At 65.2% G+C, this 55397-nt stretch carries 58 protein-coding genes and 3 pseudogenes (2 of these 61 running past the window's edge); 29 read left to right on the plus strand and 32 right to left on the minus strand.

Annotated features, from left to right (window positions below; all coding sequences use genetic code 11):
- From ACFK0J_RS16020 to ACFK0J_RS16030, 3 genes are all read right to left on the minus strand, one after another.
- On the minus strand, window positions 1-79 hold the beginning of the coding sequence (locus ACFK0J_RS16020) for a response regulator (protein ID WP_378740955.1). It extends 599 nt beyond the left edge of the window; only the first 79 of its 678 coding nucleotides appear in the window; the start codon lies at window positions 77-79; its stop codon lies off the left edge, out of view.
- Window positions 76-1437: a sensor histidine kinase gene (locus tag ACFK0J_RS16025; protein WP_378740957.1), complete on the minus strand. Its 1362-nt coding sequence runs from the start codon at window positions 1435-1437 to the stop codon at window positions 76-78. Before ACFK0J_RS16025 ends, ACFK0J_RS16020 begins: the two co-directional genes overlap by 4 nt.
- A gap of 281 nt (window positions 1438-1718) precedes the next feature.
- Window positions 1719-2195, minus strand: coding sequence for a nitroreductase/quinone reductase family protein (locus ACFK0J_RS16030; RefSeq protein ID WP_378740959.1), 477 nt, complete (start codon window positions 2193-2195; stop codon window positions 1719-1721).
- Window positions 2196-2353: 158 nt separating this feature from the next.
- Between ACFK0J_RS16030 and ACFK0J_RS16035 the strand changes: the two are divergent.
- Both ACFK0J_RS16035 and ACFK0J_RS16040 read left to right on the plus strand, forming a co-directional pair.
- Window positions 2354-2906 (plus strand): annotated as a pseudogene (locus tag ACFK0J_RS16035) (dihydrofolate reductase family protein).
- 140 nt (window positions 2907-3046) lie between these two features.
- A complete protein-coding gene (locus ACFK0J_RS16040; protein ID WP_378740961.1) occupies window positions 3047-3904 on the plus strand; it encodes a hypothetical protein in 858 nt (285 codons plus the stop codon).
- 927 nt (window positions 3905-4831) lie between these two features.
- Here ACFK0J_RS16040 and ACFK0J_RS16045 read toward each other — a convergent pair.
- Both ACFK0J_RS16045 and ACFK0J_RS16050 read right to left on the minus strand, forming a co-directional pair.
- Window positions 4832-5410 carry a TetR/AcrR family transcriptional regulator gene (locus ACFK0J_RS16045; RefSeq protein ID WP_378740963.1) on the minus strand — a complete coding sequence of 193 codons (579 nt, stop codon included), beginning with the start codon at window positions 5408-5410 and terminating at the stop codon, window positions 4832-4834.
- A gap of 169 nt (window positions 5411-5579) precedes the next feature.
- The gene (locus ACFK0J_RS16050; RefSeq protein ID WP_378740965.1) at window positions 5580-5930 is read right to left on the minus strand and encodes a hypothetical protein; all 351 of its coding nucleotides are present in this window, start codon (window positions 5928-5930) and stop codon (window positions 5580-5582) included.
- 416 nt (window positions 5931-6346) lie between these two features.
- Here ACFK0J_RS16050 and ACFK0J_RS16055 point away from each other — a divergent pair, with 416 nt between their 5' ends.
- Window positions 6347-6793, plus strand: coding sequence for a hypothetical protein (locus ACFK0J_RS16055; protein WP_378740967.1), 447 nt, complete (start codon window positions 6347-6349; stop codon window positions 6791-6793).
- A 256-nt stretch (window positions 6794-7049) separates the two neighbouring features.
- Here the strand turns inward: ACFK0J_RS16055 and ACFK0J_RS16060 are convergent, their stop codons facing one another.
- The 3 genes from ACFK0J_RS16060 to ACFK0J_RS16070 all read right to left on the minus strand — a co-directional run bounded on the left by ACFK0J_RS16060 (window position 7050) and on the right by ACFK0J_RS16070 (window position 8732).
- On the minus strand, window positions 7050-7559 hold the full coding sequence (locus ACFK0J_RS16060) for an SRPBCC family protein (protein ID WP_378740969.1): 510 nt from the start codon (window positions 7557-7559) through the stop codon (window positions 7050-7052).
- Between the two features lies 1 nt (window position 7560).
- Entirely contained in the window at window positions 7561-7899 is a 339-nt protein-coding gene (locus ACFK0J_RS16065) for an ArsR/SmtB family transcription factor (RefSeq protein WP_378740972.1), read from the minus strand.
- 176 nt (window positions 7900-8075) lie between these two features.
- Window positions 8076-8732, minus strand: a complete 657-nt coding sequence (locus ACFK0J_RS16070; protein WP_378740974.1) for a TetR/AcrR family transcriptional regulator — start codon at window positions 8730-8732, stop codon at window positions 8076-8078.
- A 76-nt stretch (window positions 8733-8808) separates the two neighbouring features.
- On the opposite strand from ACFK0J_RS16070, the gene ACFK0J_RS16075 reads away from it, so the two are divergent.
- Window positions 8809-9492 (plus strand): hypothetical protein, encoded by a 684-nt coding sequence (locus ACFK0J_RS16075; RefSeq protein WP_378740976.1) that lies wholly within the window; start codon window positions 8809-8811, stop codon window positions 9490-9492.
- Window positions 9493-10011: 519 nt separating this feature from the next.
- Here the strand turns inward: ACFK0J_RS16075 and ACFK0J_RS16080 are convergent.
- Both ACFK0J_RS16080 and ACFK0J_RS16085 read right to left on the minus strand, forming a co-directional pair.
- Complete coding sequence (locus tag ACFK0J_RS16080) at window positions 10012-11130, minus strand: FAD-dependent oxidoreductase (RefSeq protein ID WP_378740978.1); 1119 nt, start codon at window positions 11128-11130, stop codon at window positions 10012-10014.
- Between the two features lie 682 nt (window positions 11131-11812).
- Window positions 11813-12991 (minus strand): diguanylate cyclase domain-containing protein, encoded by a 1179-nt coding sequence (locus tag ACFK0J_RS16085; protein ID WP_378740980.1) that lies wholly within the window; start codon window positions 12989-12991, stop codon window positions 11813-11815.
- Window positions 12992-13210: 219 nt separating this feature from the next.
- On the opposite strand from ACFK0J_RS16085, the gene ACFK0J_RS16090 reads away from it, so the two are divergent.
- Entirely contained in the window at window positions 13211-13621 is a 411-nt protein-coding gene (locus tag ACFK0J_RS16090; protein WP_378740982.1) for a hypothetical protein, read from the plus strand.
- 170 nt (window positions 13622-13791) lie between these two features.
- Complete coding sequence (locus ACFK0J_RS16095; protein ID WP_378740984.1) at window positions 13792-14562, plus strand: SDR family oxidoreductase; 771 nt, start codon at window positions 13792-13794, stop codon at window positions 14560-14562.
- Window positions 14563-14836: 274 nt separating this feature from the next.
- On the opposite strand, the gene ACFK0J_RS16100 is transcribed toward ACFK0J_RS16095, so the two are convergent.
- From ACFK0J_RS16100 to ACFK0J_RS16130, 7 genes are all read right to left on the minus strand, one after another.
- Entirely contained in the window at window positions 14837-15391 is a 555-nt protein-coding gene (locus ACFK0J_RS16100; protein ID WP_378740986.1) for a cysteine hydrolase family protein, read from the minus strand.
- Window positions 15388-15510 (minus strand): hypothetical protein, encoded by a 123-nt coding sequence (locus ACFK0J_RS16105; protein ID WP_378740988.1) that lies wholly within the window; start codon window positions 15508-15510, stop codon window positions 15388-15390. The genes ACFK0J_RS16100 and ACFK0J_RS16105 overlap by 4 nt, the downstream gene beginning before the upstream one ends.
- Window positions 15511-15747: 237 nt before the next feature.
- On the minus strand, window positions 15748-16995 hold the full coding sequence (locus ACFK0J_RS16110; RefSeq protein WP_378740989.1) for a hypothetical protein: 1248 nt from the start codon (window positions 16993-16995) through the stop codon (window positions 15748-15750).
- Between the two features lie 317 nt (window positions 16996-17312).
- Window positions 17313-17906 carry a hypothetical protein gene (locus ACFK0J_RS16115; RefSeq protein WP_378740991.1) on the minus strand — a complete coding sequence of 198 codons (594 nt, stop codon included), beginning with the start codon at window positions 17904-17906 and terminating at the stop codon, window positions 17313-17315.
- A gap of 607 nt (window positions 17907-18513) precedes the next feature.
- The gene (locus ACFK0J_RS16120; RefSeq protein ID WP_378740993.1) at window positions 18514-20865 is read right to left on the minus strand and encodes a hypothetical protein; all 2352 of its coding nucleotides are present in this window, start codon (window positions 20863-20865) and stop codon (window positions 18514-18516) included.
- A 59-nt stretch (window positions 20866-20924) separates the two neighbouring features.
- Window positions 20925-21287, minus strand: coding sequence for a hypothetical protein (locus ACFK0J_RS16125; RefSeq protein ID WP_378740995.1), 363 nt, complete (start codon window positions 21285-21287; stop codon window positions 20925-20927).
- Window positions 21288-21419: 132 nt separating this feature from the next.
- Window positions 21420-21728, minus strand: a complete 309-nt coding sequence (locus tag ACFK0J_RS16130) for a hypothetical protein (RefSeq protein ID WP_378740997.1) — start codon at window positions 21726-21728, stop codon at window positions 21420-21422.
- 420 nt (window positions 21729-22148) lie between these two features.
- On the opposite strand from ACFK0J_RS16130, the gene ACFK0J_RS16135 reads away from it, so the two are divergent.
- Entirely contained in the window at window positions 22149-23069 is a 921-nt protein-coding gene (locus ACFK0J_RS16135; RefSeq protein ID WP_378740999.1) for a hypothetical protein, read from the plus strand.
- Between the two features lie 245 nt (window positions 23070-23314).
- Here ACFK0J_RS16135 and ACFK0J_RS16140 read toward each other — a convergent pair whose 3' ends face one another.
- A complete protein-coding gene (locus ACFK0J_RS16140) occupies window positions 23315-24169 on the minus strand; it encodes an ATP-grasp domain-containing protein (RefSeq protein ID WP_378741001.1) in 855 nt (284 codons plus the stop codon).
- Window positions 24170-24357: 188 nt separating this feature from the next.
- Between ACFK0J_RS16140 and ACFK0J_RS16145 the strand changes: the two genes are divergently transcribed.
- Together ACFK0J_RS16145 and ACFK0J_RS16150 are read left to right on the plus strand one after the other, a co-directional pair.
- A complete protein-coding gene (locus ACFK0J_RS16145; protein ID WP_378741003.1) occupies window positions 24358-24798 on the plus strand; it encodes a transposase in 441 nt (146 codons plus the stop codon).
- 136 nt (window positions 24799-24934) lie between these two features.
- A complete protein-coding gene (locus ACFK0J_RS16150) occupies window positions 24935-25675 on the plus strand; it encodes a class I SAM-dependent methyltransferase (protein WP_378741004.1) in 741 nt (246 codons plus the stop codon).
- 188 nt (window positions 25676-25863) lie between these two features.
- Here ACFK0J_RS16150 and ACFK0J_RS16155 read toward each other — a convergent pair whose 3' ends face one another.
- On the minus strand, window positions 25864-27150 hold the full coding sequence (locus ACFK0J_RS16155) for a hypothetical protein (protein ID WP_378741006.1): 1287 nt from the start codon (window positions 27148-27150) through the stop codon (window positions 25864-25866).
- A 171-nt stretch (window positions 27151-27321) separates the two neighbouring features.
- Here ACFK0J_RS16155 and ACFK0J_RS16160 point away from each other — a divergent pair, with 171 nt between their 5' ends.
- The 4 genes from ACFK0J_RS16160 to ACFK0J_RS16175 all read left to right on the plus strand — a co-directional run bounded on the left by ACFK0J_RS16160 (window position 27322) and on the right by ACFK0J_RS16175 (window position 31808).
- Complete coding sequence (locus ACFK0J_RS16160; RefSeq protein WP_378741008.1) at window positions 27322-27960, plus strand: hypothetical protein; 639 nt, start codon at window positions 27322-27324, stop codon at window positions 27958-27960.
- 432 nt (window positions 27961-28392) lie between these two features.
- Complete coding sequence (locus ACFK0J_RS16165) at window positions 28393-29310, plus strand: hypothetical protein (protein WP_378741010.1); 918 nt, start codon at window positions 28393-28395, stop codon at window positions 29308-29310.
- Window positions 29311-30419: 1109 nt separating this feature from the next.
- On the plus strand, window positions 30420-30887 hold the full coding sequence (locus ACFK0J_RS16170) for an RICIN domain-containing protein (RefSeq protein ID WP_378741012.1): 468 nt from the start codon (window positions 30420-30422) through the stop codon (window positions 30885-30887).
- A 630-nt stretch (window positions 30888-31517) separates the two neighbouring features.
- The gene (locus ACFK0J_RS16175; protein ID WP_378741014.1) at window positions 31518-31808 is read left to right on the plus strand and encodes a hypothetical protein; all 291 of its coding nucleotides are present in this window, start codon (window positions 31518-31520) and stop codon (window positions 31806-31808) included.
- Between the two features lie 160 nt (window positions 31809-31968).
- Here the strand turns inward: ACFK0J_RS16175 and ACFK0J_RS16180 are convergent, their stop codons facing one another.
- Together ACFK0J_RS16180 and ACFK0J_RS16185 are read right to left on the minus strand one after the other, a co-directional pair.
- Window positions 31969-32670 (minus strand): hypothetical protein, encoded by a 702-nt coding sequence (locus ACFK0J_RS16180; protein ID WP_378741017.1) that lies wholly within the window; start codon window positions 32668-32670, stop codon window positions 31969-31971.
- Window positions 32664-32918, minus strand: coding sequence for a hypothetical protein (locus ACFK0J_RS16185; RefSeq protein WP_378741020.1), 255 nt, complete (start codon window positions 32916-32918; stop codon window positions 32664-32666). Before ACFK0J_RS16185 ends, ACFK0J_RS16180 begins: the two co-directional genes overlap by 7 nt.
- A gap of 47 nt (window positions 32919-32965) precedes the next feature.
- Here ACFK0J_RS16185 and ACFK0J_RS16190 point away from each other — a divergent pair, with 47 nt between their 5' ends.
- From ACFK0J_RS16190 to ACFK0J_RS16200, 3 genes are all read left to right on the plus strand, one after another.
- Complete coding sequence (locus tag ACFK0J_RS16190) at window positions 32966-33238, plus strand: hypothetical protein (protein WP_378741023.1); 273 nt, start codon at window positions 32966-32968, stop codon at window positions 33236-33238.
- A gap of 313 nt (window positions 33239-33551) precedes the next feature.
- A complete protein-coding gene (locus ACFK0J_RS16195; RefSeq protein ID WP_378741025.1) occupies window positions 33552-33929 on the plus strand; it encodes a hypothetical protein in 378 nt (125 codons plus the stop codon).
- 606 nt (window positions 33930-34535) lie between these two features.
- Complete coding sequence (locus ACFK0J_RS16200) at window positions 34536-35513, plus strand: LLM class flavin-dependent oxidoreductase (protein WP_378741027.1); 978 nt, start codon at window positions 34536-34538, stop codon at window positions 35511-35513.
- Here ACFK0J_RS16200 and ACFK0J_RS16205 read toward each other — a convergent pair.
- A complete protein-coding gene (locus tag ACFK0J_RS16205; protein ID WP_378741030.1) occupies window positions 35499-36377 on the minus strand; it encodes a helix-turn-helix domain-containing protein in 879 nt (292 codons plus the stop codon). The two genes, ACFK0J_RS16200 and ACFK0J_RS16205, sit on opposite strands and share 15 nt — an antisense overlap.
- 187 nt (window positions 36378-36564) lie before the next feature.
- Here ACFK0J_RS16205 and ACFK0J_RS16210 point away from each other — a divergent pair, with 187 nt between their 5' ends.
- The 3 genes from ACFK0J_RS16210 to ACFK0J_RS16220 are packed head-to-tail and all read left to right on the plus strand — an operon-like array spanning window position 36565 to window position 39808.
- Window positions 36565-37815, plus strand: coding sequence for a sulfotransferase family protein (locus tag ACFK0J_RS16210; RefSeq protein ID WP_378741032.1), 1251 nt, complete (start codon window positions 36565-36567; stop codon window positions 37813-37815).
- Window positions 37812-39071: an MBL fold metallo-hydrolase gene (locus ACFK0J_RS16215; RefSeq protein WP_378741034.1), complete on the plus strand. Its 1260-nt coding sequence runs from the start codon at window positions 37812-37814 to the stop codon at window positions 39069-39071. Before ACFK0J_RS16210 ends, ACFK0J_RS16215 begins: the two co-directional genes overlap by 4 nt.
- Complete coding sequence (locus ACFK0J_RS16220) at window positions 39068-39808, plus strand: SDR family NAD(P)-dependent oxidoreductase (protein ID WP_378741036.1); 741 nt, start codon at window positions 39068-39070, stop codon at window positions 39806-39808. The genes ACFK0J_RS16215 and ACFK0J_RS16220 overlap by 4 nt, the downstream gene beginning before the upstream one ends.
- A 50-nt stretch (window positions 39809-39858) precedes the next feature.
- On the opposite strand, the gene ACFK0J_RS16225 is transcribed toward ACFK0J_RS16220, so the two are convergent.
- Complete coding sequence (locus tag ACFK0J_RS16225) at window positions 39859-40476, minus strand: DUF3710 domain-containing protein (RefSeq protein WP_378741038.1); 618 nt, start codon at window positions 40474-40476, stop codon at window positions 39859-39861.
- Window positions 40477-40575: 99 nt separating this feature from the next.
- Between ACFK0J_RS16225 and ACFK0J_RS16230 the strand changes: the two genes are divergently transcribed.
- Entirely contained in the window at window positions 40576-40746 is a 171-nt protein-coding gene (locus tag ACFK0J_RS16230) for an NUDIX hydrolase (protein WP_378742863.1), read from the plus strand.
- Here ACFK0J_RS16230 and ACFK0J_RS16235 read toward each other — a convergent pair.
- A pseudogene (locus ACFK0J_RS16235) lies at window positions 40734-41075 on the minus strand (hypothetical protein); the annotation flags it as partial. The gene ACFK0J_RS16230 and the pseudogene ACFK0J_RS16235 sit on opposite strands and share 13 nt — an antisense overlap.
- Window positions 41076-41158: 83 nt before the next feature.
- Window positions 41159-41740, minus strand: coding sequence for a carboxymuconolactone decarboxylase family protein (locus ACFK0J_RS16240; protein WP_378741040.1), 582 nt, complete (start codon window positions 41738-41740; stop codon window positions 41159-41161).
- A 575-nt stretch (window positions 41741-42315) separates the two neighbouring features.
- On the opposite strand from ACFK0J_RS16240, the gene ACFK0J_RS16245 reads away from it, so the two are divergent.
- The 3 genes from ACFK0J_RS16245 to ACFK0J_RS16255 all read left to right on the plus strand — a co-directional run bounded on the left by ACFK0J_RS16245 (window position 42316) and on the right by ACFK0J_RS16255 (window position 44828).
- On the plus strand, window positions 42316-43236 hold the full coding sequence (locus ACFK0J_RS16245) for an LLM class flavin-dependent oxidoreductase (RefSeq protein ID WP_378741041.1): 921 nt from the start codon (window positions 42316-42318) through the stop codon (window positions 43234-43236).
- 93 nt (window positions 43237-43329) lie between these two features.
- Entirely contained in the window at window positions 43330-43815 is a 486-nt protein-coding gene (locus tag ACFK0J_RS16250) for a DUF488 family protein (protein ID WP_378741044.1), read from the plus strand.
- 86 nt (window positions 43816-43901) lie between these two features.
- Complete coding sequence (locus ACFK0J_RS16255; RefSeq protein WP_378741047.1) at window positions 43902-44828, plus strand: LysR family transcriptional regulator; 927 nt, start codon at window positions 43902-43904, stop codon at window positions 44826-44828.
- Here ACFK0J_RS16255 and ACFK0J_RS16260 read toward each other — a convergent pair.
- The 3 genes from ACFK0J_RS16260 to ACFK0J_RS16270 form a co-directional block, all read right to left on the minus strand.
- A complete protein-coding gene (locus ACFK0J_RS16260) occupies window positions 44777-45520 on the minus strand; it encodes an SDR family oxidoreductase (protein WP_378741049.1) in 744 nt (247 codons plus the stop codon). The genes ACFK0J_RS16255 and ACFK0J_RS16260 overlap by 52 nt on opposite strands.
- Before the next feature lie 35 nt (window positions 45521-45555).
- Complete coding sequence (locus tag ACFK0J_RS16265) at window positions 45556-46326, minus strand: oxidoreductase (RefSeq protein WP_378741051.1); 771 nt, start codon at window positions 46324-46326, stop codon at window positions 45556-45558.
- A gap of 542 nt (window positions 46327-46868) precedes the next feature.
- On the minus strand, window positions 46869-47444 hold the full coding sequence (locus tag ACFK0J_RS16270; protein ID WP_218469673.1) for a TetR family transcriptional regulator: 576 nt from the start codon (window positions 47442-47444) through the stop codon (window positions 46869-46871).
- Between the two features lie 82 nt (window positions 47445-47526).
- Between ACFK0J_RS16270 and ACFK0J_RS16275 the strand changes: the two genes are divergently transcribed.
- A complete protein-coding gene (locus ACFK0J_RS16275; protein ID WP_378741053.1) occupies window positions 47527-48477 on the plus strand; it encodes an NADP-dependent oxidoreductase in 951 nt (316 codons plus the stop codon).
- Between the two features lie 437 nt (window positions 48478-48914).
- On the opposite strand, the gene ACFK0J_RS16280 is transcribed toward ACFK0J_RS16275, so the two are convergent.
- Window positions 48915-49520, minus strand: a complete 606-nt coding sequence (locus ACFK0J_RS16280) for a TetR/AcrR family transcriptional regulator (RefSeq protein WP_378741054.1) — start codon at window positions 49518-49520, stop codon at window positions 48915-48917.
- A gap of 155 nt (window positions 49521-49675) precedes the next feature.
- Between ACFK0J_RS16280 and ACFK0J_RS16285 the strand changes: the two genes are divergently transcribed.
- Entirely contained in the window at window positions 49676-50872 is a 1197-nt protein-coding gene (locus tag ACFK0J_RS16285) for an FAD-dependent oxidoreductase (protein ID WP_378741055.1), read from the plus strand.
- A gap of 84 nt (window positions 50873-50956) precedes the next feature.
- On the opposite strand, the gene ACFK0J_RS16290 is transcribed toward ACFK0J_RS16285, so the two are convergent.
- Window positions 50957-51328, minus strand: a complete 372-nt coding sequence (locus tag ACFK0J_RS16290) for an IS30 family transposase (RefSeq protein WP_378742865.1) — start codon at window positions 51326-51328, stop codon at window positions 50957-50959.
- A gap of 24 nt (window positions 51329-51352) precedes the next feature.
- A complete protein-coding gene (locus ACFK0J_RS16295) occupies window positions 51353-51613 on the minus strand; it encodes a hypothetical protein (protein ID WP_378741057.1) in 261 nt (86 codons plus the stop codon).
- A 1280-nt stretch (window positions 51614-52893) separates the two neighbouring features.
- Here ACFK0J_RS16295 and ACFK0J_RS16300 point away from each other — a divergent pair.
- Window positions 52894-53106, plus strand: coding sequence for a hypothetical protein (locus ACFK0J_RS16300; protein WP_378743421.1), 213 nt, complete (start codon window positions 52894-52896; stop codon window positions 53104-53106).
- Here the strand turns inward: ACFK0J_RS16300 and ACFK0J_RS16305 are convergent.
- Window positions 53078-53194: pseudogene (locus tag ACFK0J_RS16305) on the minus strand (3-hydroxyacyl-CoA dehydrogenase NAD-binding domain-containing protein); the annotation flags it as partial. The gene ACFK0J_RS16300 and the pseudogene ACFK0J_RS16305 overlap by 29 nt on opposite strands.
- Window positions 53195-53542: 348 nt before the next feature.
- Between ACFK0J_RS16305 and ACFK0J_RS16310 the strand changes: the two are divergent.
- The 3 genes from ACFK0J_RS16310 to ACFK0J_RS16320 all read left to right on the plus strand — a co-directional run.
- Window positions 53543-53965 carry a MarR family winged helix-turn-helix transcriptional regulator gene (locus ACFK0J_RS16310; protein WP_378741058.1) on the plus strand — a complete coding sequence of 141 codons (423 nt, stop codon included), beginning with the start codon at window positions 53543-53545 and terminating at the stop codon, window positions 53963-53965.
- Window positions 53966-54046: 81 nt separating this feature from the next.
- A complete protein-coding gene (locus ACFK0J_RS16315) occupies window positions 54047-54613 on the plus strand; it encodes a DUF6790 family protein (RefSeq protein ID WP_378741059.1) in 567 nt (188 codons plus the stop codon).
- 2 nt (window positions 54614-54615) lie between these two features.
- A protein-coding gene (locus ACFK0J_RS16320; protein ID WP_378741061.1) for an FAD-dependent monooxygenase crosses the window boundary here: on the plus strand, window positions 54616-55397 show its 5' portion. It continues 397 nt past the right edge of the window; 782 of the gene's 1179 nt are visible here — the first part of the coding sequence; it begins with the start codon at window positions 54616-54618; the stop codon falls past the right edge of the window.

Here is a 55397-nt window from a genome sequence, read left to right on the forward strand (position 1 = left end):
TCTCCGGGTCGGTGGACAGCACCGCGCGGATGCCGGTACGGATCATCGGCTCGTCATCAGCGATCAGCGCCCGAATCATCGAATACCCTCCTCGGCAAAGCTGTCCGCTGTTATCAACGCCCCTGCCCGGAAGCAGAGCCGGTAGCCGTCACCGGAGCGGTCGGCGAACGGATCCGCTGTCATCGAGTAGTACTCGCAAGAGATATCCGACCCTTGGGGCTCGGGCGTCGACGGGCGTCGCGCGGTCTGGTGTTCGGGCAGCAGTCCGCTGATCGCGGACCGTTGCTGTCCGATTTGCAGGCGGGCGTAACTGTCGGCAGTCAGCACCGACTGTCGTGTCGTGAGCACGTCCCAGGCGCGCAGCGCGCCGATGAGCAGCGCGCCCGCGACCAAAGGCACCAGAACGGCTGCGACCACAGTGCGGTGGAGTCGATGCCGGGCGCGCCGGTGATCCTCCACCGCGTGGACGGGTGCGCCCGGTGGTTCCCCGACCTCGTCGGGTAGCTGACCGGGCCGCGGAAATCGGGCGTGCACGCAAAAGCCATTTGCCGTGGGACCGTAGGTCAACGAACCGTCGGCCAGTCGCACCCGTTCGTCCAAACCGATGAGCCCGCTACCGGCGGAATCGGAGCGAGCAGGCGCGGTTCCCGATCCGGGACCGTTCGCCACGTGAACCTCGGTCTCGTCGGTCGCGTACCGGATACGAACCTCCGCCGTCGCGGTGGGCGCGTGCTTGCCGATATTGGTCAACGCTTCCTGCACAACGCGATACACCGCCCGGGCGATTCCTGGTGCCACGCTGGTGACCTCACCCTCCACCCGCAGTCGAACTGCGAGCCCGGCCGCCGACGCCTTGTCGACGAGACCCGTCACAGCATGGGTGTCAGATCCATTCGCCGTCTCTTGCCGTAGCACGCCGATCACTTCACCGAGACGATCCACGGCCTCCGCCGCTCGTGCCCTGATGTCCTGGACCGCAACCCGATGCGGTTCGGCCAGGCCCTGCGCCAACTGCAAGGCACCGGCCGACAAGGCGATCATGGTGAGCTCGTGACCCAGCACGTCGTGCATGTCCTGCGCTATCAGCGTGCGCTCGCGCAGGCGCGCTCGGTCGGCAACCAGTAGTTGCTCACGCTCTAGCTGTGCTGCCCGCTCCCATCCGGTCCTCACCAACCGGCGGGACAAGTACCAGAATCGGCCGACGAACCAGGGCACCACGGCCGCACCCACCACCACCGTCACGAACCCGGTGGCCAGCGAAATCCACGAAGGCACCACCGAAAGCGCCACCACACCACTGGCGAGCAGCCCGACCACACCTAACGTGAAAGGCCGAGTCGATCCGGTCCGCAAGCCGAGCAGAAACGCGCAGACGATCGTGAGCAGCACCCACCACACAGTGACCATGCTCGACACGGCGCCGACTGCTGTACCCACAAGCAGTGGGTAGGTCGGCTCGAACACCCACCGGGGCACAACAGACCTGATGCTGTCCGTCGTCGCTGTGGTCTGTCGGCTCACAGACTCCACGATACGAACGACTCGGAATCGGCGTTGACCCTGTCAACACCCGATCGTGACGTCTGCATGGTCAAACGCGCCGAAACAACCTGAATTGCAGCGGTATTCGCTGGCAGCGGGGTTTCTCCTGCGGAAACGAATGGGTTCCCGAGAGGGCGTCTCCGCTGATGCGGGGCTCCTTGCCTATGCTCGGTGAGTCAGCGGCGTCGCTCCAGCAACACGACCGGGATCTGCCGACCGGCGCTCGTTTCGAACTCGGCGAACTTCGGCATGTCGGCGATCTGTCTGGTCCAGATCCGCTGTCTCTCGACTCCAGCGGTGAGGCGAGCGTTGACCGGGATGAGCTGTCGTCCCGCCTCGACCGTAGCGTGGGGGTTGGCGAGCAGATTGTGGAACCAGGCCGGGGATCGGGTGCTGCCTCCGAAAGTGGCGAATACGGCGAAATCACCGCCGACTGGTTGATACATCAAAGGATTGATGCGTTCGCGGCCGGTTTTGGCGCCGATGGTGTGCAGCAAGATGATCGGGGGACCGGCCAGCCCGCCGAGCTCGGGGAGCCTTGGCGGAATGGGCCGTCCGGCGGCGAGATCGTCGGCGTCGCTCCAGCGCACACGCCCGCCGTTGCTGCGGAATTCGGCGGCGATCCGCTCGTTCCATTCGTTCAGACCGGTCACGCCACCGATGCTAGTTCGTTCCGTCGTGTCGAGTCACCCAGCGGCAGAACGATTCTCGTGCCTTCCGGGTGCACGGTATCGCCGCCTGTGGCAGCTTCGACATGGTCCATGAGCAAGTCCGCCGATGAGTTTCGAGCGGGTAGGAGGTCTACACGAGCATGAGGAAACTGATCTATGGGTTCGGTGTGTCCCTGGACGGCTACATCAACGACCGCGACGGCAGCATCGACTGGACCGACCCGGATGAGGAACTGCACCAGTTCCACAATGACCGCTTCCGCGAAATCGAGGTTTCGCTGCACGGCCGTCGCCTGTACGAACTGATGGCCGAGTACTGGCCGCACGTGCCCGAGGACGCGCCACGTATCGAGCGTGAATTCGGCGAACTCTGGACAGCGAAGCCGAAAATCGTCTTTTCCCGGACACTCACCGAGGTCCACTGGAACAGCACGCTGGTCAGCGAAAACGCGGTCGAGGAGGTCCGCAGGCTCAAGGCCGGTGGTGATGGCGTCATGGAGGTCGGCGGCGCGAGCCTCGCCGCCGCGCTGATACCACACGGACTCATCGACGAGTACCAGATGTTCCTGCTGCCCGTGGCTCTCGGCGGCGGCACACCGTTCTTCCCATCGCTGGACAAGCGCATTTCTCTCCGATTGGCCGAGACCCGGCACTTTCAACACCGCAGTGTTGCTGCGCTATCTCGCCGACTGAGTTCCGTCCAAGCGCGCCCAAACCCGGCAGTGGATAAATCGCCTCGTCACAACCGAACCGCGGCGTCGCACCACCGTCTCATGGCTGACCTCCGATTCCGCTAAGTGTCAGGAAAAGGGTTGGCCGGTAGGTTGTCTGGCATGTCCAGCGAGGATCTTCCGGCCGAGGTCGGTCGGAGTGTGGAGCTGTTCCTGACCGCCGTCGACGAGTTGGCGCCGGGCCTGGTCACCGGCTTCTACCTGGTCGGATCGGTAGCTTTGGGCGACTTCCGTTCCCGCGGGGCCGGACGCGGCCGGCTCAGCACGGCCAGCGATATCGACTTCGTCGCGGTGACCGACCAGCGCGTCGAGGGGGAATCTCGGGAGATGGCGGCGTTGGCCGAGGCGCACGCGCGGACGGTGGTCGCCTTCCCGCGGCCGAATTTCGATGGCGTGGTTCTGACTTGGGCCGACCTTGTTGCCGGGCCCAGCGTTTGCCCCGATGTCCCCTGTGCTCAGGAGGGCAGGTTCACACCGGCTGGACGGTCCGGCATCAACCCGGTGACGTTCTGCGAGTTGGCCTGGCACGGGATCGCAGTGCGCGGCCCCGAGCCGAGCGGCGTTGACCTGTGGGCGGACCGGAATGCCTTGCGCGAGTTCACCATCGATAACCTCCGTACCTATTGGCGGCCGTGGTGGCAACAGAACCAGGAGCGACGTCCGCTGCCTCTGATCATCGGCCTCACTGCCTGGTTCCCGGTCTGGGCCGTGCTCGGCGTGAGTCGACTGCACCATCTGCTCGACACCGGAACGATGACCTCCAAATCCGGTGCCGGCCGGTACGCCCGGCAGGTATTCGATCCGCGCTGGCAGCCCATCATCGCCGAAAGCCTGCACCTGCGCACCACCGGAACCGAGGGCCACCGCAGCTACCGCAACCCGCTGGCCCGCCGCCACGACACCCTCGCCTTCCTGGACACCACCATCGACGCCGCCCTAGCCCTGCCCACCCAGTCTTGACGGCACCACGCACTCGCGGTTCGGAGTTCGAGGGACCTCGCTGTGGCGGAATAGGAGGAATGGCTCGGTGATGTCCCGCTGGGCGGGCTTGCCGCTGGTGCGCGGCGGTCAACGGGACCTGGCTGTGGCGGAATAGGAGGAATGGCTCGGTGATGTCCCGCTCGGCGAGCCTGGCCGCCGGGACGAGGCGGCTAACGGGACGTGGCTGTGGTGGAGCAGGAGGAGTGGCTCGGTGATGTCCCGCTGGGCGGGCTTGCCGCTGGTGCGCGGCGGCTAACGGGGCGTGGCTGTGGTGGAGCAGGAGGAGTGGCTCAGTGATGTCCCGCTGGGCGGGCTTGCCGCCGGGACGCGGCGGCCAACGGGACCTGGCTGTGGCGGAATAGGAGGAGTGGCTCGGTGATGTCCCGCTGGGCGGGCTTGCCGCCGGGACGCGGCGGCCAACGGGACCTGGCTGTGGTGGAGCAGGAGGGATGGCTCGGTGATGTCCCGCTGGGCGGGCTTGCCGCCGGGACGCGGCGGCTAACGGGACGTGGCTGTGGCGGAGCAGGAGGATGGCTCGGTGATGTCCCGCTGGGCGGGCTTGCCGCCGGGACGCGGCGGTCAACCGGACCTGGCTGTGGCGGAGCAGGAGGAATGGCTCGGTGATGTCCCGCTCGGCGAGCCTGGCCGCCGGGACGCAGCGGCCAACGGGACCTGGCTGTGGCGGAACAGGAGGAATGGCTCGGTGATGTCCCGCTCGTCGAGCCTGGCCGCCGGGACGCGGCGGCCAACGGGACCTGGCTGTGGCGGAACACGAGGAATGCCTCGGTGATGTCCCGTACAGCGAGGTGAAGTGTGTTCGCCTGGTGGCCCTTCGGTAGCGCCTTTACCGATCGGCGCTGCGACGACGGTCGATCGCCGATGGTCGGGCGATCTCGGTTGCGACGCTCAGGGTAGGCAGCGGGTGAGCAAGTTGCGGATTCGTTCCGCCGTGGGTGGGGTGTCGGTTGCCATGCCGCGCAGTGTGATGCCTTGTGCGGTGTCGGTGAGCAGGGCGGCGGTGTCGGTGTCGGTGTAGTGGGCGTACATGGTTCGGGTGGCTTCGGTGAAGCGGTCGGCGATCGGTCGCAGTGTGGGACGCCGGATGGCGGCGACGTACAACTCGAGTTGCACGGTGGTGATGGTGCGTTCGGTGGTGAAACAGCCGACCAGGGCGTTCGCGGTTTGTTCGATAATGGCGTCGATCGTGATAGCGGGGTCGGACTGTGGGATGGCGGCCATGAGGGCGGCGTAGTCGGCTACGCAGATCTCGAGGGCCGCGGCGAGAAGATCTTCTTTGTCCTTGTAGTGATATGTGGTGCCCGCGATCGGAACGTCAGCGGCCACGGCGACCGCGCGGTGGGTCAAGCCCTCCACGCCCCGCTCACCGATGACTCGAATCGCGGCACGCGCGATGCGTTCACGCCGGTTCGGATCGAATCGGCGTCGGCGTACTGGTTTCGCGTCCACCTGGGCCATCTCGGCCATTCTTGCCTCCACCACAGCTGTCCGGGATCGCCGACACCATTTAGGGTACATCCGTACCTAGTGCGATTCGGCTCACATCCGGTTGCTTTAGACGACGACAACTCAGGCGTTGACGGGGAGGTTGCCGTTGCCGCCATCGGAGATGGCGGCGAGAAGCTGCCAACGTTGGTCAGCCGGCTGGGGTCAGGCGCCAGTTGTTGTACTGGCTCCACCATTCGGCGGTCCGTTCCGTACCGACCTCTTGGGACGAACCGCGCAGGCGGCCATCATCGAACCAACTTCCTTGGTAAACACCGGTTTTCCCATCAGCCCAGCGGATAGTGAATCTGATCAGCCGTCCCTGTATCTGGCCGCTGACGACCTTTCCGGAAAGGGTAAGGGTGTTGGCGTCTCCGTTGAACGACATGATCGTGTTCGCCGCGTTGGTCTCGCGCCAGGTGACCGTGACCTTGAAGCCGATCGGGTCACTCTCTGTGTTGGACGGGCGCTGATACACACCCCATGCGTTCTGCAGATCCACCGAGCTGGGCGGCACCGCCGATGCGGGAACGGTCCCGGCGAGGGTGAGAGCAGCAGTCGCGCCGAGTACGAAAAGCCAAGCGGGCAGCCCACGTCTGAGGGCAGTGGTACCGACGCTGAGAGCTCTCGGGCGGAGGGCGCGGGCGGTGCGAGAAAACATGGAGGTCTCCACAATTGTCCGGTGGTGCACGGGATCTCGTGCTGTGACATATATCCGGGCGTAGCATCGCGCTGTTAATCCGGCGTGTTCGCACAAGTCGTCGGCCTCATCGCAGCCAAACGAGCCGCCGCCGGAACGATTCGGCTGCTGCCGACCGGCCGGGCGACAGTTTCTTCAAGATTCTTTACGGTAAGCCGGATTTCGGGTCCGGATCGCTACACCTCCTTTGCGTCCCATCACGACGGGACGGAAAGGACATGGCGGTGGACGCAATCAATGCCAAGATGATCGGGCTTCGGGTCAGTTTGCTGGCGGCACTAATCGTCACCGGTGATCTGTTGCTGGCCAATGAAATTCCGCGGGATCTCGCACTGCTGGCCGGACAGCTGGCGATAGAGTTGCTGCTGTCCGAAGCCGATACGGCAACAACCGACGGTACCCGCGTGCACGTCGCCCCGCTCGGCACGACATGCGGTCCTGTGGCGGGCACCTGCTCTTCGCGGTTGCGGCCCGGCACGCGTGTGACGCTCACCGCCGAACCCTCGGAATACACCGAGGGTGCACTGACCTGGATGGGCTGTCCCACCGGCTCCGATGCCCGATACCCCTGCATGTTCGTCATGACCAGCAACATGACGATCTGCCTCTTCGAAGCGCCATACGACGGAGGGCCGCCCCTGGCGTGGTGCCGCGGCGAACGATAGTGCCGCTGCGGGGTCGCGTCCGCCGCGCATATGTGGATACCGGCCCGCCCGGTACTTCTATCAGAGGCCAGGCTGAGCCTATCGGCTGTGCCAGAGCCCCGGCCCCCAGGTCGAATGCCAGCTCCGCCCTCGACATCGCCGAGCCGCTCGCTCTCGACAGTGACGCGCTCGATCCGGTCGGCGGTAGGTGGCGCCTTGGTCGGGTGCGGGCGGGTCTCGACCAAGGGCCAGCTGCTCGACCGCCCGGTCGCTGCGCTCAGCGCAGCGAGATCGCGAGTTTCTCGAGCAGGTCCATCTGCTCCTGCATGCCGGCCTCCATACCGGACTCGAGGATCATGTCGCGCAGCTGTTTGCTTTCGCAGTGCGTCAACAGGGTGAGGGTGGTGCGCCCGGCACGCTCGCTGAAGGTGACGGTGTTCAGCGGCGCGCCCTCGTCGGGGTCCGTGACCCCCGCCATCTCGAAGACCTCGGTGGTGACAATCTTCTCCTCGGGGACGATCTCGCGGAACTCGCCGTGGAACGCGATCTCACCACCACCGGCATCACTGCCGCCGACCGCCATGACGTAGCGCCATCGGCCGCCGACACGCAAGTCGATCTCGACACTGGTCATCGTGCCGCGTCGCCCGCTCCACCACCGCTTGACGAGATCCGGTGTCGTCCACGCCCGATACACCAGATGTTTGGGTGCGTTGAACTCTCGGGTGATCAAAATCTGTTCGTCGGTCGGCAGGGTTACCACTGCCGTCCCGGTAGTGCTTGTCATCTCAGTTCTCCTCGTGTTCTTTGAGCTCTTCCAACACCGCGTCCAATTGGTCGAACCGCTCCGCCCACATGCGCTCGTACCGCTTGACCCAGTCGTGGATCGGTTTCAGCGCGTGTCCGTTGAGTCGGTAGAGCCGTTGGCGCCCGTCATCACGCACGTCCACCACCCCCACCTCCCGCAGCACTCGCAGGTGCTTGGACACCTGCGGCTGGGCCGACCCGAGCAGGCGAGCCAAATCGTTCACCGCCCGCTCCCCGTCGACGAGAGCGTCGAGGATCTGCCGGCGCCGAGGCTCGGCCACCGCGTTGAACACATCTGTTGTCGTCGCCGCTCGCGCCATACCGAAATCATATTCCCATATGGGTATACGTCAAGGCTGACGGCGGTAGCGAAACCCATAGCGCGGAAATCGGTCAAAACCGGACCTTCCAGATGCATTGGCGGCCAACCGATCAGCGGCGACCACCACGGCAGAGGCGCCAGCCCGGACAGCTCCACCGGGAACTCGAAGCCGGGCTATTGATCGTGGGCTGCATCGTCTCGGAAGGCGAGCTGAATAAAGGTCTCAGTGTGGCGGCGAATGTCGTCGCGGGCCTGCGCGCGGTCCTGGTCTGTCGCATCGGCGTGCAGGTGCAGTATTCGAGTCAGGCCGATGAATCCGGTGAACGACATCGCCAAGTCATCCGGTGTGGCGAGATCCGCCGGGATGAGACCGGCTGCGATCCAGCGGTCGAACAGGTGGCTGACCGGGGCCCGCATGGCCGAGAGTGCGTCCCGTAGGGCGGCGCTGTGCAGTAGGCCGTCCCGCGCCATCACGCTGATCAGTAGCCGGGCATCGTCACGTTCCCATTCGTCGAGGACGGCGTTCACGAGTTCGCGCAGGTACTGCGGCGGGTCGGTGTCGGCGAGTGTGGAGGTGTCGCCGCCCACCATCTCAAGCGGGTTCTTGGGGCCGAGCGTGGCGAATGCGGCATCGAAGATCGCCTGTTTGCTGGCGAAGTGTGCGTAGAGCACGCTTTCGCTCAAACCCACCTCGCGCGCGATGGACCGTATCGAGGTTCCCGCATAGCCGTTGCGGGCGAACAGCTTCAGTGCGGCGTTCAGCAGTGCGGCCTTGGTATCGCCGGCGTCCGCCTTCCGTGGCCGCCCGGGCCTACGCCGTGCTGTTGTCATCCGGCTTCCACACCTCCTCGTCTGGGTATACAATTAATCGAACGATCGCTTATTTTACTCCGCAAAGGATAAGCGCATGATCCATGACCCGCGAACTCGCACCAATCCACCCGCCCCGTACGTGGAACCGGCCCCCTACGGCTATCTATACCTCGGCTTCCGCGCCGACCCGCCGCGTCGAATCCCCTTCGTGCCACGTAGTTCCCGGCGCCGACAGGTACTGCGCCGGTGTCAGGAACTGACCCGGCAACTCAAAGCAATGGACCAGGTGATCGCGGCCACGGTCTACCGGGCCACCGCGATCCAGCCATCCGAGGTAAGCCCCCGCTTCGACGTGATCGTCCTGATCGAGACCACCACACCGGACACCATCGCGGCAGTGCAGGCCACACCGGCATTTCGGAAACTGGGCGCCGACTTCGTCATGCCCGCCCGCAATATCAGGCGGCTCGGCGACATCGACCGCTCACCGTCGGGCACCTTCCTGTTCAACCACTTCACCGCCGACGACCCATCCCGCGCGTTGCAGTACTTCGACTCCGTCGCCGGCTGGTTCAGTCATGACGCCAAGGTGGACGACATCGCACTACTCGGACCCCTCGACGCCGCCCCGTATGTCTTCGTCAATCAAGTACGGCTACCCGGCACACTGGCGGCCTTCGTACTCGCCCTGTTGCGACCTAACTTTCGGCGATCGGTTTACCGGAAAATGCGCGCGAACCAGATCGGCTTCGCCTCCATCATCTGCAAACCCGTCTGACTCGAGCCGGAGGTCTCCAACGCCGCGCTTAACACCGCACGCTACTGCCGCGGATGCGACGGCGAACGGACCCGAACCCACATCGCCGACCTGCATCGCGCCAGCCGGACTCCGATGATCCAGCCCTATCAGCATGCGATAGGCCACCGGTGAGCTGCCGCTTTTGCATCGACGGCTGACCATCATCGAATCACCGATCGTGCGGACACTGGAGGGCTGCAGCGGCTTCGGTGGTCCCGCGGCCGTGTTCGGTGGTGGCGAAGGCCCGGTTCATCAGCGGGCGCAGCAGTTTCGACTGGAGTGCGCGCATGGCGAGCGCGTTGACGCGGACCCCCAGGGCCGACTTCGGGGCCGCGGCGGCGATCCGGCCGGTACTCCGGAGTCACCCCGGCACCACCATCGTCGTGGGTCGACACCGGATGGGCCGCGAGCAAAGAGTTCACGGTCTTGCCCGAGTGCCGATGATGAGAAGGCTTGCGCGACAAGTCATACCGAAGGGAGTTACGAAGCCATCGGGGCCTAGTGTCCGGTGAACGCGTCGGCCAGGCCTTGGGCTCCGTCTTCGAAGAGGCGCTCGAAGAACTCGGCGGCCTCGGTGGCGATTTCGGCGCTGCGGGCGAACATGGCCTGCTCGTATTCGGTGAGGGCAGCTTCGATGTTGTCGGGGTGTGCGGCGAGGGCTTTGCCGAGTTCGGCGCCGTCGAGCATGGCCAGGTTGGCGCCTTCGCCGTTCGGGGTCGAGAGGTGGGCGGCGTCGCCGAGTAGGGTCACGCCCGGCACTCGATCCCACCGGTGCCCGATCGGCAGAGCATAGAGCGGTCGCCAGACCGGTGCGGTGTCGGCGTCGGTGATCAGCGCGGTGAGTTCCGGTGCCCAGCCGTCGAATTCGTGCGCGATCCGCGCGGTGGCCGCTGCGGCATCGGTGAAATCGACTGCGGCGAACCAGTCTTTCGATTCGGTGAGCGTCACGTAGGTGTGCAGGGTGTCGCCCCGTTCGCGGTGGGCGTGGATTCCCTTGCCCGGCGCGGGTGCCATGAGCGACCCGCCGCCGACCGTTTTCGCGACGACGGGGTGACGGGTGTCGGCCTCGAACAGGTAGGTCTCGATGAACGACTCGCCGGTGTACTCGGGTACCGCATCGGAGAGCAGTGGCCGGACTCGTGACCACGCGCCATCCGCGCCGATCAGCAGGCTTGCGATGACGGTGGTGTCATCGGTGAAGGTCACCTCGTGGCGGTCGGCGCCGAGGGCGCGAACACGGCTGACCTTGTGCCCCCACTGAACGGTGTCGGGCGGGAGTGAGTCGAGCAGAAGCTGTCGCAGCTCGCCGCGCTGCACCTCGGGGCGTCCGCCCGTGCCGTCGTCTGCTTTGTCGAACAGGACGGTCCCGTCCGGGTCGAGGACCCGAATCGCCTGGCGGCCTTCGAGAACGAGGCCACGGAACTCGTTCATCAGCCCGGCCGCCTCGACGGCGAGTTGCCCGTTGTAGTCGTGGATGTCGAGCATCCCGCCCTGTGACCGAGCCGTCGGTGAGGGCTCGGCTTCATAGACCGTGGCGGGGATGCCGTGGACGTGCAGGACGCGGGCGAGGGTGAGGCCGCCGAGTCCGGCGCCGATGATCGTTACTGAAGTGGTCATGGTGCTCAGGGTGCTGGCCGGCGATTGCACCGTTCTTGCGCCCGGCTTGCGTGCGCCTGCGGCCAACCGCCCGGCTCTGGCAGGCGGACAGGGGGTCTTCGTGGTGGCGTTCCGGTGCATCATGCACGGAGTTCTCGTTGCCAGATCCGACGAGACGTCGACAGTGAGTCGGTGGCCCAGCTCGGGTGGGGTTTCCAGATGCGGCGGATTCTTTCGGTGGTGTCGAAACGTGGCCACCCCGGGTCGCCTGTCGCGGCCAAGGCGGTGAAGGCATTACGTATTGCGACCGACAGGTCGGTGAATTCCGGCGGAATCTGCGGTCGATGAGGTCGGTGGCGAGGGGCCACAGGGCACCTTGCCCGTGCCACGCCGCCATCCGTGCCGTTCTGGAACGCCAGCCGGAAGAACGCCTAAAGAAGCGCTGAAAGTGCTCAGTGAGCATTGGTACGCCACGGCTATGGACCGCGTGAAGTTCACCATTCCCGCTGAAGCCGTGGCATATTGATCCCCGCTCAGCTCGACAGGGTGAGTGACAGGTGTGGGAGGTGATTCCTTGCGCGGAGTCGTTGTCACGTACCCGAGGCACAGATGATCGACGACATATTCGGCGGTTAGCCGCACACTGTGGCCCGTTTTCGGCCGCGGCGGGCTGAGCTCGGAATCTGGCCAACTGTCCGAAACTTCAGTCCGACCATTCGCCCGTTGGGACGCCTCGAGAGGCTGCGGCAGCATTCTGTTCGTCGGCGCTGGTGACGATGACCGTGTTACCGCCGAGACGTTTCGCCATGTACATCGCCTCGTCCGACAGTTGGAGCAGCTGCCGGCCAGTAGGTTCGGTGTGCCGGAGGTTTATCCGGGTGCCATCCCACAGTGCGACACCGATGCTCGCCGTGACCTCGACGGGAAGGTCCGGCATGGTCTCGATGGCGGCGCGGACCCGCTCGCCGATCTCGTCGGCCGGGTCGCGCAGGTAACCGACGAGTGCGAACTCCTCGCCGCCGGTGCGCGCCACAAGGGCATCGGGATCGACCGTCGCACGCAGGCGCTGCGCCGTGGACACCAGCACGTCGTCGCCGACCGCATGCCCGTAGGTGTCGTTGATGGTCTTGAAGCGGTCGAGATCCACTGTCGCGACATAGCTTGCCCGTGCTTTTCGCCGACGAGACAAGCGGCGGCGCGAATCCGGACAGTCGACGTGGCGCGACATGTGGTAATCGAGACCGCGCCGATTCATCAGGCCGGTCAGTGGATCCGTCAGGGCGTCGCGGCGCAATACCCAATGGCAGAACTGCACGATCGGCAGCACGAAAATATCGACGACGAACGACACCAGCACCACAACGACACCGAGCGCGATATCGCCCGCTCCGTGCCCCTCGCCGAGCACCATCATCAGCGACAGCACCACGATCGACAGCAATGACCAGCCGACGTGCCACAGCAGAAACCGCGGCCCGTGGAAAACGGTCACATAGCCTCCGGTCACCACGAGCAACGCACTGCCCATCGCGCCGAGCAATCGGTCCTGCACCATGACATTGTTGGCGGTGATGGCGACATCGACCGCGGCGATCAGCACCAGCGATTCGACTTCACCCGGCCATGGCAGCAACCACCAGCGCAGCGTCCACAACACGGCGGTCGCGGCGACAATTCCGCCCTGGATCTGTCCTGCCGTTCCGTTTTGTCCGGCGGGGGAGAACAGCGCGATGATCGTGATCGCCAGCATGACGAGACCCGCGGTGCCGAGCATTGCCTTCAACGGCCGCAAGGCCGAATGCACGTCGAGCGTGTCGACCAGCCAGCGATAGTCGATGTGCTCGCGCCACCAGGATCGGACCACCGATTGACCATCGCCCACCAATTCACCGCCTCACACGGCAACCGCGCACGATTTGGGTTGCGCAGACTGTTGGAAACGAGCACGCAGTGGGCAAAGGCCCGGAGCGTACCGACCCTACCAAGATTCTTCCATTTGGCAATACTTCTGTGAGCAACCCATACTCTGCCAACGCCGTTCGCGTGAATTGTCCGTATTATGAGGACCCGTATCTCGACGTGACGGTCGCCCTCTTCGAGGGTGCGTAAGCCGTTCCCCAAGACCGAGAACGGCTGGCGGCGCATCCCGCTGCCCCCGCATGCGGTCGAGTCGATCGTCGAAGGCGATCGCGTATTTCAACTCCTCCGCGTGTCCCATCTTGATGAGCTGTTATTGCCTTCTAGGAAGGAAACACTGCGCAACCCGAACAACTTCTGCCCACCCTGGCGTGCGGCACGCGGGGAGAACGTCGCCTGGGTGACACCGCGCACCTTCCGCAAGAGCGCGGCAACCGAGGTCGACCACGCCTACGGTGATCCCGAACGCGCCGCCCGTCAGCTGGTAACACCACCACGGTGGCCAAGACGCCTACATCGACATCCCGAGACGGTGCCCGACAACCGTGACGTGCTCGAACGCTGGGCCCGCAGCCCGAAGTCGGCAAAAGTATGAGATTTCTGTGGGATCCGACTCAAATCGGTCGCCCGCTGATTCGAGACAACCCCTTCCGACCCTGATCGGAAGGGGTTTTACTGTCGGGCTGACTAATTTTGAGGGTGGGCCTGACCGCCATGTCCGAATCCAGCCGGACATCGGATGGTCGTGTCCGTTGAATAGCTTTCATGAACGAAACCAAAACCCCGGCAACCAAAACGGCCCTGGTAACCGGCGCGAGCCGGGGCATCGGCCGTGCCATCGCTGAACGATTGGCCCGAGACGGTGCACTGGTAGCAGTACATTTCGGTCAGAACGACGCTGCAGCCAAAGACGTAGTCGCCGGAATCGAGGCCGACGGTGGACGGGCTTTCGCGGTTCGTGGCGACCTCGGCTCCACCGACTTCGTCACCCTCCTGGATGACGTGGACGCCGGTTTCGCCGACCTCGGCGCTCCCGTCGGCTTGGACATCCTGGTCAACAACGCGGGCATGACCATCATGAAAGGCGTCGACACCATGACGCCCGCGGAATTCGACGCCCTTTTCGCTACCAATGTCCGCGCCCCGTTCTTCCTGGTGCAAGGGGTCATCGACCGGCTCCGTGACGGCGGCCGCGTCGTGAATCTGTCCTCGGCCGTCACCCGGTTGGCGATCCCCGACATCCTGGCCTACACCATGACCAAAGGCGCCATCGACAGTTTCACCCGCGTGCTCGCTCAGGCCCTCGGCCCGCGCGGCATTACCGTCAACGCCGTCGCCCCCGGCTATGTACTCACGGATATGAACGCCTGGCTCATCGACAACCCCGACGGTCAGCGCGAAGCCTCGTCCAACGTCGCCCTCGGTCGCGTCGGCCGCCCCGCCGACATTGCCGACATCGTCTCTTACCTCGTCAGCAACGACGCCCGGTGGATCACCGGCCAAACCCTCGACGCCAGCGGTGGTACCGCTCTCTAGGCGGGTAAGATCTGCTGTGCCGCAGTCGATTACGGTGCACGATAGTGCGTCGAAGATCGGGGCCGGGTCGAGCTCGCTGATCTTGTGGTCCGGCACAGCCCTGGCGGGCCCGTCATTCGCGTTCCGCCGGGGCGGAGCTGCTTGGCCGAACCGCACCGTATTGCCGCTATCCGGCGAGCAAGAGGCCACACCGAGGTGCCCGACAGGCCAGAGCCTCTGCGGGCACAGAAGCAGTTGCGTCGTCGTGTCTTCGCTTGCTCTCGCGACCGTGGGTTCACACCGCCTTGGAACCCCAACTGGCGCAGGACATGACCTTGAACCCGCGGCTGGGAAAGACGGCATCCATGAAGAAGTCGTGCATTGCCGGGTCGCCGTCGGCACAGCCGTCCCGCAGGACGGTCACCCGATAGTCACGGTCTGCCGCGTCGTAGCACGTAGCGGCGACCATCGCGCTGGTCGCGACTCCGGCGACCGCGAGCCTATCCACGCCGTGCGCACGCAGCACCAGCTCCAGGTCTGTGCCCGCGAACGCGCTGGCGCGGCGCTTCAGGACGACGACGTCCTGCTCGGCGACCGGCAAATCGATCTCGGCTCCGGCCGAGTTCTCGTGGAACGAGTCACCAGCTTCGTAGAACGATCTGAACAGCGCGTTGCCCGGCGGCAAGTCGGCCCCGTTGGGCCGGAGAGCGAAGTGCACGAACACCACCAGAGCACCAGCGGCGCGAGCACGCGGGAGCAGTTCGGTCAGCGGCGCAACGACGTCTCGGGTGAACGGATAGCCGCCGGTGATGCCCCGCTGGACATCTCCGATGATCAGCGCGGTGGTCACAGCAGACCTTCGCTCAGCCGCTCCTGCGGGGACAGCTGGTCCAGATCCATCGATAGGTGACCATGTCTGAACGGAAGCTGGAGCAGGAACAGCCGCACCGGCATTTCAATGACATCCACACGCCCAGCGTAGGAGATCCCGCCCATGGGTTACCAATCGAATCCCACGCTGATCGAAGCAGCAATGCCGGGTGACCGGCGGACCAAAGTCGTTGCAGCTCAGAAACATCCGGTAGTGCCGAGTTTTGTTTGCCGCGATGAAGACCGGTGCGTGGCTGTAATCGTCGGCACGACCATCCGGAACTGTCCGGTGCACCGGCCGATCAGCAGCCCCGATACCGGACTGCGAATGCCCGCTCAGCCGGGCCAGGTGGGTGGTTTGCGGGATACGCCGCGATTGCTGACGGTCATCGACAGGCTTCGGTCGACGCAAGTGGACCTTGATCCTTCGGGCCTGAGATAGTCGCGAGGGTCTGTTGTCACCAGGTAGTCGACATCGGGCGAACCCAGCTCCGCGACGATCGGAAGATGCTTCTGGGCGAGCAGTTTCGCGTCGTTGAGATCCTGGGACTGGAGCTGCTCGGTAACTCGAGGTTGCCTTGGATATGCGGGTGGGGCGGAGCCGGAAGCCATCAGCACGTTGTGGGGCAGGGTTTGGTCTTCGTTGAGTCGATGCCAGACAGAGAATTCGAGCTCAGTCGGGTACCGGTTGGCCGCGCTCAGTGACCCACTCCCAGGGTTCGCGGCTCCGATCTCCCATCGAGCCCCCGACAGGTCAGGGAACTCTCGCATCAGCCGTCTGTACGTTTCGGTGACGGTGTTGAAGTCGTTCGCGTGCACCAGCTTCAATGAAATATCGCCGACTCCGACGTCCATCCTTTTGAATTGATCGGTCGACCCGTAGTCGTAGTAGGCCCACGTGTGGTAGGTCCATTTCACCCCGTCCTCGGGAAAGGCATCAGTCAGTGCGAACCACAGACCGGCACGGTCCGGTGCCTCGACGAACCCGGCTTTCCCTGCTCTGAAGGAGTTTCTCGCCTCTGCACGGCGGACTTCGATCTCTGTCTCCCACTGATCGAAGTCCGGTGCGGCTGTCCGGTCGCGGAATGCCTCGATCACTGCTTTGGTCTGCGCCGCCGACGCTTGCTCGGACAGCACGACTACCGCCGAGAACATACCGCCGATCTCGGTGGAGATCTCGTGGACTCCTGGCATCCGGGCGAGCGCGGCCTCGATGTCCCTCGCCTCCCGGGTGAGAGCCGGTCGGCCGTCCCAGGGATCGACAGTCATGAGTTTCCATCCGCTACAGGAGGAAACGAAGACACCGACCAGCGCGATCACTGCCCACTCGAACCCGGGCCGCCCCCGACGCCCAGCGTGGTGGAGCATCGCCGCGGCCACGACCAGCGTGGTGCCGACGCCAACGACGATCACCCACAACGAGAAGGCTTGGGGCACCGGCGTTTCCCGGCACTCGAGGTAGTAGCAAGCGTCGGCGAATATCACCGACAGCGGCGCGAGCAGACCAGCGACGGCCGCAACGGCATAGACGATCCAGGCCGCGTGGAACCTACCGTCACGCTGCCAGGACTTCAGGTCTGACACCAGGCCACGGTAGCGGGCCGCGATGGACTCGCGGGGTTGCACCTGTGGAGATTTCGTGCAGAACGTATAGAGAGGGGCAGGCACGCACGTTGGTGGGCCGTCCGAATTGGTTGGCTGGCAGCGCTTCTCAACGCGCGCACATGCCGAAGAGCGATTCCGCTAACTGAGTGTCCACCGTTCGGGGGAGCCCCAGCGAGACGCGGGGCGTGGAAGAAAGGACGGGAGAATAGGTTTGCGCTGTCCGTGTGCGGTGGCATCGCTTGATGTACGGCGATGCCACCGCAGCGGCAGACTAATTGTCTCTCTTTGCTTATCTATTATGCGGGATGGAAAATTGCGTCACCCTGGATGAGGAGGTTGCTCGGAAGGGGCAGGCCGTTGCAAGTAAACGTTCCGGGTGAGCCCGGAAGAAGGGCCACCGGTGCCGTGACGACAGTACCGCTCATGGGTCCGTCTGTGATCGTGATGTCCAGAGTCCCGGTAAAGTTATTCAAGTCGAGAGAAATGATATAAGTAGCCTTGCCAGGTTCGACCGTCATGGTGTCCCTGTCGGTCCACCACAGTTTCGCTGAGCCGGTGAACCCTGTCGGCGGGCAGCTAGTGCTGGTTACGTTGACCGGGTCCGCTATAGCGTTCCACTGAACGTACTTGGAGTTCCGCCCGCTGGGGTCGATGCAGGCCCGGTAGGTGGCCATGTATATGCCGGTGAGGGAGCCGCGGCCCCCCGGCCCGAGGGTGACCGCACCGTCGACTGTGCAGTTCAGTTCGAGGCTCAACTGGGCCGGTGTCGGAGCGGTCTGGGCCTTTGCCTGTGGTGCCGGCGATGAGGCGGCGATAACGGGAGTAGCCAGTACGCTGCCGGCCACGAGTACGGCGGCTCCGAAGATCCGGCCGAGGGTAATGGTGCGCATGACGCCACCTGTCTTCCTGCCCCCGCCCGGGGACATTGTTTTTTGTTTCGACCCCGACCGAGTGGGAGGTGCGCACCTCTACTTCGCTTGTCGCCACCAGCTAGCTGTGCGTTACAACACTATTTCCTCTTGTGTTGCATATAGCTTAGGGGAATTTGTTTCCAGGATTCGAACTTAGTCGGAGCACGTCATTGGGTTGTGTTTAATGCGCCGCCCGAAATCGTTCAAGCTGAACGCGTTGGCGCGCTCGAGTTCTGGTTCACGGGTCTTTCGTCTTCGTCTGCATGGCGGGCGCACAATCGTGGCAGCGTCCCTTGCTGCCGACATGGGGGCTAGGGCGGGCTCAGGTGTCAGCTCGCCCAATGTGGTCGGTGTGGGCGACCGCGTGACCTGCCCCGGGCCGCCGACGCGGATCGCAACTCGGCCGCTGGCGATGACAAGCGCCGACTCGTCGTCCACCCCGCGAAGGCCACATGCACGGCTGTTCGTTCGGAAAGCGAATTCCACCGGACCGTGAACTCTGCGTCGCCATAATCGGTCAAGACTTCGGGGTACTCGCCGATTCCGGTCACGGCCGCGGGTTGGGTGGACGCTCTGATCCGGCTACTCATCTGGCGTCCACGCTGATTTGCTCCAGGTTGCGGTGATGGTCGAGGTGTCCGACCAGCTGGGGTATTTGCGTGTTTCGGTCATGCTCGGCCAGGGATCCCGGCCGTTGTTCGAGGTAGGAAGTCAAGTCGCCGGGGTTCGGTCGTCCGTCTGATTGCGAGGCGTTCCGGACGTGTCGCCGTTTGCGCGCGTACAGCCAGTGGAGTGAGCCGATGCCGGCCAACCCGAGTGCGAACGTCGCCATGCCCAGGTGCATGCCCGGCGGTCGCCAGGTGACCTGGAGTTCGGCGTTCTCGGTACCCGCCGGTATCTCGACCGATAAGAAGATTTCGTCGACCGCTTCGTGAACGATGTCGCGGCCGTTGAGCGTGGCCCGATAGCCCGGCCACGCCAGACGCGCGAAGGTGACCCGGCCGCCGTGCTGGGATGACACCTGAACAGCGCTGGTGTGCTCGGATTCGGATACCGACACTGCGGCGACGCCGTCGGTGTCTGCGATCCGGCCGTTGTTCCTCGAAATCGGTCCGGCGTCGCGCTCGAGTGTCCAGATCCACTTGTCGTTCGGTGGGTGGTCGACCCAGTGCCAGCCCGGTGGTGGCGGATCATGGCGAGCATTCGGATACACCAGGCGCATCAAGGTGATCCGGTCGATCTTCATGAGGTCGACAATCGGCTCGCCTGTGGTCGGTTCGGTCTCGAAGATCTTGCGGAATGCGTCGGGGCAGGTGCTGCCGTCCCAGCGCATACAGGTCCGTTGGGAGAAAGCGGCGTGGCCGATCGGGGTGTATCCATTGACGTAATCGAGCCCGAGGTCTTTGGCGTATGCCCCGACGACGAGCGAACTGTAAACTCCGTCGACGTCCTTGGCGTCTCCCGGGAATATCTGACTGTTGCCCAACTGCAGTGTGGTGCCGTCGAAATCCGGAAAACGTGCTTGCGCGACGGAGCGCCGCTCCGGCAGATTCCACGACATCGGGTGCGGAAACGAGCTGCTGACTTGGTAGTACGCGATCGGGGCGATGGTGACGAGCAGCGCCGCACATGCCGCGACCCTGCCCCACCGCACATACAGCAGCAGGACGACGACGCCGAGCACCACGACCACCACCGCTGCCCAGAGGTGCGTCCAGATGCGATGGCTCGGCGCCGACGACACCGACCGCGCCAACATCACCGCAACAAGTCCGGTCCCCACCCCGAGCCGCACACGCCAGTTCGCGAAGGTGCCGTGGCGGCTCAACAACACGCAGCCGGAAACCAGCAATGCCAATGCGAGCATCGGCAGGACCCGCACCGGCCACCGCAGCGGACCGAATGCCGCGGGACCCGCGGTCCACATCAGTGCGATGCCGACGAAAAAGGCCGCCCCACTGACTTCCCGGAACGTCGATGCCGCCGCTTTCCAATCAATGAACGCCAGCCCCGGAATGAGGAACCACGCGATATAGACGACTGGGAACGGCTGGATCAGGCCGAACCACGAGTTGAACGACGGCAGCGTCGTCGGCAGGCTCGCATTCAACGACTCCTGCCACGGCACGGTCATGAAACCGTCGTTGCTGATCCTGTTGTCAGCGGTCCGCCATGTCACTTCCGATGACAGCAAGCCGGGCAAATACGTCATCAGGCCGGCCGCACCGGCACAACCGGCCGCGAGCAGCAACCGCACCGCCGGCCACGGCTTTCGCTGATACAGCCATTCCCCAGCGGCCACAGCGACGATCATCAGCGCGGATTCGACACCGGGCCACACATATCCGACGGTGATCGCGAGAAACAGGAACACGAACACCGGGATCGGCCCGCTCCGGCCCCGCGCGTACCGGATGCTCGATGCCCACGCGTTCGCCAGCCACGCGGTGCCGGCGAGCCCGAGGACCCACGTCGCCTGATCCAGGAACAGCAGCCACCCCGAAAAGCAGAACGCGACACCGGCAACCGCTGCCCACGGCGGTTGTGCCCGGTACGCGAGGCACACCCGGAATACCCCGAGCGCGAGAATGATCGAATAGCAGAGCTTGACGGCGGTGGCCAATACGACGAGATTGTCGACCGACGGCGCGATGAACGCGACCAGTAGTTGTGGCGGGTTGAACACGCTGCCCTGGCCCTCGACGAGGTAGTTGCCTGCCATCCACTCCTCGGGAATGACAGTGGGGAACACACCGTCGCGCAGATGTCGCCCGACATCCAGCCACAGTGGAACATATTGGGCCTCGGTGTCGTCGGTGTAGAAGTGTCTGGTGTTCGCGAGCAGCACCCCCGCATATCCGGCGAGCACCCCGAGAACCGTCACGGCGGCCCATAACAACGTCGTCTTACGTTCGTCACGTGAACCGTTGTCAGTCACGGTTTCGTGACCCTACAGCTCGTCGGTTCACGCCATTGAAGTGGTGTACGTCTCACTGCTTAGATCGTGGCTATTACTCGATCGGTTCGGCTTTCCAGCGCGGAGGTGCAGCGCGAGGTCACATGACGAGCCTGGTCCTCGCTGGGCAGGGATTCGATCCGCTCGGAGGGCTCGCCGAATCCGCAGGACCCGGCCGCGAGTGCACACTCGCCGAACGTCAGCTCGATGCTGGCGGCTCGAACACTTGGCCTGTGTTCGGCAGCGTGCCGCGGGCGCGACGGCATCGCAGAACTCGCCCGGACAAAGACCGGCGACGCAGCTGCTATCGAAGCCTTCATCGCTGTCTCCGACGGCCGGTGTGCGGCAATCCTTCTCGCGACCAGGAGGCCATCGACGACGGTCGAAACCAACGACAGCGTCATCTGGTTATCGAACAGCAATCAGCGAGCTACATCGTCCCGCCCCTGCACCGGCCGCAAAAGCATCTGGCACCACCATGCCCGAAGTCATCGAGTCACGCGCGGCGGTCGAGCGAGCCAAAAGAGTGCTGATGTTCATGTACTCCATCGACGCCGATTCGGCACCGAGGCATGGCGGGAGGACAGGTATTTCTTCGCGCCGCCGGGCAGCAGCTCCAGCCGTAGCCGGTGGATCCGATTGAGTGTGTCGGTGCGGGCCCGGCCGAGTTCATCGCGACGGTCGACCAGCAGGCGGAGCGCTGTCAGGTCCGGGGTCGGCTTGCACCCGCCGAAGATTCGGTGACCGCAACGCCGCAAGGGCGACCGAATGCGCGTCCACCGGTCGGTCTTGCGGCCGTTGCCGGTGGCGAATACCCGTACCTGCGCCGACAGTGTGGCGGTCACATCGATCACGGTTTCTGCGTCGCGGACCAGGTGGCGGCCGACTCCATCGCAGCCCTCGATCTCCGCAGTATCATGCCGAGGCCCTTGACCGGCGGAGCTGGCTGGGTCTCAGCGGACGGAGCGCAAGCCGATCCCCGTCCGGCCAACCCCTGCGGGCTCCAGCGACTGGAACTACGCGTGGGGTCGTCCCGGCCCCGCGCTCGGCGGTATCCTCGCGGGCCTCGACTCCCAATTCCTGTTCTAGCTGATTGAGGCGAAACCGAATCACACCGGCACGCCGGTCCACCGCACTCGGTGTCCACGATGCCCAGGATCTGCGGCGCGGTTCGCTCAGTCAACCGAAGGCTTTTCGGCCGATCGGGCCGTCAGCCATGATCCGAACTGTAGGTCGGCTGAAACAGGCATTCATAGGAGGATTCTATGAACCCCACACAGGCGGACGCCCCGGCAGCGCGGTGGAACCCGCAACTGCAAGTAGGCGGCGGAACCAGCGCGTCGCCCTCGATCGCGTTCATGCAGGGCGGGCAGGGGGTCATCGCGTGGCGGGGCCCCGGCACCGATTCGCGCATCTTCTACGTCACCCAGGTCGACGGGGAGCGCTGGTCCGAGCAGCGGCAGGCGACCGGCAACACCAGCCACGGACCGGCCGTCGCCGCTTTCGGCCACAACCTCTTCATGGCGTGGAAGGGCGTGGACGCCGACCCGCGCCTGTTCTACGCGGTGAGCCGGGACAATGGTCGTACGTGGTCGGACCAAACGCAAGTCGGCGGCAGCACCAGCCATAGCCCCGCGCTGGCCGTGTTCAACGGTCGGCTGTACCTGGCTTGGAAAGGCGGCGGGGACGATCAGCGCCTGTTCTATACCTCCACCCCCGACGGGGGGACCTGGGACGGTCAGCGCCAGGCTGCCACGGAGGAGGCGCAGAGTGGCGACGGGCCCTCGCTCACTGTGTTCCAGAACCAGCTATACATCGGCTGGAGCGACCCTGCCGGGGCCGCCGGGACCGAGTGGATGTATTCCTCGGCCAGCCCGGACGGGTTCAACTGGCGCAAACCGGTGCGAATCTCGATAGATGGCGGCAGCGATCAGCGGCCCTCGATCACGACCAGCCGCAACCAGCTGCATGCGGTGTGGAAGGGGTACGCCGGGGATTCGGGGATCTACTACTCGACCAGCGTCGACGGCATCCGGTGGACGCCGCAAGAGCGCGCCGTGCCCGACGGCGGCACCAGCCACGCGCCGTCGCTGGCGGATAACGACCACCTGTGGATGGTGTGGAAGGGTGTGGACAGCGATGAGCGGATGTTCTTTTCTCAGGGATACTTCAACCCGGCTGGGTGATGGTGACGGTGCCTCTATTCGACGATTCGCCGGCCCACCACACCGGGCACCGCCGGTCGGCCATCACCGGAAGTTTGCCGCTTCACAGTTGAGGGCTGGCATGGCGTCAGCCCTGCGCGTCGAAAATCGGGATGTGCACGCGATGGGAAGCGCTGTCGGCCAACCGGTTTGGACAGCCGCCCAACGCGCGACCAGCGGTGCGGGTTCAGGCTCGGTGCTGCACTGTTGGGTGTGCAGGTTTGTGGTCAGTCGCGAAACCCCTTGCCCAGGACGGTGATCACTGTTTCGGGTGGGGTGCTCTTCGGGCGGTCGCTGACCTGTCCATCGCCGATTTCGATCAAGCGCCAGACTCCGTCTTCCCGCAGTGCGAAGTCGGCTGTCAGAAAAGGCAGACGAAGGTTCGCGATCAGTTGCCCGATCGGTGCGGGATCGAAATCGGTAGTGGGCAGATCCTGAGGCGTGTCGGGGTGAGGGCCGATCAACGTGCAGGTGCCGTCGACCCACCAAGTGCGTACCTCGGCCGATGAGAAACGCTCGAAACGTCGCAGAACGAATCCACCGGTCATGTCCTCACCACGCAGTTCCCGGAATCTCTGTGCCACACGCCAGGCGGAGTCCGCGTCGTCCAACTCGGGGATGAACGCCGCCTCATTCCAGTAGTGCTTCATCGACTTGGTGTAGTCACGCAGCACTGCGGGACCAGAACCGAGTTCGGCACGCGCACGGTCGAATCCCGCGTAATCATCACCGACGGTCCATACCGACCGCGGCGTCACGTCGGTGACCGAGGAATACCAGCCCGGCAGCTCGTGCGCCCGACGGTACTGTTCGGGACTGGTCCTCAAGGTGACCCCACGTCGTCGCAGTGCCGCGGCGAACGCGGCGTACTGCTCGCTACGCAACATCCAGCCGCGATAGCACGCCGTATCGCTCGTTCGCACCGCGCGAACAGCCTGCTCGGCACCGTCGGGTCTGGTCAACGCGTCGTGATCGACCAGCGCGACCTCCATTCCGGCCGCGCGGGCGGCATCTGCCTCGGCGGCGAAATGCTCATCGGCACGACGAGGACGAAGCACATCGGCGGGAACGAGCAGCATCATGGATCGCATCATGGCGAGCGAATCGTCGGTCCTCAAGTCGTTTTCGCACCGGATGCCCGGCCCGTCGGCAAGAGTGGATGTTCTGCGCCGCAGTCGATCTCGCCGCGCAGAACACCCGCCCAGCGGCTAGTTAAAGACTGGTACCAGGATCGGGTCCCGGCCAGGATTCGGTCCAGGTGCCCGGTGGGGTGCTCTCTCATGCGGCTGCCCACCGTCTCAACTGGTGTGGCTCTCTAATCGGCTTGCCTCCCACCGGGTGCCGTGCGGGGAGTGGCTCGAAAGGGCGCGGCATCGGCCCTTCCTCCGCGGCAAGGCTTTTGGCCGATACCGAGGATATCCACCGGTTCGGCAACCGGGACCGGTTCGCGTCCTGGAACGGCACCGCACCCCTGGACGCCTCTTCTGGACAACAACAACGACATCGACTGTCGCGCGCCGGCAACCGCAAGATCAACCGGGTCCTGCAAATCATGGCCGTGGTCCGACTCCGCCACCACACGCCCGGTCGCGTCTACTACGACGGCCCGCAGGACCGGCGGGAAGAGCTCGATGGAAGCACTACGAGCTCTCAAACGATGACTGTCGAATGTCGTCTACGCGCGGCTGCTCGCCGACCAGCAGCGGCGTGAATTGACGGGCCCGGGAGGGCAATCGGGAACGACTACTGACTCCAGCGCGACCGGCTCCAACCCGCCCACCGATCCTTCGGACAAGCCACAACCCGGACCCACCCAACAGGCACAGGGCCGCTGTTAGCTTCGAAGTATGGACACTTCACCTCCGAACGACTCGGGCCGTGCTGCGGCGTACGACCCGATCGCGGACGCTTACGCTGAGGAGAACGCGACCAGTCTCCTCAATGAGTACTACAACAGGCCTGCGATCCGTAATCTGCTTGGTGACGTGTCTGGTAAGCACGTGCTGGACGTAGGTTGCGGCTCCGGCCCAACGCTTGTCGACTTGCTCGAGGGCGGAGCTACTGTTGTCGGAGTTGACGGCAGCAAGGCATTGATCGACATCGCCCGGGACCGTGTCGGAAGCGGCCCAGAGCTGTACGTCGCGGATCTAGCTGACCCGTTGCCCTTCGACGACTCCACCTTCGACGACGTTGTTTGCTCTCTGACGCTTCACTACCTCGAGGACTGGCACTCCCCACTGACGGAGATCCGACGAGTTCTGAAGCCGGGAGGCCGCCTGATCCTCTCCGTGGAGCATCCGCTTGTCATGTGGTTCACCGCCCTCCAAGCAGGCAACACGACGAACTACTTCGCCACACGGCCTCGTCATGTGGCGGACATGGCAGGACAGGACGCCGACCTAACGTTTTGGGACCGGTCACTGTCGACGATGTTCAAGACCTTCTTCGACACTGGATTTCGAGTGACTCACCTCGACGAACCTGGCCCCGCCCCGGGTGCGCTGGAGCAGTTCCCAGAGTTCTTTGAAGATAAGGATGACCCCCGCTTTCTGGCCTTCCTGTTCCTGGTCCTCGTCTCGGAAGGTTGACGTCTACACAGAACTGGTCAGGGGCCTCTAGGTGCGCGACGCCGCTGGTGACAGACGTGGTGGTCAGTCACAGCTGCGACGGCAGGTCTGTCTGTCACATACAGATTGCAACTGTGACCGGGCGGAACGCGCGCCCAGCGGCAATATCGCTCACTCGCGCTGACTGAAGTCAGCCTGGATCGTTCTGATCACGACACGTCGAGTCCCGGATTCAGGGCGATCTCCTCGAGCAGCGCTAACGGCAGAAGCTCGGCGGGGGCGTCGGCGAAGGAGATTTGGATCTGTGTCCCGGACGGGCGGGTGACGGTGACTGTACGGTCAGTTCGCGGCGTGGACGCCAGCGCCGCACTTCGTTCTTCGTGGGTCTCGACCACAGTCCCGTCAGGCAGCCGCCTCGCGCTGCCATAAGAGGAAGTATCGGGCTCCTGCGGCAGGGGTTGCCCGGTGCTGATCACGATGGCCAACCGCGATTGCCGGCCGGGCGTGGTTACTCGAACCGCCTGGCACACGCCGCCGCCCCTTTCTCCTTGCAGCAGCGTCCCCAATGGCCGGTCCAGGGTCACACCGTCGAGCGGGATCTGCGCCAGCGCCGCATCCCATCGACGAGCCTGGGCCTGATCGATCACCGCGCCGGATTTCGAGAAGGGCAGGCAGACTTCGGCCGGGTTCGGCGTTCCGGGCGGAACCGGCGCGCTGATGCGTAGTTCGGGATCGGTCACGAGCGCGACGAGTTCATCGATGGCCAAGGGGACGGCTCGGGGACGGCCGCTGCCCTCAGCGGCTTGATCGGTGGCGTTCGCGTGGGCGACGGATCCGTCGGGCAGATAAGCGGTGGCGTCGCGCGTAAGGGTGCGAACCCCCTCGATCTCATACCAGGTGTCATCGGTATCGACGATCGTGCCATCGGGAAGGTGGCGCCGTTCGTCGAGTTCGCCGGCGACGCACGGTGGAATCGGCTTGGTGGCTTGGCGCACGGTCACCGACAGCGCGCCCTCTCGGTCACCGCGCAGCAGCGTGGCGTTCGCCCTGGTCCAACCGCCGAATCCCTTGTTCTGCGTGGCATCGCCGAGGATCGGCTGGAACACCAGCGAGCGCGTTACCGGGGCGAAGGCGATCTCGACATCACCGGGCAGCCCATCCCGCAGCGCCTGCGTCATCGCGCCCGCCTTGGGACCGGAGAACCACGGATAGGACGGATTATCGTATTCGTATGTGACGGAGTGAACCATCCCGAACGTTTGCCCTTCCCGCGGAGGTTCTACGACATCACAACCCGGGATCTGCACCGGAAACGCGACCGGCGGAGTGACATAGGAATTTTTGGCCCGATCTGTGGGCTCCGACGGCTCCGGCTCGTGCACCAGCCAGGCGATCAGGTAGCCGGTCACGACAATCGCGGCGCAGGTCAGACCCACCTTCCACCTGTTCACAGCCGGGGAGGGCTGGGCAGCGTCGTTGTCGTCACCGTTTTCCATGTCCGCCATTGTGTCTGCCGGTACCGACATGCTGCACACTCGTCGGCGGCCGCCATGCACGCACGCTCTTCGGCGATATCGGATGTTCTGCGCCGCAGCCGATCTCGCCGCGCAGAACACCCGCCCAGCGGCATGAGCGCGCGTTCGTGTGGGTCGGTTACTGTCGGCCGCGTGGATCTGCAGCCCGTCATCGATTCGGCCGAGCCCCTGACGCGGCGGGGTGAGTGGTTTGTTTCGACGCAGTGTATTCGCGTCGAAACGCCCAGCTTCGAGCAATTGGGGGAGCAGTGGCTCGAATTGGGTGTTCCCGCAACGCTCGTCGATCGTGTGCTGGATTTTCAGCGGCGCTGGGGTGGACTGGTCCTGCCGCCTTCTGCGGAATATGAGGGTGGGCCGAAAGTGCTATGGGCAGAGATGCTCGTAGACGCGGCGCGCGCAGATGCCGGCTGGTTCGGCGCGGGGGACGGCCGCGTATCGATGGCTTACGGGTTCACGATCGGTCCCGCCGGGGAATTCGGCATCAGCATCGACCCGTTTGTGCCCTTGCACGCCAGCATCGAAGGATGGATCGAATCGGTGGCGTTGGCTCACCACGCATCCCGGTCGGCCCGCCAGATCACCACGATTCGTGGTGACGAGATCGACGAGCTGGCGCTGCACGACTTCGAACCCGTGCCCGAGGTTCGGGGCCTGGCCGATACGTGGTGGCGAGGTCCGGATTCGCTCATCTCCATCCATACCGGAGATGCCGAATGCTTCGGCGTATCACGGTTGCGGGTAGCTCGCGTGTACGCCGGTCTCGACGGATGAGGGCTATAGGTGAACGTGCTATGCGTGCACCCACTGCCGGTGTCCGCTCATCGGCTAAGAGCCAAGAGCGGACGTTCTGTGCCGCAGCCAATCTGGCCGCACGGAACGCCCGCACTGCGGCATGACAGTGCGTTTGGATCTGCTCACAGTGGAGGTGAAGCCGAAAGGTGCAGCATCCCAGAGTGGATGGATTCGGCAAGCCCGACGAAATATTCAGGCTGGCGACCGTGCGGGACCTGCACGAGGTGATCGAGATTCATGCTCGTTACTGAGGCGAGAGAGACCTGCGCTCCTTGCGCGTGTCTGCTCTGGTGCACGAATTTGCTGAGACCAGTCTGGTAGCAGTGGGCGACGACGGATCCGTGGGTGCATCTCGGGTTTCGTCACTCCAGCACGTGAGCCAGAAATATCCCGCTCGATAAGGTGACGATCATGGAACGTCCGGACCCGAATTCTCCCAGCTTCAACGAAGCACTGCGAATTGCGCGTGATCTGGCACAGGATGCCAGCACGCTCGTCCACTATCCCCACCCGGGGCTCGAGAATGCCCAATACGGGCGAGGTTTCGCCTTCTTGGAGACGATCAGGACCGACAGCGGCGATACCGATGCCTATGTCCTGGTGACCACGACCCGTCGCGGCAGCGGGGTGCTGTCGATGGCCGAACGCACCATCGATGGGGTGATCGCCGAACACCTGGCCCAGGCAGAACACGAGAACAGGGATATCCCGGACAGCGAGCTCTCGATGGCGCACCGGATGGCACTGGAGGCATACGATGCCGGGCTCACGCGCATCCACGAGATGCCCGGTCGCCGGGCACTCGACGCGCAGCAGGCCGACTACGCCGAGTTCGTTCTACTGGTCCTGCGGCGCAACCACAACCAGGGCGGCTCCGGACGTAAGATCCTCGCCCACAACGATTTCTTGCTGAAAGGTCCGACAACCGGACGCCGATACACCCAGCCCTGCCCCCACTGCGGGCGGCCGACGTTTTACCAGGAACGCTACCCTCGTGCGGTCTGCGATCAGTGTGGCGGCCGCACTACTGACCGCTCCGGGCGCCGCGTTACCGGGTTCAACACCGATATGAGCGGCGGAATGATCGCCTACTACGCCGACACGGTCGAGGTATCGGACGGCTCCGGATACGAAGAATGCGTCGAGGTCAGCCGAACCGGTGCGTGTTTCATCGACGGGCGCCCAGCGACCATGCAGGAGGCTCGTTTCGGCGGGATCGTCGTCCAGTTGGACACCGCCGATCAACCAGATCAGGCATCGCCTCGGCAGGCCGCACAGCACGGTGACGGCCGCCTACGTCGCGCTTTCCGCCGGTTGCGACGCCAATAGAACATCACCGGCCGGTCCGCACATCGGGGCTCTCGTCGGCACTGCCGATCGGTTAAGTGAGTTGGCGAGCTGAAAATGTGGCACTGGGCACGTTTTCGGGTCTGGTCGCCGCTGTAAAGACGCTTCGCGAATGAAGTGACCCAAGAGAACTGGGGCAACGATTGGATACTGCGCCGTTTCGGACAGTGTCTAACCCGCGGGGCGAATGGACGAGTGCCCGACATTCGGCTACTTAATACTGGTGGTAGGGCCTGATCCCGGCCAGGATCGGGTCTAGATGCTCGGTGAGAAGCTCCGTAATCGGCTGCCCACCTGCAGTATTGGTGTGGCTCTCACATGGCTTGCGGCTCGCCGGGTGCCGTGGCGGGAATGGCCGGAGAGGGGTTTGCCCAGCTCGAAGTAGCGGTGCCTTCCCGCACGGACACCACCCGTCGGCTCGGGAAGGACGCCATTGGTGACGGTCATCATCGGAATGGACTCGCACAAACGCTCGGCCACGATCGAGATCATCGACCCCACCGGCACGGCGTTGGCGATGGGCGGCCGATACGGCACCGACAACGCCGGATATACCGCGAGGAAAAGCTTCAGCAGACGTACAGGCCGGAAAGCAACGGCAACTAGACCATGTCCTGTAGCCGCAACCCGCGCACCCGGTCGGTCCCTCGGTCGACCGGGCAGGGTCTGGCGAACGCACTATATTGCCGCTGCGCGGGCGTTCGGTCGGCCGTCCAGGCAGGCTCGCTCCAGATCGGTTGGCCGACACGGCATACGGCGCTGCTGCCCAACGCATGATATACCGATCTCCCAGCATCCGCTCCGAGATAATCCGCTGTTGCACACTGCTATTCATCACTCGGTACAGGGCGATATAGCTGCCGTGCGACAAGGGGAGTGCTGGTCGATTGACTACGCAGCGCCTCACGTTGCGATGGCCTGACGGATTGGCAGAATACGACCCCGAATCACTTCTTGGATACCCCCTAGCCGAAGGCTGCTTAGGGGGTTGCCCGTCCGAATGTTTTCGAATGGAATGACCATACGGTTGTGATTTCACCTCACCGTAATCGGACGGAAACGACAGTGATTCGTGAATGAAGGGGTTAATTGTGGATTTTGCGGCCATTCCCACGGAAACTTCGCTGCTGATCGTGCACACGGCCAGCGGGCGCTATATCACCCCGCAAGGACGTGCCGCGGGGGATGTGGAGGTGCGACTGTGGCGGGAGAACGTGGTTTCACAGGACAAGAGGGAGATGTGGGAGATCTATCCCGTTGATGGGTCGGGACTGGTGCGCTTCAAGAACACCGGCACCGAGCGCTGCCTGACGCTTAAGGAGGAACACTCCAACGCGGTCGTCTTCCAAACGGCTTGGGATGAGAACAGCCGCGGGCAGTTGTGGCGCCTGGTCCGTCTGGATCCGGCTCAAGCCGACTTCGTCATCGCCTCCGCCCTCAACGAGAACCTGGTCATCTCACCGAGGGAAGGCTCCCACGAAGGAGAGACCACCTTGGAGGTCGAGGACAAGGGCCCCTGGACCGATCAGTTCTGGCGTTGGCGCACGCCCCGGGGCTGACCCCATTCCGTTCCGGACCGGACTCGACGGCGGAGAGGCGATATTGACCGGCGGATCCCCTCGGTTTCGACACTTCACGGCGGGTCGCCCGCTTGCCGCGACCCGCGTTCGACCGATCGATCAAGCGCACACAACCCGGTAACGGCTGCGGCCCTGATCGCTTGCCCAGCAAGGCTTCCCGCGTCGAGCAGTGATGAACGTCGGCATGAGGCGCGGTGCCCGATATCTCATCGGGTCCGTTTCCTCATGCCGCGTTCCCGAACCGGACAGGCCAACTTTCCCGGCATCCGGCTCTCCAGCAACCATCGCAGCCGAAGCTGCGCCAGATATCCGACCCCGTTATGGCTCTCCGCATTTCGCGTACCTCCCGGGTCCCGGACATCCCGGTCAGCTGTTCCGCTTAGTGGTCGTTTCGATTGAAAGTCGAGCAGCCTCATGTGGGGCGCCATAAAGCGGACACATACGAGCTGGTGGCGGGGCCTTTTCGCAGTGGGGACGAATCCGAGTTGAATCACCGGGGTCTGGCCTGAAAGATAGTGCTAGCAAGCTATTTCAGCGCCGGAATCAATTCGTATCAAGCCTATTTGGCATGTGAGCGTGAAACTGGCCGGTCCACCGAAGGAGCACCAAATGCGCAACCGCACATTGTCACTCGCCCTGCTCGCAGCCCCAATTACCGCGGCATCCCTGCTCATTCTCACACCAGCCACTGCCCATGCGAACGCCGAGACTGTCGAATGCGATACCAGCCTCACCCCCAACGGAAGCCTTGTGACCGGCACCGGCTGTACTCTCAACGGAAATGCCAGCCCAGGACTTCTGACCAACTTCAAGGTTAAAGGCTTGGGTCTCGAGCTCGACTGCGTAATGGGGGCCCTTCAGAATGGTTCTATGGCTGGTTCCGGATGCAGGCAACTCTAACCGAGTAAGCAACTGCGGGTTGTACGCACAGCCTTACAACGCCTATGGTGCGTCTCCCAATAGCTTGAGCCATTCGACGATCAACGCCAGGATCAGCCCTGCACGGTAAGTCATGGCGAGTTTGTCGTACCTGGTGGCGACGGCTCGCCACTGTTTCGCCTCATTGAAGGCACGTTCGACCATATTGCGGCGCTCGTACGGAGTCCGGTCGAAGGCCGGTGACCGGCCACCGGCGCGACCGTTTACGGTTGGCGACCTGACCGGAGCGCTCTGGTGGCGAGGGTGGGCTCTTGGGGTCGGGAACCGTGGGGATTTCTCCGGCGTCCGCGACGCGCGCAGGATCGTTGCCGATGTCGATGGTGACGGTGTCGAGCAAATCTGGTGTGAGTTGCTCCTCGCCGGTGGCGATGGCTTCGGTGCAGTCGTCCTGGATGAGCCGTTCGAGCAGTCCGACGACGCCGCGGGTCCGCCGGAACAGATACTCCGGCATGGTGGCACCGGTGAGCATGTCCGGCCCGGCGGCAAACAGGCGCAGGCCTTGCTGGAGTCCGCTCAGGTGCGCGACCCAGCCCGCGATGGACTCGGGGGTGTCGTAACGGAACGGCTCCAGGTGCAGCAGATCGAAGCGTCGCTCGGTCTGTGTCGCTGCATGGTCGCCGAGATCGGCGGTCGGAGAGTGGAAGACCCATTGGCTGGTGCGGCGGTCGAGGTGGCCTTCGGGTAGCAGCCCTGAGCGTGGGATGTCGACGCCGATGAGCACCAGCGTGGTGTGCATGCTCATGAACGCGCGCATCAAGTCCAAGGTGTCCTGGTCGTCGGCGTGGTGCATCTTCAGCCGGGTGATGTCGTCCAGGATCAGCACCCGGGTGCCGTGATCGTGCAGGAGGCGCGGACCTGCCGGGTCAACTGCGCCAGGTTCAGGCGCGTGTGATCAGCGCCGTAAAAGTCCAAGATCGCCTGGCAAGTGGATTTCGGTTTGGCCGTGACCGGTGTCTGGACGTAGGCGACCGGGGCATGCAGATCCCGTCGCCGGAGCTCTACTACCAGTTGCTGCCGCCGCACCATGTTGGCATCGACGCCAAACGCGGAGCGTCCCGTCAGACGGTTCACGGGCATGGATCCGTCGCTGCCGGTCGCTGAACTCCAGGCAGCATGGGGTGCTCGATGAGCCGGTGATCTGCATCGGTAAAGCCGCAGCGGGGGGATCCGGTAAACGAGGGCTGCGCAAACGCCTCGACGAGTACCGCCGACACGGCGCCGGACAACCGGTGGCTCACTGGATCAGACGGATGATCTGGCAGTTGGCCGATAGCGCCGAGCTGCTGGTGGGCTGGAAGCGCACCACCGACGCGCGCGCCACAGCGAAGGTAATGATCGCGGATTTCGTGGCGATGTACGGCAAACGCCCCTTCGCGAACCGCACAGGATAGGACCAGTTCGTGGGTGGCCAGGCCGACCCGGCTCGGCCTGACCTCGGTGGCGCTGGCCGCCTATAACCAATGGAATTGCCGAGGCGATGGCACCGTCCTTCGGGCACAAAAGGGCACCCTGGCGATGCCGAGTACATATATAAAGTCGAGCAGTCACATCAAAGATCGACTAAGAACGTGCTGTCGACACTGCTCACGGCGCCTTTTCGGAGCATCTGGGTGGCATCGCAAAGTCGAGTTGAACCGGCGACAATCAGTGACATACTTGGATAACAGAACTTATGCATTGGAAATTTACACATTGGAGAAGCGCGTGAAATTCGTGAAGAGTGTCGTTGTCGTCGGAACTGCTGTGCTTGCTGCTGGCATGTTTAGCGTTGGTCCGGCGCAGGCCGAGCGGGTCCCTGAATGTGATAACAGCGCTTGGAAGCCTTACAAGCCGGCCTGGAACGTTGTTGCTGGCGACGGTAAACGAGAGGGGAATCTTTGCGGCAATGCGAGTGTCGTGGTCAACGTCTACCGGGAAACTGGCTGGTCGGACGAGCTGATTGCCTCCAGGGAGCAGACGTTCGCCACCGGGGTCTTGACCGCGACCTCCGAGCCCCTTTGGGTAAGCTGTGAAAGCTTTTACACTCAGATTCGGCTCAATGGTGAGACCAAGGCACAATCGGACACGGTTCGTCTTTGCTGAGTAGTTTACGTCGTAACGAGTGGCGATCATTGCCCGATAGGACTCGGCGGCTGGGCACTCGAAGTCTCGAACCGGGCCGAGCTATGAACTTCGCCCGACAACGAGCCACCCCACTGAACAGTTGGGAATCCGAGTCCGAATCTGGGTTAATCGCAACGACGGTGTCACCGGGCTGGAGTTCGTCGGCTCGGATCCGCAGCAGAGCGGGCCTGGGGAGTGGTGAGGTTCCGCCGTCAGACCGGCAACTCGACGGCGCCGCTGCTCCAGGGCAGGGTACGAGCGGCGACAGGTGCGCGAAGCGCACGATCGACTACGCCAGTGATCAAACGCAAGTGTCAGCATATCGGCCTTGTACGAATGATGTTGTGTGCAAATCGCTCTGGCCGCACCCAGGTATCAGAACGGCAACGACGAAGTGCCAGCTGCTGACGGTTCGGCCAGCGGCTCGCTCGTGGAGTGTTCGCCGCCCCCCGACTCGGATCGCCCCCACGGAGACGCCGCACTGAGTGGGCGCCTGGTGCTGCGATCTTGACCATCAATGGAACACGTTCTAGCCTGGAGTTCACATTTTCGAATCGTGCGTCGAATTGTCGACAGGAGAGTACGTTGTCGTATTTCACCGTTCTCCGGTTCAATTTCGCCAACCCGGGCGGTGATTCGCGTGTGCAGCAGGCGGCGGTCGGTGCGGCACTGGAGCTGGCGCGGTGGGGTGAGTCGAGGGGAATCGCCGCGGTCAGCGTGGACGAGCATCATGCGACGGGGCACGGCTGGTGCGCGAACCCGGTGCTGGCGGCGGGCATGTTCTTGTCGTCGACGCAGCACCTGGTGGTGAGTGTCGATTGCGCACTGGGACCGTTGTGGCATCCGGTCCGATTGGCAGAGGACATCGCCTTCGTGGATTCGATGAGCGGCGGCCGGCTGCACGTGACCCTCGGGCTGGGGTATCGCGAGGATGAGTACGAGCTTTTGACGGCGCGATTCGGCCGGCGCGGCCGCGAGATGGACCTACTGTTGGAACGGCTGCTTGCGGCCTGGGCCGAGGGTCCGGCGGCGGTCACGCCACGGCCGGTGACCAGGCCGCATCCGCATATCTATGTCGGTGGCGGAGTGCGGGCTTCGGCCGAGCGGGCCGCCCGGTTCGGTCTGCCGTTGAGCCTGCCCGATCATCTGCCCGAGGTCGCCGATCATTACCGCAGATTGTGCCGCGAGCGTGGCCACGAGCCGGTGGTGATCATGCCGCCCGCCGACAAGCGGGGAATGATCTTCGTGCACGAGGACCCGGATCGCGCGTGGGCCGAACTCGGACATCACCTGCTATGGGAGGCGACCACCTATGGACGCTGGGCAGCGGGTGGCGCGCGGTCCTATATGCACCTGCCCGGGGTGACCACGATCGAGGAACTGCGTGCGTCGGGGCGCTACCGCTTCGTCACACCGCAGGAGCTGGTGGGCGAACTGCGCGCCGACTCATCGCGGCAGCCGCTGGTGTTGCATCCGCTGGCCGGCGGCATGGCCGTGGAGCAGGCCTGGCGATCGGTGGAACTGCTTGCCGACGCGGTCCTGCCGAGACTATCCGCGGCCTGAGCCCGTCGCGGGCACCAGATCGGCGGTGGCCTCGGCGAAGGCGCACAGTGCCGCGCCGACGTGGTGGATGCGGTCGGTGTCCATCAAGCCGAGCGGTTGGGCCGACACGGACATGCGCACCCGGGCCGCACGGTCGCGGATCGGCGCGGAGATCGTGGCAACGGCGTGCTGCGGCGCGCCGGCCAGTTCGTCGGCGGTGAAGTCGATCGTGGTGAGTTCGGCGAACGCCGCGGCCACGCGGGCGGAAATCTCGTCGTGGGCCGAATTCTCGGCCAATGCGTGCATCGCACGGAAGACGCGGACGTATTCGCGGGTCGAGCGCTCGATGCCGTACCCGCGCTCGCGGATCTGCGTCAATGCCAGCTCGATTCGATGCGACAAGGCGGGTTCGAGCCCGGCTGCCGGTGCCGACCACTCGCGCAGCCGGGCGCTGTCTTCCCAGGCGACGAATTCCCGCCCGAACGGCAGCACGAACGGCAGCACCAGGCCCTCGGCGATCAGCGCGGGCCGCGTCGGGTCGGCGGAGGCCGCCAGCAGCACCACCAGCGTCCGATCCTGCGGTTCGGTCAAGAAGACCGGGACACCCAGCTGCCTCGACAGCTCACGCAGGTGCGGCCGGAAGGTGCGTTCCACGGCAGTGTCGGGTGCGGCCAGCGCACGCAGCGCGGGCCCGATCCGGTAGCGCAGCCGCTCGTCACGGGTCACCCATTCGTCGGTGTGCAGGGTCGCGAGGATGGCGTGCCCGGTCGCCCGGCTGATGTGCAACTGCTTGCAGATCTCCGCCAGCGACAGACCGCTGCCCGGAGTGCGCGACAGCAACTCCACCACCTCCACCACCCGCTGCGTCGGCGGGGAGGAGGGCATGCTCGCAGGGCCTTGACCGTCGACTGGAACCTGTTCTACCGTCGGGTTCATATATTCGATACTACATCGAATATTCGACACCGCCAGTGAAGGGTGCGCTCATGCCCAGTCGTGACCAGGTCTGCACGGCCGTCCACCGTTCCGTCGATCCGGTGCCGGACGTCCACGCGCGGATCGGAGAACCCGCATGAGCAAGGTCATCCGCGTCCGCGACCTGGCTGACCCGCAGTTGACCGACATTCAGCGGGCCGCCCTCGAGACGGCGGCGGCGCACCCGGTGGCTCTCGACGTGGAATCGGTCCTCGCGGTGGCGCGCCACCGCAGCGGGCTCGACGATTTCGGTGCCGACGATTTCCGGGACCGCCTCGCGCTGTGGCTGGCCGAGGTCGACGCCGACAGCAACCGCACCGCGCTGGGCCGAGCGATGGTGTTCCGGCTCGTCACCCGGTACGCGACGACGCGGACGAAGCTGGTCGATCTGCTCTCCCGCCATCCGCAGATCCTCGACGAGCCGGTGCGGGCGCCGATCGTCGTGGTCGGGCTGCCCCGCTCGGGCACCACCCACCTGGTGAACCTGCTTGCCACCGACGAACGATTGCAGTCGCTGCCGCTGTGGGAAAGCTACGAACCGGTCGATCCACGCTGCGAGCGCGTGCCCAAACCCGAGGACCAGCGCCGCGCCCGCGCGCTGGCCGAACACGAGCGCAGCGTAGCGCTGCTGCCGTATCAGCAGGCTATGCATCCGATGACCCCGGACCACGTGCACGAGGAAATCGAGTTGCAGGGCCCGGATTTCGGCAGCTACACCCTCGAATGGGTCGCGCATGTGCCGGGCTGGCGCAACCACTACCTCGCCGAGGACCAGACACCGCGCTACCAGTGGATGAAACAGACCCTGCAGGCCATCCAATGGATGCGCGGCGACCGCCGACGCTGGGTGCTGAAATCACCGCAGCATCTCGAACAGCTGGGTCCGCTGCTGGCCACCTTCCCCGACGCCACCATCGTGGTGACCCACCGCGACCCGCTGTCGGTTGTGCAGTCCGCCGCGACGATGATCGCCTACTCCTCCCGGCTCAGCGCACACCGGGTCGACCCGGGCTCGACCTTCGACTACTGGGTCGACCGCATCGAAACCATGCTGCGCGCCAGCGTGCGCGACCGCGCACTGCTGCCCACCGAACGCACCGTCGACGTCGCCTTCACCGACTTCATGGCGGACGAGATCGGCACACTCGAGCGCGTCTACACCGCGGCAGGACTCGACTTCACCAGCCAAACCGACAGGGCCACCAAGTATCTGGCCGATCACCCACGTGGAAAGGACGGCCGAGTGCACTACGACATGCGCACGGATTTCGGCGCCGACCCGGCTGCCGTTCGGCGCCGGTTCGACTTCTACATCACAGCCACCGATGTCGCCGAGGAGGTTCGATGATCTCCCCGCTCATCGCCGAACGCCCATCCGCCACCGCCATCCGCCCGGCCACCGGCCCCGCGACACCGGTCGCCGACGGCATCTGGATGTCGGAAGGACTGTCCAATTCTTTCCTCGTCACCACCACCGCGGGCCGGGTGATCATCAATACCGGTATGGGGTTCGAGGCGCCACAGCACCTGCGGGCCTACGCCGCAGTGGCCCCCGGCCGAACCCGCTACATCCTGCTGACCCAGGGCCACGTCGACCATGTCGGCGGCGTCGACACCCTCTGCGAGCCGGGCACCACCGTCATCGCCCACCGCGCCAACGCCGCCTGTCAAGCCGACGACGCGCGCATCGCGGCCTTCCGTGCCCGGCGCAGCTACCCCTTCTTCGCCGAGGCGATGAGCGCCGCCGCACGCGCGGCCCGACCCGGGGATCCGGCACCGGTGCAGTCCACCCCGACCCCCGATATCGCCGTCGACGACACCTACGCCTTCGAACTCGGCGGGACCCGTTTCGAACTGCTGTCCACGCCCGGCGAAACCGTCGACTCGCTCACCGTCTGGCTGCCGCAGCGGCGGATCGCGTTCGTCGGCAACCTGTTCGGCGCCCTGTTCGGCCATTTCCCCAACTTCAACACCATCCGAGGCGACCGCGTCCGCGACCCACTACAGTTCATCGCCTCCGCCGACCGGGTGCTCGCCTTGAAGCCGGAACTGCTCTGCGTCGGCCACTTCGCCCCGATCCACGGGGCCGAGGTGATCCGCGCCGAGATCACCAAGGTGCGCGACGCCGTGCGCTACGTCCACGATGCGGTGGTGCGCGCCATGAACGACGGCACCGATGTACACACTCTGATGCGGGAGTTGCGACTGCCCGAGCACCTGTGTGTCGGTGAGGGCTACGGCACCGTCGCATGGGCGGTACGGGCGATCTGGGAACTGTACGCCGGCTGGTTCCACGCCGGCTCCACCACCGAACTGTATGGAATACCGGCCCGCGACGCGCACCCCGCCCTGGTGGCGGTGGCCGGTGCCACGGCCCTGGTGCACGCGGCCGACGACGCACTCCGGCAAGGACTTCCGCTGCGCGCGGTGCAGCTGGCCGAGGTCGTGCTCACTGCGGAACCGGACAACCATGCCGCGCTGCGCGTGTTCCGGGACGCGCACATTCTCCTCCGCGATGAGCATCGCGGCGCCAATTTCTGGCTGCACCGCTGGCTCGAACTGTCGATCGATACCGCGGACAAGGCGCTCGAGGAGGGCAAATGAGTTCTGTCACTTACGATTTCGCTGACACGTCGGTGCTGGTGACCGGCGGCACCCGTGGCATCGGCCACGCCGTCGCCCGCGCCTTCAGCCGCGCGGGCGCCCGGGTCACCGTGACCGGGACCCGAGCCGATCCCGCCTCCTATGACACCGATCTGAGCGAATTCGCCTACCAGCAGGTCGATCTGGCCGATCCGGAGACGGTGGACGCGCTGGTCGACCGGCTCGGTGCGGTCGAGGTGTTGGTCAACAATGCCGGTGCCACCTTGCCGGGCGGACGCGACGAATGGCAACCCGACACCTTCTCCGCCGCACTCGCCATCAACCTGGTCTCGCCGTTCCGACTCACCACGGCATTACGCACTCGACTGGCCGACAGCGCGGCGGGCGCGGTTGTCAACACCGCCTCCCTCGCCTCGTTCTTCGGTCAGGAAATCGTCCCTGGCTACGGGGCGGCCAAAGCTGGGATCGTGCAGATGACCAAGACACTGGCGGTGGCGTGGGCACGCCACGGCATCCGCGTCAACGCCGTCGCACCCGGCGTGATCGAAACCGACATGACCGCACCGATGCTCGCCTACGACCAGCTCGTCACACCCCTGCGCGACCGCATCCCCGCCGCGTGCTTCGGCACCCCCGACGACATCGCCGAGGTCGTGCTGTTTCTATCCAGCCCCGCCGCCCGCTACATCACCGGGCAGACTGTCCTGGTCGACGGAGGATTCTCCATCCAGGGCTGAAAGTCTGGCTGCCGCTTCGTTGGGTTGTCGATGCCGGGGTCGCTCCGAACTCAGAGCACACCGAACGACCGCAGCCCCGCTTCGTCTTTCGGTACGCCGGGGATTCGTGCCGCCATCTCGGGAGGCAGCTTCATCTGCAACAAGGTGCGGTCCGGCAGTTCCTCTGCGCCTCGCACCACCACAGTGCCGCGCAATAGATCCCGCAGAGCTGACGCACTGTTCTGGACCGTAGCGGGCGGGGCGAGCATGGCGCCGCGCAGCATCCAGCGCGGCCCATCGATGCCAACGAACCGCAGGGCGCGATCACCCATCGCGGCTGCCACTTCGTCACCCCAGCTGCCGGGTTCGCGGCGCACCGTGCGGCAATTCTGACGCAGGCCATCCATGAGTTCTGGGATGACCTTCTCCCACAACCCGCCGGAAGATGGTGCGGCGTAAGCGGTCACGGTGAACCGCCCGAGCGGGGTTTGCCAATGCACCAAACGCACGATCGAGTCGTCGCAAGCCATATCGACTAGAAACTCACCCCAGGCAGGCACCGGGATCCGTATCGAACGGAGATCGAGCCGACGCACGTTATCGTCGGGCGCGTCCATTTCGTCGTAGGGCCCGCGCCCGTTCGGGCCGATCGGACGCGCCGGACCCTCCCCACCTAGCTGGTCGGTCACACCATAAGGCTATCCAGCAGGTCGTTGCCGCAGTAGCCACCAGAGCTGACGGCACCTGTCCCCGTACGCAGCGGTGCGGGATCGTGTCCGGAGATTGGCATCGCGGCTGCTCGGGAACTGTTGGAGGAGACCGGGTTTGAGGCGGCCTCGGTGGAGGTCCTCGGCAGCACCTGGCTGGCGGCATACTCCGCGCAGCGGTTCACCCCAGTGGCGCGCGGGTGCCGACGGGCGGCCACGTCGGTGACGGTCTCCGGCGGCGCCTCCAGGTAGAGTCGCGTCCCTGGCTCGGTGCCCGAAGCCCGCACCGCGAGATGCCCGGATCCTGTGTGTGAGAACAGGATCACGCCGTCTGCCGTCGTCGACCTGTCCAAGCCGGGCAGTCTTGTCTGCAGGATTTTCAGTACAGAGTCCAGGTTCGGTATGTCATCGTGGGAGAAACTCTGCGTGCGTCCGCTCGCCGATTGGGACGATCCCGATGGCGGTTGCGCCGACGGGAAGCGGGGCGCGTCACAAGGCGACCATTGGCCCGCAGTCCGCGTTGGCGGCATCGACCGAGCCCGCACAGCCGTCGGGTTCGGCACCGCGACCTGCCGACTCATGCGACGCGTCGTCGGCGACGGTGTCAATTGCGCGCAGCGGGCGGGCGCAGCATGCTTTCGGGCGGCTGCTCGTATCGGTCCGTTCACGTGTTGTCGGCGGAATGCCCGTTTCCCCTGGGCGCGAAGCGCATACGCGCGGTCGCGTCGAGGTCGACCTGAAGGGTATTCAACAAGATGGCCGTGCAGGAGTACCACCCGACGATGATCATCAACTCGACCATTCCCCGATCGTCGAGATGATGGTGTGCCCGGTCGAACACATCGTCCGGCACGTCGCCGTTGCCGGCCAGCGCGGCCGCGACCAGCGCGAAGACGGCGCGGTCGGCGTCGGTGAACACGGCGTCGCCGAATTCCTGCGCGGTGAGTGCGTCCAGCTGGGCCCGGCTCACACCGACCGTCCGCGCCGGGATCTCGTGCTGGACTGCTATGTACTCGCAGCCACGACGGTGCCCGATGAGCAGGATCACCATCTCCCGCAGCCGAGCGTCCAGCGTGGTGTCGGCCAGGTTCGCACGGGCGAGTGCGTGGAAGGGCCCGACCACCCCCGGGCAGTGCGCGATCATGCGGCTGATATTCAAATCTCCGAGTTCGTTCACCCGCGCGCGGACGTCGGGTGGCAGGGCATCGAGATCGCCGTAGGGCAGACGGACCATCAACACCTCCATGAGTTAAATGGTCAGCGGTTCGGTCTGCTGCGAGGAGCCTTGCAAAAAGCATTGGGAATTCGGCGCCGGGCGGATCTATTCGTCCAACCCTCCGAGTGAAAAAAGCCTTGCTTCGAGCTGGAAAGCCAGCTGTGAGCGTTACTACCTCTCGGCCGTCACGACGGACGTTACCCCCGCGTTCGATAGAGGACCGTCGTTTGCTCGAGTTTCCCGAAAATCGGGCCAAGGCCTCGCGGTCGAGCGTGGCCGCCAACTCGCCGACACGGAGCAAGACGATTATCACTGCCTCGGAGAGCATTCATCCGGCTACGATACTCAAATGCATGAAAATTCATGAAGCTGGACTAGTCATGCAAAAGGTGCGGCCTCTGCGGCGCACGATCTCGACAACGCGTTTTCAAACCACCTACGACGCGGAAGCGAGCTGGCATGTCGACCGGGAAATTCGTTGCATCGGTAATCCTGGCGGGTGCCGAACCCGGCGGCTGTGTGGCCGCGGGCGGAGCCGCCGCCTCGCGCCTGACTGGGCTGGAGCAAGCTCTTACAACTTGGTGCGAACCAGCCGAGAGCCGGCTATGAGCGGCCCGGCGAGCGAGCGGACGGACCCGCTGCGCGAGAGCAGCACGCGGGCGGGGATGCAGTTGGCGATCAACATCCCTAATTTCGGTGATTTCGCCGATGCGAGGACAGTGGCGGCGGTGGCCGCGGCGGCGGAGCAGGCCGGGTGGGACGGGTTGTTCGTGTGGGATCACCTGGTTTACGACAAGCGTCCTGGTCGGAAGTTGGGGGACCCGTGGATGCTGCTGACCGCGGCGGCGCTGGCGACCAGCCGGATCCGGCTCGGCACCATGATCACGGCGGTGGCCCGTCGTCGGCCACAGCAACTCGCCCGGCAGGTGGCCACCTTGGATCGCATCAGTGGGGGCCGGGTGATTCTCGGGGTCGGTTTGGGAGGTCCGGTGCAGGAGGAGTTCGGCAGCTTCGGCGAGGCGACCGATCCCCTCGTGCTGGCCGAACGCCTCGACGAGGGTTTGGAATTGCTCGACCGGTACTGGTCGGGAGAATCGGTGACTCACCACGGGAAGCATTTTCAGGTCGAGGACGTCACCCTGCTGCCTACGCCGGTGCAGCGGCCGAGGGTCCCGATCTGGGTTGGTGGTGGGTGGCCCAAGCGCGCGCCGATGCGCCGGGCCGCCCGCTGGGACGGTGCGGTGCCGATGTTCACCTCGGTCCCGCGCGGGCAGGCCCCGCCTGCGAGTGAGGTCCGCGACCTGCTGGCCTACGTCAGCGAACACCGCGGCGATCGACAGAACCAGCCCTTCGACCTTGTCGTGGGCGGGATGCTGCCGACCGATTCTGCCGAAGCGAGCGACCTCCTCGGGCCGCTGGCCGAGGCGGGCGCCACGTGGTGGCAGGAAGCGGGACCGCTCGACGCCGGAATCGACCAACTGCCGTTCGTGCTGCGCCGCATCGCGAACAAGCCCCCAACGAGATGACCTCCCGGCTCGCAGTGGTGTCAGCGACAGCTGAACCGAATCCGCCGACCAGAAGTACTCCCGCGAACCGGAGAACCTTGACTGGAGGAATCAATGGCACACGGCGATCGAGTTTCCCTGTTCACGGTCGGGCACGGGATCATTCCCGGGGCCGAGTTCGAAGATTTGCTGGTATCGGCCGGAATCGGGCTGATCGCCGATGTTCGGGCGGTGCCGCGCAGCCGTCGACACCCGCAATTCACAGGGACGACGATGCAGAAGTGGCTGGGTGATGTGTCGATAAAGTACGAGTGGGCCGAGGGCCTGGGCGGCAAGGGCCGAGACCCGGACCCGGACTCGGTGAATACCGCGCTGCGCCACCAGGGTCTGCGAGCCTACGCCGATTACATGCGCACGCCGCCGTTCTGGCACGCGCTCGACGACGTGCTCCGAGAGGCTGCCTCGCGGAGGACCCGACCAACAAGCGTTTGGCGAATCCTCCCGGATGCTGCTCGGGTAGTTGCCCGGCGCTGTTCGCGCGGTATGCGGCATGAGCGGATGTTCGTTCAGGAGTGGAAGGTCGTAGCAGACGTGGAGTAAACGCGCTGCCTCCGGTGTTGTAGCACCTGTTGTTGCAGCGATCACAGCGGGCTGGGTGATGGTCCACCCGGGAAGGGACGGAGCCGATGAGCCTTCGTCAGTTCGAGTACGCGCTGGCCGTGGCCGAAGCGGGATCGGTGACGGCGGCGGCGGAGTTGCTGCATGTCGCTCAACCGTCGATGTCGCAGCAGATCCGCAACCTGGAGCGGGAATTGGGCGTGGCGCTGTTCGCGCGGACACCGGCCGGACTGGTGCCCACCGTGGTGGGTCGTGCGTTTCTGCGGGAGGCGCAGGTAGCGGTGAGTGCGGCGCGGCGGGCGCGGGCGACGGCGCGAGGCGGTGCCGAGGAGCTGGTGGGGGAGTTGGTGGTCGCGGCGCAGATGGGCTTTGGTACTCGGCAGCTGCCGGTCGTGCTGAGCGCGCTGCGCCGCCGCTTTCCGCGCCTGGAGGTCACTGTCTTCGAGGAGCCGAGTTCAGCCGAGCTGGAGCGGCTGTGTCGCCAGGGCGTGCTGGATCTCGCTTTGATGGCGGCCTGCGATCGTGGCCCCGCCGACGCCCAGCACCTCGGCTACGAAGAGTTTGCCGTGGTGCTGAGCGCCGGGCATCGGCTGCTCGACTCGGAGCGGGTTGAGCTGTGCGAGCTGGAGGGGGAATCGTGGGTGCGGTTCGACCGCGACAGCGCGCTCGACGGTGTGCTGACCGGCGTGCTGCGCGACAACAAGCTGACCCCGACCACGGCCGCCCGCGTGTCCCAGACGGCGACGGCCGTGCGCTGGGCCGCGTACGGACTGGGAGTGACGCTCGTCCCGACCTCCGTGGTGCCCCACGGTTACGAGCACCTCGCTCGCCCGGTGGTCCCGGCCGTGTCCCAGCCCGTCGTCGCCGTGGTCCGCCACGACGCGGGTCCGGCGGAGGCGGCCCTGCTCGAACTCCTGCGTGAGGAGAGCTGGCACAAGCCCGCTCAGAGCTGGGTGACACCTCCGTCCGCAACGAACTCGGTGCCTGCCGCGTAAGTGGCATCGAAGGCGAGAAATGCTGCCGCCCTGGCAATTTCGTCGGGGGTGCCGAAACGCCGCATGGGATTGTCCGCGACCCGTTCCGCTTTGAACTGCTCGGCGGCCTCCGCGGTCATCGTGTTTTCCAAAATTCCCGTGTCAATGGGACCGGGGCTGATCGCGTTGACACGAATTCCACGTGGAAGCAGCTCGCGGGAGAGGCTGCGGGCCATCGAGCGCAGCGCCGCTTTGCCCGCCGCATAGACGCTGGTGTGCGGCAAACCCAGGACGTTCGCATTCGAGGTCGTGAGGACAACGCCCGCGCCCGGGCTGAGCAGCGGGGCGAGCTTCTGCACTGTGAAGAATGCGCCTTTGACATTGATCGCGAACAGCTCGTCGAACATCTGCTCCGTTGTCGACTCGAAGGGCGTGAGGGAGGCGATGCCGGCGTTGACGAACAGGGCCTCGATCGTGCCGAGTTCGGCCGTTACCCGCTCCGCCAGCGCATCGAGGTCGGATAGTGCGGCCACATCGCCTCGGACGGCAATCGCGTTCTTGCCCAGCCGTTCGCGCGCGGTATCGAGGCCGGCCTGCGAGCGGCCGGTAATCACCACTCGGGCTCCACCTTTCACCAGCAGCTCCGCCAGCGCGAACCCCAAGCCGCTGCCGCCACCGGTGATCACCACATTCTTGTCGTTGTATGCACCCATGCCGGGATTCCTCCGTTGTTGTTTTCCGAACCTGTTCAGCCCCTGGGGAATTCGCCGCCGTCGACGACGATGCTGCTTCCGGTCAGCCAGCTTGCCCGTGGCGAGACGAGGAAAAGCACCGCGTTGGCGATGTCGGTGGGCCGGCCATCGCGCCCCAGCGGTGGGGCGGTGTTGTCCTGGCCCGGCCCCGCATCCAGGCGTGCCCACTGCTCCCGCGTCGCCTCGCCGCCAGGGGTGGCGGTTCTGCCGGGAGATACGGTGTTGACCCGGATTCCGAACGGTGCCAACTCCGCAGCCAATCCGCGGCTGTAGTTCTCCAGTGCCGCCTTCGCTGTCGTGTAGTGCAGGAACGGCGGTGCCACCGTGGGGACCGCGGCCGAGGAGATGTGCACGATCATCCCCGAACGCCGGTCCCGCATCCCTGGTGCCACCAGCGAGTCCAGTCGCACCGATGCCAGGAAGTTCAAATCCAGCGCGTCCTGCCACGCTTGGTCCGGGATCGCCAGTGCGCCTTGGTAGGGACCCGCCCCGCCCGCGTTGTGGACCAGGATGTCCACCCCGCCGACCATCTCCTGCGCGGCTGCGGCGAGCGTCTCCGCACCGGCCCGAGTTCGCACGTCGGCCGCCACGAAGGCGGCCCCCTCCGGTACCGGGCTCGTTTCCGATCGGGCGGCCGCAAGCACCTCGGCGCCCGCGTCCAGGAGTTGGCGCACAACGGCGGCTCCGATTCCGCGAGTACCGCCGGTCACCAGGGCCCGCTTTCCCACGAGTTCTCCTGTTCCCGAACCGTTCTCGACCGTACTCATGTCCACTGTCCTCTCGATTGCGTATTTGACGGCTCGACGAAAAGGCGCGATGTGCCCCCGGGCACGAATCTTCGGAGAATCGCGGTTGGGCACCTAATCGAGCTATTTCACGGTATGCCAGCGAAAGAACGACAAGCAAAGACGAAAATTCAGTAGGCACCATAGGAAATTCCTATACAGTCCCAAACCTTTCGCTCGTGGCGACAAACGCCGATCTCCGGCTGCGGTACCTCGCGCAGAGCTTCCATCCGTAGCGGAGGATCGGCCAAACACGTTGTAGCTCAATGGTTCGACGCATACTGGTGCACGCCGGATCAGGAGTCTGCGCCCCGCTCGCTACACGGGACGCCACCGATCCGGCGAACGACCGTAAGAACATGGCCGACATGTACCAAGCACCAGTTGATATTCGGAACGCAAGGGCACCCGGGTAGGGTCTCAGAATCCGTGGCACACGGTGGCTGCGTGACCGGCTGGTTTCTTGGTTGTCTCACGGTGTGGCCAGCTGTGGTCGTCGCAATTCGCTGGCATTTCCTGAGCCGTCAGAACTGGCTCGTCGGACCCAGCGCCATGATCGCCTCGCTGAGCTCAGCCGCGGACTGTGCCACGGACTGGGAAAGGGTGGTGTCCGGCTCGGCCAGCCAGCGGGGCATGGCGTGCCGGTGGATCGCCAGCACCACGTCGATTATGAAGCGCGCCTTGCCGGGTTCGACGCCGCGACGTTCGATCGCTGGGACGAGTGCGTCGGCGATGGAGTCGAGCTTGATCAGCTCGCGCTCGGCCAGTGCCGGGTTGGCGGCGATCACTTTCCCCCGGCGTACCAGAAATTCGCGCGGGCGAAAGATCTCCTCGGCGGTTCCCAGTGCGGCCAGCAGCGCCTCGAACGGCGTGAGGCCCGGGTCTGCCGCCTCGAGCTGGGTGACGAGGTGCGCCTCGACCTCGTCACCGGCGAAGAGAACTTCCCGCTTGTCGGGGAAGTAACGGTAGAACGAGCGCTCCTTCAGACCGGCGGCACCTGCGATCTGCGCGACCGAGGTGCGGTCGAATCCTTGCGACTCGAATAGCTCGAGCGCCGCGCGCTCGAGCCGGCCCTGTGCGTCGGACTCCCATCTCGGCATACACACCAGCCTACGACAGCAGCATCTGTTGTCATGACGTACGGTGGGCGACAACAGATGCTGTCATCACGAGGTGGGTGTCATGAAGGCTCTTCAATTCGACCGGTTCGGTTCCCCTGACGCGATTGTGCTCCGCGACGTCCCGCGGCCGGAGCCGGGACCCGGCCAGATCCGGATCGGCGTGCGGGCATGCGGCCTGACACCGGCCGACTGGCACCTCGTCAACGGTCTCCTCGCCGACCAACTGCCACCGCTGCCGCGCGGGCTCGGCCTCGAGATCGCGGGCACCGTCGACGCACTCGGCGACGGCGTCACCGGCGTCCGGATCGGCGACCGCGTGTTCGGCCCGGCCACCTTCGACGGCCCGACGGCCGGTGCTGCCGAGTACGCACTGATGCCGGCCTGGGCGCACATTCCCGACGGCGTCACCGACGAGCAGGCCGCCGCGCTGCCGATGGCGGCCGAGACGGCATGGCGCGCGCTCGACGACCTCGGGGTCCGGCCGGGCGAGCTGCTGCTCGTCCACGGCGCGGGCTCTACCGTGGGCGAAGCGGCGGTGCGCTTCGCGCTGCACCGGGGAATCCGTGTGATAGCCACCGCCGGGCAGACCCGGGCCGCAGCCCTGGAACAGATCGGCGCCCGAGTAACCGCCTACGGCGACGGCATGGCCGAACGTATCAGGGCACTGTCCGAAGGTCCCGTCGACCGCGCCCTGGACACGGCGCCGACCGGCGGCCGGATCGACCGCGCCGACCAGCCCAGCCCGGCCGGCGGCTCACTGCCGACCCTGATCGAACTGACCGGCGACCCCGACCGTGTCCTCACCGTCTCGGACTTCGCCGCCGCGGCCGATCTGGGCGTCCGGATCACCACCGAGATCCGCTACGACCAGATGGACGAGTTCGCCCGGCTCGCCGACGAAGGCATCCTGGTCGTACCGGTCGCCCGCACCTACACGCTCGACCAAATCCAGAAAGCGGCCGAACTCAGCCAATCCCGCCACCCCGGCGGCAAGCTCATGCTCGTCCTGTGAGGCATGACCGCCCGACAGCCCGAACCCTCCTGCCCCGGAACACAACTGGCGAAGATCATCAACCACCAATCAGCCGGAACAGGGAGCCGAATCTCAAAATCATGGCCAACTGGCCACGCTATGGCCAATCGTTCTGAGATTTGGCCACGAGTTCCGAGACCCTACAACCCGGCTTTTGGTCACCTGATCCGAATCCTTTGACAGGTCAAGCGCAGGCGAGTCAGATCGCCTCAGCAACCGCACAGCAGGGTTGGGGGTTCTAGACCTGTAGCGGGCTGTTGTGCCTGCTGATCTGCGGGCCGGTTTCGCAACGGTTCCCTGGGGGTGTTCGCTCCGCGGCTCCGTGTGGGTCGACCGAGGGATGCGGTGATCATTGTGGCCGAACGCGCGCTCCGCGGCATGAACGTGCGAAGGTCGTCTGCGGCGCGGTCGTGTGGTCAGGTGCTGTCGTGCCGAGCGGATTCCTGCGTCGTGGCTGTCCACCCGGTGTCGAGGAGGGTGAAGATTCGGTCGAGTGCCCACTCAGGGTCGTCTCGTCCGTGGACGAGGCTGACGGCTTCGAGGGCGAAGTGGGCCAGAGCTTGGGCGGCGGGGTCGTTTTCGGGTAGTCCGGTGTCGGCGACGATCGCTGCGGCCAGGGCGTTTTCGTGACGCAGCCATATGCGCCGAGCGCGCTCGCGCAGTACCGGAGTGGCCTCGATCAGGTGGAGGAACTCGGGGAAGCGAGGGTCGGTGCGGACCTGTCGAGAGCGCTCGTCGTGCAGCAGCGTGCGCAGCGCCTGGGGGATGGACTGGCCGGTCGGGCGCTCGCGGACGGCGGCGACGAGCGCTTCCTCACGGTCGGCGTCCTGGTCGAAGATCAGTGCTTCCTTGCCGTCGGGGAAGTGCTTGAACAGCGTGGCCACCGAAACGTCAGCGGCGTCGGCGATCTCCCGCACGCCGACCGCGTCGTAGCCGCGCTCCAGAAACAGCCTCAGCGCCGCGTCCGCCAGGGCTTGGCGGTTCGCGGCTTTCTTGCGCTCGCGGCGTCCTGGTTCGGTCATGTGCCCACCTTAGCGCATGGGTAGAACGGATTGAAGATTAGAACGGATATACTTTTGGCACGGTTTCACTTAAGCTGGGTGAAGCGAGGTCGACCCGGCCTGCACCCAGCGGCGACAACCACACCGCCGCAACAAGTTCGAGAGGAACCACCCTTATGACCACACCCCGTATCGCTATCGTCGGCGGCGGCCCCGCGGGCCTGATGTGCGCCCGTGTCCTGCAGGGATATGACATTCAGCCCACGGTGTACGACGCGGACGCCGCCGTGGACTCCCGTGACCCGGGCGGGACGCTGGACTTGCACGCAGACGCCGGCCAGATCGCGTTGGAGGACGCCGGGCTGATGGACGCTTTCCGGGCTTTGGCCCGGGTCGAGGGCCAGGCCAAAAGCCGCCGCGACCACCACGGCACCGTCCTGGCCGAGTTCACTCCCGCCGAGGGCGACGTCGCGGCTCCCGAGATCGACCGCGGGCAACTGCGGACCATGCTTTATGAGCACCTGCGTCCCGGCACGGTCGCCTGGGGGCACAAACTCCTGCACGCGACCCCGCAAGGCGGTGGCACGCACCGACTGGAGTTCGCCAACGGCGCCAGCACCGAAGCCGACCTCGTCATCGGCGCCGACGGCGCATGGTCGCCGGTTCGTCGGTTGCTCACCGCCGCGGTCCCGCAGTACCTCGGGGTCTGCTTTCTCGACGCCCGATTCGATGACGTGGACACCAGACACCCCGAAATCGCCGCGATCGTCGGTGACGGCCACATGTTCTCCTCCGACGGCGACGGCCGCGCGGTGATCGTCCAGCGCAACAGCAACGGTGTGGTCCGCGGTTACGTCGCCTTCCGCGCCGAACTCGACTGGCACGTCACCGCCGGCGTGGACATCACCGACCGCGAGGCCGTCCGATCCTTCCTGCTGCGGGAATTCAGCCACTGGTCCGCGCTCATGCGCCCACTGCTCACCGACATCGACGGCGACTACGTGCCACGCAGCTTCTGGGCCCTGCCCGCTCCGCTGACCTGGAACCATGTCCCCGGCGTCACCTTGATCGGCGACGCAGCCCATCTGATGGCACCCTTCGGCGGCCACGGCACCAATCTCGCGTTACTCGATGGCGCAGAACTCGCGCACGCCATCCACAAAGAGAACAATCTCGACGACGCGATCACACGCTACGAGACAGCGATGTTCCCACGATCCGCAGAACTCGCCGTGAGCTCGAACACCGCGCTCACGCGGTTCTTCGCCACGACATCCCCCGACACACCGCCCCTTCCCCCAGACCACGCGCGCGAACACGAGAACTACCAGACCAGGGCCGCCGAATATCGACGCAGGCAACAGAAACCATAGCCACACCTCAGCGAGAAACCAGGCTTCGGCGACATGCCGTGAACAAGCAACCAAACGCCCGCAACTCGGTGCGGGTTCAGGCGGTCATCGCAACACCTCGTTGAGTGCTTCTGATGGTGTCTTGAAGCCGAGGGTTTGTCGAGGGCGCTGATTGAGTTCGTCGGCGATGGTATCGAGGTCGGTTTGGGTGTAGTCGCGCATGTCGACGGTGCGGGGAAGGTATTGGCGGACAAGTCCGTTGGTGTTTTCGTTGCTGCCGCGCTGCCACGGACTCTTGGGATCGCAGAAATAGACCGGGACCTCGGTGGCGACGGTGAACTGGGCGTGAGCGGCCATTTCGTGGCCTTGGTCCCAGGTCAGGGTGCGCCGCAACGCGACCGGCAGCGTCACGATCCGTGCCGCCAGCGCGGCCGCGACCAGGTCGGCGCGATGCCCGTCCGGTAGCGCGACCAGGATGAGAAATCAAGTGGAGCGTTCGAATCAACGGCTTCTGTCGGTGTCGATGAGCGCGGTTATGGCTCGGTGGCGTTGTCGCAGCCGGGTCTCGAGCAGCGGCGGGAGTGCCGGGCGCGCCGCCAGTTCTGTGTCGATGGCGTCGCGTTCCTGGGTGAGGGCGCCGGTATTGGCGTCGGTGAGGGCGACGTTGTGGCATTCGAGCGGCTGGCAGTTGGCCGGAGTCGGGCGCAGCTGACCTGTTCGGTCGGTGCGTGGTTGGCACAACGCTTTATCGGGGTTGAACACGCAGGTGACATAGGTACCCAGATGGATGTGCGGGTCGTTGCGGGCCAGAATGCGCGCGAGGCGGCGGGGTCGTTCACCACGGTTCCTTCGAACCCTGTCCGGGCCGCGAACTCGCTGAGCCGGGCCGCGGCTTCGTCCGCAGCGGGCCCGCGCAGCTCGTGGACGTGATCGGTGGCCAAATTCAGCAGGACCTCGCCGCGGGCGAGGGCTTGTTCGGCCTCGACTTCGGCGCGGAAGCCGGACTCGCTGGTGCCCGCGTAGCCCTCGAACATCTGGATGCTGAGGTGGCGGTATTGGATGGCGCCGGGCCACACTACGACCAGCATCTGGAGGAACTTCGGTCGCGTTCGCGTGATTCGAGCCTGCAGTGCTCTTGCCTCCGGGCGAGCTCAGCTCCCGGTCGGCGGTGGTAAGGCGGCAGAACGTGTATGCACACTGGGACGTAGCTGCGGTCATCGAGACGAGAGGTGTTCACCTCCTTGCGGATCACCCGCACCGACCGCGACATCATCGAAATCCAGAGGCGCCGAAAAGAACTCGCCGACATCGTCGCCGACCCACTCGCCCGCCGATCAGCCACCGCCGCGACAGACACGAACTCGACCGACTCGACACGACAAGCTCAAGGCCGAGCTCGGCGCAGCGCGCGCACTGCGCCGAGTTCGAACAGCAACTTCAGCTCTACGCCTCGGTGATCGACCTTTTGACCCTCGAGAAGAACGCCGCCAACAACAACGCGCCCGTCGTCGACCTCGACACCAACAGCCACAGACGAACTCGGCAGAACATGATCGGTCCCTGCTCACCGTTAACACCGACTTAAGTCCCCCGCGATACTGAAGCTGTCGGGAGTGCAAATGCACAGCAATCGCGGGGTTAGGCCGGCTAGCTGGGCGGCATGCACGCGCCGGACACACCTAGGTCGTGTCTCCGAATGGATCGGTGGCGGGTTCTCTTGCCGAAATGCTTTGTCGCGGGCGCGGATTCCGGATAGTACGGGCGTCGTGATTGGTTGGTCCGTAGGGCGGCGGGACCTGAAGGAAAATGATGATCATCGAAAGTGGCGGCGTGGGCGCCGAAGACAGCAGTGTATTCGTGGTCCGTTCCCCGGACCGAACATCGAGTTTCTCGCTGCAAGTCCCCGCGAGCCTGGCCGATCTGCGAGAGCGGTTGCGGGAGCAAGGTTTCCGTATTGGCGCGGTGTGGCATCGGACTTGCGCAACCGGACCAGCGCGGCATTAGGCTGACGATGACCCTCTGTAGTCGATCGCGGAGCGTGCGTGACCACTGTGCCGCGCTGGACCGGCCGAGAGGCTCGGGCGCTGCGCGACGCGCAGCGGCTCAGTGTCCGCGAGTTCGCCGCCCAAGGGGGCCAGGACGCCCGCACGTTCGAGGTTGCGCACCTGCTGCTCCGAGTACCCGACGCCGCGTGCGATATCGACAGTGCGCATGACCTGCTGGAGCGGAGGCGAGCACCGCGGACGGGTCGGTGACGACCTTGTCCAGCTCGGCGAAGATCGCGGTCTTCACCTTCTCGTCCTCGAGCACCGCCTCGACCACCAGCTGGCGGTCGGCGAAGTCGTTCCGGCCACCATCAAGGGGGGTGATTGCTCGTGGTTCGAGCCCGCCCGCACGACCCGACGCCTTTGTCACGGGTGAGCCTTTCGAGCTCTGACGCAGACCGGCGCCGTGCGGGTGCGCTGGGATCGCGTACAGCTCATCGGAGGCCAGCCCATAGAGGCTCGTAAGTAGGGTGCTGCGCGTTCTCGCCCGGGTGTCGAACAACCCGAGAACCCTAGCTCTGAGGAGGACGGATTGAATCGTTACTGCGGCATCGATTGGGCCGAAGGCCACCATGACATCGCGATCGTCGACCAGGCCGGCGTAACCATGAATGTTAACCAAGCAAGACTCTGATACGTTCGGCTTGTGGACGATGGACTCGGGGACTTGCTGCATCGCGTGGTGTACCTGCTCGGAGAGGCCGCGCGGCGACGCGTGGACGACTCCGGGGCGCTGACGTACAGCCAGATACGCCTGCTGGGGACGTTGGAAGAAATCGAGCCGGTGACCCAGCATCAGCTGGCACAGGCGCTGGCGGTATCGGACCCGGCGGTCAGCCGGGCCCTGCGCCCGCTGGAAACAGCGGGATTCGTCGCGGTCGAGCCCGACCCCGAGCACGGACGGCGTCGACTGGTCAGCACCACCGAAGCCGGCCGCAACGCCTTCCATGGCAGCGACAGGCCGCTGCAGAACGAGCTGCGCGATGCGCTGCTCGAAGCGGGCTTTCCGTACGAACGCTACCTGCACGACACTGCCACGCTGGCCAAGCTTCTCGAGCCACGCCGATAGCTCGGCCCGACACCTTGTAGTGCCATCCTCGATGTATCTGAGTCTTGACCGGTTAATATTAACCGTGCAACACTCACGTCCATGAACGAGATGTCTTACCTGGCCCAGTCAGCTTTCCCCCTGGTCTGGATAGTGATCGCGGTTGTCGGCGCACTGATCCGAACCCGGCACAGCCCCTCCCGTGCGGCCGCCCTGGAAACCTGGCAGCGGTGGTGGGCCGTCGCCGCCCTAGGCTGCGGCAGCCTGTGGATGACGATCGCCTTCCTGACCATCCCGGACGTGATGGCTACCGCGATCGGATTCGACCGGACCCCGTTCCAGTTCGAGATCGCCTTCGCCAACCTCGGGCTCGCCGTCATGGGATTCCGTGCAGCCTCGGCCACCGCCCGCGAGCGCATCACCATCGGCCTCGGCGCCGGGATGTTCCTGTGGGGTGCGGCGATCGGCCACGTCTACCAGTGGTTCGCCAATGGCGACCATGCTCCTGGCAATACCGGTGGAGTGCTGGTCTGCGATTTGCTCTTCCCCGCGGTCATGATCGTCCTCGCCCGCTACTCGCACCGACTGCCCGCTATCGAGCAGCCCTTGACTGCGGCCCTGTTGCCTAGCGGCGCGGGTGTTTCCGTGCGCGAGACCGGGAGCAGGTAGGCATGAGCAGGGCAGTGGTGGTCGGTGGCGGAATCGGCGGGTTGGGCGCGGCGCTCGGCCTGGAGCGCGCCGGCTGGAAGGTGACGGTGCTGGAACGCGCGCAGGAGTTCCGGCCGGTCGGCGCGGGGCTGATGCTGGCACCCAACGCGGTGCGCGCGCTGAACTGGCTGGGACTTGCGGACCGGCTCCGGGAGTTGGATATTGCGCAGGGCGCCACGGGAATTCGGACCGCATCCGGACGGTGGCTGTTGCGGGGGGACGTCACCGAGGTCCGGCGCCGGTTCGGTGTCTCCGGGTACATGCTGCACCGGGCCGACGCACACGCCATGCTTATCGGGGCGCTGGAGCACGCCCACCTGCAAACCGGCCACCGGGTGACCGGTGTCGATCCCGAAACGGGCACCGTGACGTTCCAGCGTCCATCCGGCGAATCCGCAACTCTCAGAGCGGACCTCGTCGTCGCCGCGGACGGCCTCGACAGTCCGACAAGAGCGCAACTGTTCCCCGGGCACCCGGGGCCGGTCTACGCCGGGTACCTCACCTGGCGCGGCGTGGTACCAGCCGAGGCCGCCGCCGACATCGAGGTGGGCCGCTCGTTGATCGAAAGCTGGGGGCGGGGCAAGCGGTTCGGCATTATGCCGCTGACCGATGGGCGGGTGTACTGGTACGCGACGCTGTCGGCCCCGCCGAACTCCCACCCGCACGACAGCATCGAGGCGGTCGCGCGAGGTTTCCGCGACTGGCACGACCCGATCCCGCGGCTGCTCGCCGCCACCCCGCCGAA

Origin of the sequence: Nocardia brasiliensis, assembly GCF_042691675.1 — a bacterium.
In the GTDB taxonomy this organism is placed as follows: Bacteria; Actinomycetota; Actinomycetes; order Mycobacteriales; family Mycobacteriaceae; genus Nocardia; species Nocardia brasiliensis_D.

Excerpts from the sequence above, each read along its gene's own strand:
- ACFK0J_RS16040 (WP_378740961.1), top strand. The coding sequence starts at position 3,047 with ATGTCCAGCGAGGATCTTCCGGCCGAGGTCGGTCGGAGTGTGGAGCTG.
- ACFK0J_RS16045 (WP_378740963.1), bottom strand. The coding sequence starts at position 5,410 with ATGGCCGAGATGGCCCAGGTGGACGCGAAACCAGTACGCCGACGCCGA.
- ACFK0J_RS16055 (WP_378740967.1), top strand. The coding sequence starts at position 6,347 with ATGGCGGTGGACGCAATCAATGCCAAGATGATCGGGCTTCGGGTCAGT.
- ACFK0J_RS16060 (WP_378740969.1), bottom strand. The coding sequence starts at position 7,559 with ATGACAAGCACTACCGGGACGGCAGTGGTAACCCTGCCGACCGACGAA.
- ACFK0J_RS16065 (WP_378740972.1), bottom strand. The coding sequence starts at position 7,899 with ATGGCGCGAGCGGCGACGACAACAGATGTGTTCAACGCGGTGGCCGAG.
- ACFK0J_RS16070 (WP_378740974.1), bottom strand. The coding sequence starts at position 8,732 with ATGACAACAGCACGGCGTAGGCCCGGGCGGCCACGGAAGGCGGACGCC.
- ACFK0J_RS16075 (WP_378740976.1), top strand. The coding sequence starts at position 8,809 with ATGATCCATGACCCGCGAACTCGCACCAATCCACCCGCCCCGTACGTG.
- ACFK0J_RS16080 (WP_378740978.1), bottom strand. The coding sequence starts at position 11,130 with ATGACCACTTCAGTAACGATCATCGGCGCCGGACTCGGCGGCCTCACC.
- ACFK0J_RS16095 (WP_378740984.1), top strand. The coding sequence starts at position 13,792 with ATGAACGAAACCAAAACCCCGGCAACCAAAACGGCCCTGGTAACCGGC.
- ACFK0J_RS16115 (WP_378740991.1), bottom strand. The coding sequence starts at position 17,906 with ATGCGCACCATTACCCTCGGCCGGATCTTCGGAGCCGCCGTACTCGTG.
- ACFK0J_RS16125 (WP_378740995.1), bottom strand. The coding sequence starts at position 21,287 with ATGACGCTGTCGTTGGTTTCGACCGTCGTCGATGGCCTCCTGGTCGCG.
- ACFK0J_RS16135 (WP_378740999.1), top strand. The coding sequence starts at position 22,149 with ATGAACCCCACACAGGCGGACGCCCCGGCAGCGCGGTGGAACCCGCAA.
- ACFK0J_RS16140 (WP_378741001.1), bottom strand. The coding sequence starts at position 24,169 with ATGATGCTGCTCGTTCCCGCCGATGTGCTTCGTCCTCGTCGTGCCGAT.
- ACFK0J_RS16150 (WP_378741004.1), top strand. The coding sequence starts at position 24,935 with ATGGACACTTCACCTCCGAACGACTCGGGCCGTGCTGCGGCGTACGAC.
- ACFK0J_RS16155 (WP_378741006.1), bottom strand. The coding sequence starts at position 27,150 with ATGGAAAACGGTGACGACAACGACGCTGCCCAGCCCTCCCCGGCTGTG.
- ACFK0J_RS16165 (WP_378741010.1), top strand. The coding sequence starts at position 28,393 with ATGGAACGTCCGGACCCGAATTCTCCCAGCTTCAACGAAGCACTGCGA.
- ACFK0J_RS16175 (WP_378741014.1), top strand. The coding sequence starts at position 31,518 with ATGCGCAACCGCACATTGTCACTCGCCCTGCTCGCAGCCCCAATTACC.
- ACFK0J_RS16205 (WP_378741030.1), bottom strand. The coding sequence starts at position 36,377 with ATGCCCTCCTCCCCGCCGACGCAGCGGGTGGTGGAGGTGGTGGAGTTG.
- ACFK0J_RS16210 (WP_378741032.1), top strand. The coding sequence starts at position 36,565 with ATGAGCAAGGTCATCCGCGTCCGCGACCTGGCTGACCCGCAGTTGACC.
- ACFK0J_RS16215 (WP_378741034.1), top strand. The coding sequence starts at position 37,812 with ATGATCTCCCCGCTCATCGCCGAACGCCCATCCGCCACCGCCATCCGC.
- ACFK0J_RS16220 (WP_378741036.1), top strand. The coding sequence starts at position 39,068 with ATGAGTTCTGTCACTTACGATTTCGCTGACACGTCGGTGCTGGTGACC.
- ACFK0J_RS16240 (WP_378741040.1), bottom strand. The coding sequence starts at position 41,740 with ATGGAGGTGTTGATGGTCCGTCTGCCCTACGGCGATCTCGATGCCCTG.
- ACFK0J_RS16245 (WP_378741041.1), top strand. The coding sequence starts at position 42,316 with ATGAGCGGCCCGGCGAGCGAGCGGACGGACCCGCTGCGCGAGAGCAGC.
- ACFK0J_RS16250 (WP_378741044.1), top strand. The coding sequence starts at position 43,330 with ATGGCACACGGCGATCGAGTTTCCCTGTTCACGGTCGGGCACGGGATC.
- ACFK0J_RS16255 (WP_378741047.1), top strand. The coding sequence starts at position 43,902 with ATGAGCCTTCGTCAGTTCGAGTACGCGCTGGCCGTGGCCGAAGCGGGA.
- ACFK0J_RS16260 (WP_378741049.1), bottom strand. The coding sequence starts at position 45,520 with ATGGGTGCATACAACGACAAGAATGTGGTGATCACCGGTGGCGGCAGC.
- ACFK0J_RS16265 (WP_378741051.1), bottom strand. The coding sequence starts at position 46,326 with ATGAGTACGGTCGAGAACGGTTCGGGAACAGGAGAACTCGTGGGAAAG.
- ACFK0J_RS16270 (WP_218469673.1), bottom strand. The coding sequence starts at position 47,444 with ATGCCGAGATGGGAGTCCGACGCACAGGGCCGGCTCGAGCGCGCGGCG.
- ACFK0J_RS16275 (WP_378741053.1), top strand. The coding sequence starts at position 47,527 with ATGAAGGCTCTTCAATTCGACCGGTTCGGTTCCCCTGACGCGATTGTG.
- ACFK0J_RS16280 (WP_378741054.1), bottom strand. The coding sequence starts at position 49,520 with ATGACCGAACCAGGACGCCGCGAGCGCAAGAAAGCCGCGAACCGCCAA.
- ACFK0J_RS16285 (WP_378741055.1), top strand. The coding sequence starts at position 49,676 with ATGACCACACCCCGTATCGCTATCGTCGGCGGCGGCCCCGCGGGCCTG.
- ACFK0J_RS16315 (WP_378741059.1), top strand. The coding sequence starts at position 54,047 with ATGAACGAGATGTCTTACCTGGCCCAGTCAGCTTTCCCCCTGGTCTGG.